The sequence below is a fragment of the Kosakonia sp. MH5 genome, from assembly GCF_009935945.1.
Classification (GTDB): domain Bacteria; phylum Pseudomonadota; class Gammaproteobacteria; order Enterobacterales; family Enterobacteriaceae; genus Kosakonia; species Kosakonia radicincitans.
In genome coordinates this window covers 1-57671 of record NZ_QODH01000015.1, presented here as the reverse complement: position 1 = coordinate 57671, position 57671 = coordinate 1, and the positions used below count along the sequence as shown (strand labels likewise).

The window sequence follows — 57671 nt, the reverse complement described above, 5'->3', positions numbered from 1 at the left end:
GCTGTATTCAATGGCTAACGCCTGCACTTGAGAACTTCCGCCAGAACTGGCCGCAGGTGGAGATGGATTTCAAATCCGGCGTGACCTTTGACCCGCAGCCTGCGCTACAACAGGGTGAGCTTGACCTGGTGATGACATCCGACATTCTGCCGCGCAGCGGCCTGCACTATTCACCGATGTTTGATTTTGAGGTACGGCTGGTGATGGCGCCGGATCATCCGCTGGCGGCAAAAGCGCGCATCACACCGGACGATCTTGCCAGCGAAACGCTGCTGATCTACCCGGTGCAGCGTAGCCGCCTTGATATCTGGCGTCATTTCCTGCAACCGGCGGGCATCAGCCCGGCGCTGAAAAGCGTTGATAACACGCTATTGTTGATTCAGATGGTTGCCGCCCGGATGGGGATCGCGGCGCTGCCGCACTGGGTGGTGGAGAGTTTTGAACGCCAGGGTCTGGTGGTGACCAAAACCCTGGGCGAAGGATTGTGGAGCCGGCTGTACGCGGCGGTGCGCGACGGCGAGCAGCGTCAGCCGGTTACGGAAGCGTTTATTCGCTCAGCGCGGAACCACGCGTGCGATCACCTGCCGTTTGTGCGGAGCGCGGAGCGACCCAACGGCGATGTACCCACAGCGAAGCCATTATCACCGAACCACCAATAATAAAGCTCGGCCAGTGCGGCTGTTCCTGCCAGATAGCGAGGTTGACCAGCAGCCCGGCGGGAACATGCACATTGTTCATAATGCCGAGCGTCCCGGCGTCAACCTGCGTTGCGCCGTAGTTCCACATAAAGTAACCCAGACCGGAAGCGACCACGCCCAGCCATACCAGCACGCCCCACTGCAAAGTGGTTGTCGGCAGCTTCTGCGGGTTACCCATCACAAACCATGCGGTGACAGCAACAACAAATGCCCCCAGATAGAACCACGCAAAGGCGTTATGCTGCGGCATGGGCCGCGTTTCCATCAGGAGTTTATAACCAACCATGCCAATGGCGAAGCTGATGTTCGCCAGCTGTACCAGAATCAAACCGATCCAGAAGTGATCGCTGACTTTGTCATAACGAATAATCGCCGCGCCAATCACCGCCAGCCCGGCGCTCAGGGCGTAGCTCCAGCGCAGCCCGCGCTTACTCAGCAGATCGTAAATCAGCGTAACGTACAGCGGCGTGAAGACAGTAAACAGCAGGAATTCAGAGACCGTCAGGTAGAGATACGCCTGAAAGCTGAACAGGTACATAATGCCAAGCTGCATCGCGCCCACCAGCATATACAGGCCAATGGTTTTCAGGTTGTGCCCGCGCGTGCGCAGGAACGGTAAAAACACCAGCGCCGCCAGCCCCACGCGCATCAGCACGGAGAAATAGCTGTCGACATGGCCAGCAAGGTATTCGCCTATCAGGCTAAAGGAAAAGGCCCACAGGATCGTGGTGATGATCAGTAACGCCACAATGAAGCTCTCTCAAAATAGTGAGGCTTCATTGTAGCGAACTCAATTGCGCAAAGTTTGAGTATTTGGTTGACGTCTGATTATTTAATAACCAGACATCAATCTTATTGCAGGAACAATTTACGCAGGTAATGTGGCACGGCGTTATCCGCATTGGTGCCAATCACTTCCAGCTCCGGATGCAGATCTTTCAGGCGCTGATGGGCGTTGCCCATAATGCAACCCTTACCGGCCATCGACAGCATTTCAGCATCGTTCATGCCATCGCCAAAGGCGATGCAATCCTTCAGACCATAGCCCAGCGCACCGGCAACAGCTTCCAGCGCATGCCCTTTCGATACGCCGCCCGCCATCACTTCCAGACAGGTTAGCGTCGAGAAGCTGACGTTGACACGGTCGCCCCAGCGCGCATTGATCGCCTGCTCCAGCGGCAGCAGTTTTTCATGGCTGTCGCAGGTGAAGAAGACTTTGCTGATGCCTTCCGGCTCCAGTAAGCCCGGCTCATACAGCGAATACTGGAACACCGCTTCTTTGAAAAAACGCATCTCGTCAGGGCGATGGCGGTTCATAAACCATTCGTCGTTACGGTAGACATTGGTAATGATATCTTTCTCGTTGTGCATCACACCGAACAGATCGCTGGCGATATCGCGATCCAGATTGTGGCTAAAGACCAGATTTCCATCGGTATCGTGCACGCGCGCGCCGTTGGAGGTGATCATATACGCCTTGATGCCGAGATTATCGCGGATTTGCCCGACATCGACATGGTGGCGACCGGTAGCAAAAACAAAATTGACGCCGTGGCCGGTCAGCAGTTTTAACGTTTCTTTCGCGAAAGGTGACAGTGTGTGGTCAGGGGAGAGCAACGTGCCATCTAAATCAGACGCAACAACCTGGTACATAGGAAAATTTTACCTCAATAAATAATTAGTTATGCCGGTCGAAGAATTCGACGATGGCGTTGAGCGCGACCGAGCGCATAGCGTCCTTTTCGAAAAGGATCTCATGGTACGCGCCGGGTATAACAAACGGTTTTCCCCCTTCACAAGGGTGGCCCGCCGCAGCGCGAATTTCGCAGAAGCGTTGTTGCATGCGGTTATCCACCACGTGCTCCTCTTCTGCCTGAATAATTAATGTTGGGGTGTCATCGTTTGCCGCCCCTGCCAGCGCGTGTTCTCCGGCCAGAATGCCTTCGCGCACCCAGTGCCACGTCGGCCCGCCCACACGCAGCGTCGGTTCGTCGGCATAAAAACGCAGATTGCGCCGGTAACGCTCGCGGCTGTGGGTCAGCACGTTAATCGCGAACGGCAATGCGCGCCAGCTTCCGGTGCCGATAGCGTAATTGTCGCGAAGACGCGGATAGCTTTCCGCCCAGTCAAGCAGCGGGCGTACCATCCACTCCGGCAGGCGAATGATAATGCCGAACATCGGCGCGCACAGGGCAATAGCATCACAGACATGCGGATAACGCTGTAAGAAGAGCGTGGCGATCGCGCCGCCCATCGAATGCGCCAGGATATAACGTTTACGCCAGGGTCCGTCGGCGACTTCCTGCTGCCAGAATGCCGCCAAATCATCAACATAATCGCTAAAGTTGACCACATGACCCCGGTGCGTATCCGCCAACATTCTCCCGGAACGCCCCTGCCCGCGGTGATCGATAATCAACACATCGTAACCGAGGTAGAACAGGTCATACGCCAGTTCGGCGTATTTGACATAACTTTCAATGCGGCCCGGACAAATCACAATCACCCGATCGTGGCGACGATCGCGAAAGCGGACAAAACTGACGGGTACATTATCGACACCGGTAAACACGGCTTCTTCACGCGAGCGCCAGAAATCCATCAGCGGCCCGGTGGTAAATGCCGCGAACGCTTTTTCTCTGGTTTCCCAGGCCGTTTTTTGCCGAAACATCGGAATTTCGCCCCTGTTAGCCATGTAAAATCGTTTTTTTGTGACCAATAGCAAAATCCACTGACAATAGCGTATTGTGGCATAAAAACAGACAACCAGGAATTTCTCATGACCTTCGAATGGTGGTTCGCCTACCTGCTGACTTCAATCATTTTAAGTCTCTCGCCCGGTTCCGGTGCGATTAACACCATGACCACGTCCATTGGCTACGGCTATCGCGGCGCAGCGGCTTCTATTGCCGGATTGCAGACCGGGCTTGGCATTCATATCGTGCTGGTCGGTGTCGGGCTGGGTACGCTGTTTTCTCGTTCCGTGCTGGCGTTTGAAGTGCTGAAATGGGCGGGCGCAGCCTACCTGATTTGGCTGGGTATTCAGCAGTGGCGCGCCGCAGGCGCTATCGATCTCAATACGCTGGCGAAAACCCAGTCGCGCGGTCGGCTGTTTAAGCGGGCGGTATTCGTTAATCTGACCAACCCGAAAAGCATCGTTTTTCTTGCCGCCCTATTCCCGCAATTTATCGTGCCGCATCAGCCGCAGGTGATGCAGTATGTGGTGCTGGGGGTAACAACGATCGTCGTCGACATCATTGTCATGATTGGTTACGCGACGCTGGCGCAGCGCATTGCTGGCTGGATCAAAGGCCCGCACCAGATGAAGGCGCTGAATAAGGTATTTGGTTCGCTGTTCGTGCTGGTCGGCGCGTTGCTGGCTTCTGCCCGCCACGCCTGAGGCAGGTGCCCGGTGGCGCTGCGCTTACCGGGCCTGGAAAATCCGCAGGCCGGATGACGAAGCGCCAACCGGCAGATGAATTAACGGGAAATAATCAGATGGATGCCGAAGCCAGCAAACAGCGCGCCGGCAAAACCGTCAATCCATTTTGCCAGACGCTGATAACCGCGACGCATTGCCGGCAGTGCGAACAGGCTGGCGACGACGGTAAACCAGGCCAGCGTTTCCAGCGCAATCAGCACGAAAATACCCCAGCGCGCGCTGGTGCCGACGCCATCGCCGACAAACAGTGAAAACACCGAGCCGAAGTAGATAATGGCTTTCGGGTTCGCCAGATTGGTCAGTAACCCTTTCAGAAAGCTGCGGCCGCTGCTGGTTGCCAGCTCTACTTTCGGCGCATCAGCCGGTTTCTGATCTTTCTTCAGCGCGCCGCGCAGCATCTGGTAGCCCATCCAGCACAGATAAAGACCACCGCCGACCATAATAATGCTGTGCAACCACGCCATTTTTTCGAGGATCAAGTTCAGGCCGAGCAGCGCCACGCCAGCCCACACCATTACGCCACAAGTGATGCCGAACACGCCCATCATCGCCTCTTTGCGCGAGCGGCTAACGGCGGTTTGCGAAACGAAGAAGAAATCCGGGCCGGGGCTCATCAGGGCAACGATATGCACCAGCGCCACGGTAAGAAATAACATCAACATAGAGAACCTGCGGGAAGATAATTCAGTGAGTAACTATCCTGGCACTTTTCGGCCGCTAAAACTACTCTTCGTCGCCATCGACATGTGCGCGGATAAGCGCCATAAATTCCTGGCCGAAACGCTCAAGTTTGCGCGTTCCCACGCCGTTTACGCTGAGCATTTCCCCCGGCGAAAGCGGCATCTGTTCGGCCATCTCAATCAGCGTTGCATCGTTAAACACCACATAAGGCGGGATATTCTCTTCGTCGGCAATCGCTTTTCGCAATTTACGCAGCTTGGCGAACAGCTTGCGATCGTAATTGCCAACGGCGGCTTTCTGCATCACTTTTGGCTTCAGCGCTACCATTCGCGGCACCGCCAGCATCAGCGGTACTTCACCACGTAGCAGCGGACGCGCCGCTTCCGTTAACTGAAGCGCAGAATGCTGGGCAATATTCTGGGTGGCAAATCCCATATGGATAAGCTGGCGGATCACGCTCACCCAGTGTTCATGGCTCTGCTCGCGGCCAATGCCGTACACCGGCAATTTGTCGTGACCGAATTCGCGGATGCGCTGATTGTTCGCACCGCGCAGCACTTCCACTACATAACCCATACCGAAACGCTGATTGACGCGATAGATGGCCGACAACGCTTTTTGCGCGTCCTGCAAACCATCGTACTGGCGCGGCGGATCGAGGCAAATGTCGCAGTTGCCGCAGGGCTCCTGCCGCCCTTCGCCGAAATAGTTGAGCAGCACCAGACGACGGCAGGTTTGCGCTTCAGCAAATGCGCCCATCGCATTGAGCTTGTGCCGCTCAATATCCTGCAATGGCCCTGCCGGTTTCTCCTCCAGACAACGGCGCAGCCACGCCATATCCGCCGGATCGTAAAACAGCATCGCTTCCGCAGGCAGGCCGTCACGCCCGGCGCGGCCCGTCTCCTGATAATAGGATTCGATATTGCGCGGGATGTCGAAATGCACCACGAAACGTACGTTCGGCTTGTTGATGCCCATGCCAAACGCCACGGTTGCCACCACGATTTGTAAATCGTCGCGCTGGAACTGCTCCTGCACCCGCGCGCGTAGCTCGTTATCCAGCCCGGCATGATAAGCCGCCGCGCTGAACCCACGGCTTTGCAGGCGCGCGGCGGTGTCTTCCACCTTGGCGCGGCTGTTGCAGTAAATAATGCCGGATTTACCGCGCTGCTCCTGTACGTAACGCAGCAACTGATCGAGCGGTTTAAATTTTTCCATCAGCATATAGCGGATGTTTGGACGGTCGAAGCTGCTGACCTGGATCAGCGGATCGTTTAAGCCCAGCAGGCGTTCGATATCGCGTCGCGTGGTGTCATCAGCTGTCGCAGTCAGCGCCATAAAAGGCACGGACGGCAGCATCTGGCGCAAGTGGCCAAGTGCGGCGTATTCCGGGCGGAAATCGTGACCCCACTGGGAAATACAGTGCGCTTCGTCAACGGCCAGCAGCACCGGGTTCCACTGGCGCAACTGGTCAAGGAAGTTGTCGAGCATCAGGCGCTCGGGCGCGATATAAAGCAGACGGATCTGGCCGTTGCGACAGCCGTTGATCACGTCAAACTGCTGCTCACGGCTTTGGGTAGAGTTCAGGCACGCCGCCGCAACGCCGTTGGCAAGTAGCTGGTCGACCTGATCTTTCATCAGTGAGATCAACGGCGAAACCACCACCGTCAGCCCCTGCAGCACCAGCGCCGGAATTTGATAGCACAGGGATTTTCCGCCGCCGGTCGGCATCACCACCAGGCAGTCGCGGCCGCTCAGTACGGTGTCGATAATATCCTGCTGGCCCGGGCGGAATTGCTGGTAGCCGAAGGTCTCCTGCAAGACCTGTTTAGCCAGCGATTCCTGATTCAATACTTCCGCCTGCGCCACAATGACCCCATTTGCCTGAAATAAAAACAGGCGCTATTTTCAGCGCCTGCGCCAGAAACTGCAATGCTTAAAACAGATCGTTAAGCATCACGCCCACACCAATACGGGTTTGATTGAAATTATAGTCAATCAATGATTCGCCGTAGCCGCTGTAAACCTGGGTGTAGAACCGGACGTGTCGGGTTATCGGATAGCTGATGCCGATTTCCGCACCGCCGTAGCCGGTATTCCAGTTGTACTGCCCTTTGGCGCTGAGGATTGCCTCGCCCAGTTGATAACCAATCTCCAACTGGTAATAGCCCATGTATTTGGTGATGTCCGGATTATCGTCGGTGGAACCCACCACATACCAGGGCTTCACTTGAACCATCCAGTTGCCGTTTTGCGCCATCAGGCGGGTGTAGATGCGGTTCCAGCTACGTGATGTCGGGTCGGAACGGCCGTTTGAATCGTGGTTAAAACCCATCTCCACATCGCGCAACGTCCAGCCAGCAAACTCATAATCGGTGGCGAAACCGAGGAAAAGCTGCGGTTCGTAGTTGGTTTCACGGAACGGTGATGACTCAGCGCTATTGGAGAGCTGCCACCAGGACTTCTGCGTATAGGAAGCGCCAAAAACAGAATTGGGCCCCAGAATCCCGCGCCACAGCGGAAACGCCAGGCTGAGCTGAAACTTCACTTCGTCCTTACGCGCATTATCAGACCAGTTATAGGAGCGAATCGCTTCCTTGTTCATATCGCTGGTATCGGTATAGATCACGTAGTTGGTTTCATAAGGATAAAGCGTGAAAGGATTATCGTGCTCCTGCAATAAATTGGCGATGATGCTACCGCGCACGGCGGGGGCATCATGAACTTCCTTTACCGTAGCTTCCTGTGCGTATGCCATAAAAGGCAGTGCAAGCACTGCGAAAAACCAACCCAGAGAGGTCCGCATCGGTTTTATGCTCCCGAATCATATTGTTGAATTGAAGAAGTTCCCCGCAAGTATTCTACATATTTATTGAGTCACTGCTCAGGTATCGGTTCTTAAACTGGAAATCAACAAATAACAGGCATAAAATCAACATTCCATTAACACATCGGATCAGATTGCTATGTCAGCCGTTCTCACAGCCGATCAAACCCTTAAGCTGGTGGGCGAGATTTTTGTCTATCACATGCCGTTTAACCGTGCATTAGGTCTTGAGCTGGAACGTTATGAAAAAGAGTATGCAGAGTTGAAATTTACTAATCAGCCAATGATGGTGGGCAACTGGGCGCAAAGCATTTTACATGGCGGCGTAATCGCCTCCGCGCTGGATGTCGCCGCTGGTCTGGTTTGCGTGGGCAGCACGTTAACCCGCCATGACACTATCAGCGAAGAGGAGCTGCGCCAGCGTTTGTCGCGCATGGGCACCATTGATTTACGCGTCGATTATCTGCGGCCTGGGCGCGGCACGCGCTTCACCGCCAGCAGTAGTTTGCTGCGCGCGGGCAATAAAGTTGCCGTCGCCCGCGTAGAACTGCATAACGAGGATCAACTGCATATCGCCAGCGCGACGGCCACCTATATGGTGGGGTGAGGCGGTTGTGAAAATCGGGTAACATACGGTTACTTTTCAGCAAAGAGTTTTCCCGATGGATGCAAAACAGACGCGGCTGGGCGTGTTACTCGCTCTGGCCGCTTATTTCATTTGGGGGGTTGCCCCGGCCTATTTCAAAGTGATTTGGTACGTACCGGCTGACGAAATTCTCACTCACCGCGTCATCTGGTCCTTCTTCTTCATGCTGGCGTTGATCAGCGTCAGCCGTCAGTGGGGCAGTGTAAAAGCGCTGCTGCAAACGCCGAAAAAAATCCTGCTGCTGGCCGTCTCGGCCGTACTGGTTGGCGGCAACTGGTTGCTGTTTATCTGGGCGGTAAACCACAACCATATGCTGGAAGCCAGCCTGGGTTACTTTATTAACCCACTGGTGAATATCCTGCTGGGGATGCTGTTTTTGGGCGAGCGTTTCCGTCGTATGCAATGGCTGGCTGTACTGCTGGCTGCCGTCGGCGTGCTGGTGCAACTGTGGACGTTTGGCTCGCTGCCGATCATTGCGCTTGGTCTGGCATTTAGTTTTGCTTTTTACGGCCTGCTGCGCAAAAAAATCGCTGTCGATGCGCAAACCGGCATGCTGGTAGAAACGCTGTGGTTACTGCCGGTTGCAGCAGTGTGGCTATTTGGCATCACCGATAGCCCGACCAGCCATATGGGGCAAAACAGCCTGTCGCTGAACCTGTTGTTGATGGCCGCCGGTGTGGTTACGACGATTCCTCTGCTCTGCTTTACCGGCGCGGCAATGCGTTTGCGTTTATCGACGCTGGGCTTTTTCCAGTATATCGGCCCGACGCTGATGTTCCTGCTGGCGGTTGCTTTCTATGGCGAGCATCCAGGGCCGGATAAAATGGTGACCTTTGGTTTTATCTGGCTGGCGCTGGCGATTTTTATTATGGATGCGGTATACACCCAGCGCGGTTTACGCAAAAACGAGTGATGAAGAGTTTGTGCGGCCTCTTTACCGCATGTTGAAGCGGCGCACGCACTCCAGTGAAAATGAAAAAGGGCGGCAGCGCCGCCCGTTATCTTACAGCCAGTTGCGGCGCTTGAAGTAGAGATACGGCGCCAGCCCGGCGAGGATCATAAAGACAATCGCGCCAGGGTAGCCGAAGCTCCAGTGCAGCTCGGGCATAAATTCAAAGTTCATCCCGTAGCTGGATGCCACCAGCGTCGGCGGCAGGAACACCACGGAAACGACCGAGAAGATCTTGATGATGCGGTTCTGCTCGATATTGATGAAACCCATCGCCGCCTGCATCAGGAAGTTCACCTTCTGGAACAGGGATTCATTGTGCGGCAGCAGAGATTCGATATCGCGCAGGATCTCACGCGCCTGCTCCAGCTGACCGGCCGGTAAACGCGCCTTGCGCACCAGGAAGTTCAGCGCGCGCTGAGTATCCATCAGACACAGGCGCACCTTCCAGCCGATATCTTCCTGCTCCGCCAGCGTTGAAAGCGCGTCGTCATATTCATCGCCCTGCTGGCCTTCCATAATGACGCGGCTCAGCTTTTCCAGGTCGCTGTAGATGTTTTCGATCTCATCCGCCAGCTGTTCGATTTTGGTTTCGAACAGATCCAATAGCAGTTCATAGGCGTTGCCATCAACCATCTCCTGGCTGCGGGCGCGCATACGATAGAGGCGAAACGCGGGTAATTCGCGCTCACGCAGCGTGAACAGGCGACCTTCGCGAATGGTGAATGCCACCGTTGAGTTACCGGCGTGATCTTCAGCGTCTTCAAAAAAGAAGAAGGAGTGGATGTGCAGCCCGTCTTCGTCCTCGAAAAAACGCGCGGAGGCTTCGATGTCTTCCAGTTCAGGTCGGGTGGCCAGGTTCTGACCCAATTCCGTTTGCACACGGGTTCGTTCGTCTTCGTCCGGCTCGACCAAATCAACCCAAACCGAGCTGGCGAGGTGTTTGATTTCGTCAGCCTCAAGACGGGTTAAACGATTGTTTTCCAGTTGAAATGCGCTCAGCATGGCCGGGACTCCCAATGCAAAAAATATCGGACAGTTCGGTGGGCACACAAGAAACGAATTGGGTTTCAGACCATTAAACAGCCTGACTCAGCGCGACGGGAAACATACAGGTCGCTGACAACCTCTGAGGCTATCAGCATGAGAAAATAGCCTTAGGAGTTGTTCCTGCGGAACAGGAGATTGAGCCAGTATCTACTGGGTGTGTCCAAGGCGAATGTCCTCTTAGCGTGATCGTGCGCGCATGTTACGCCAGCACTCAGAAGGCGTCAACACGCAACGAAACGCTAAAGAGCAATATTTGCCCTTTAGCGTATAAGGCTAGCAGATTATTACAAAATAATGATATTTTTCTGAACGTTAGACAGTTTCCAGCTTCGCATAAGCGGCCACCAGCCATTTAATACCCTGCCCCTGGAAAGCCACCTGCAAACGGCTATGTTCACCGCTGCCTTCCATGTTCACTACCGTACCTTCGCCAAACTTCGCATGGCGCACGCGTTGGCCAAGTTTATAGCCGGTGTCGCTCTGCGCGGCTGGCGTTCCCATGCGCTGATGACTAACCGGGCGGCTGATGCTGGCGCGTAAACGCACCTCTTCCACACACTCTTCCGGCAGCTCGCCGATAAAGCGTGAAGGGCGGTGATAAACCTCTTTTCCGTACAGACGACGCGTTTCAGCGTAGGTTAGGGTCAGTTTCTGCATCGCTCGCGTCACGCCGACATACGCCAGCCGGCGCTCCTCTTCCAGACGACCGCCCTCATCCAGCGACATCTGGCTCGGGAACATGCCCTCTTCCATGCCAACGATAAAGACCTGCGGGAATTCCAGACCTTTTGCCGAGTGCAGCGTCATAAGCTGCACCGCATCCTGCCAGGTGTCCGCCTGCCCTTCACCCGCCTCCAGCGCGGCGTGAGAGAGAAACGCCTGCAACGGCATTAAATCTTCATCTTCTTCGTTGTAGCTGAACTGCCGCGTGGCGGTGACCAGCTCCTCTAAGTTCTCAATACGCGTCTGGCCTTTCTCGCCCTTCTCCTGCTCGTACATCATGCGCAGACCAGAGTCGTTCACCACCCGGTCGGTTTGTACATGCAGCGGCATATCGGCCGTTTCCTGCGCCAGCGCGTCAATCAGTTCGAGGAAGCGTTGCAGGGCGCTTGCAGCACGGCCCGCCAGTGCTTTTTCCTGTAACAGCTCGCGCGTCGCCTGCCACAGCGTCAACTGACGATCGCGTGACGTCTGGCGCACAACATCCAGCGTGCGATCGCCAATGCCGCGCGTCGGCGTATTCACTACGCGCTCAAACGCGGCATCATCATTGCGGTTGGCGATCAAACGCAGATAGGAGAGCGCATCTTTGATCTCCTGACGTTCGAAGAATCGCATACCACCATAAATGCGGTACGGCATACTGGCCTGCAACAGCGCCTCTTCCAGCACGCGCGACTGGGCGTTGCTGCGATAGAGAATGGCGCACTGCGTCAGTTGCCCACCGTTGTCCTGCCAGGCTTTGATACGGTTTACGACAAAGCGCGCTTCGTCCAGCTCGTTGAACGCGCAATAGAGTGAAATCGGCTCGCCATCGACGCCGTCGGTCCACAGATTTTTCCCCAGCCGCCCGTTGTTGTTTTCAATCAGGGCGTTAGCGGCGCTAAGGATATTACTGGTGGAGCGGTAGTTCTGCTCCAGGCGAATGGTCTGCGCGCCGGGGAAATCTTTCAGGAAGCGCTGGATGTTTTCCACTTGCGCGCCGCGCCAGCCGTAAATGGACTGATCATCGTCGCCGACGATCATCACCTTGCCGGTGTCGCCCGCCAGCAGGCGGATCCATGCGTACTGAATGTTGTTAGTATCCTGAAATTCGTCCACCAGGATATTGGTAAAGCGTTCACGATAGTGCTGCAAAATATGCGGCTTGTTCAGCCACAGCTCATGGGCGCGCAGCAGCAGCTCGGCAAAATCCACCAACCCGGCGCGATCGCAAGCTTCCTGGTAGGCCTGATAAACTTTCTGCCAGGTCTGCTCAACCGGGTTACCGAAACTCTGGATATGATGCGGACGAATGCCCTCATCTTTCTGGCCGTTGATGTACCACATTGCCTGACGCGGCGGCCACTGCTTCTCATCCAGATTCATCGCTTTGATCAGGCGTTTCAGCAACCGGAGCTGATCTTCACTGTCGAGGATCTGGAAATCCTGCGGCAAATTGGCGTCCATATGGTGCGCACGCAACAAGCGGTGCGCCAGGCCGTGGAACGTGCCCACCCACATTCCGCCCTGTGAGGTGCCCATCAACTGACCGATACGGTGACGCATTTCCGCCGCCGCTTTATTGGTAAAAGTGACCGCCATGATCGAGTACGGCGAGCAGTTCTCCACGGTCATCAGCCAGGCGATACGGTGTACCAGCACGCGCGTCTTACCGCTCCCCGCCCCGGCCAGCACCAGCATATTGCTGCGCTCTGCGGCTACGGCGTCGCGCTGTTTGTCATTGAGGCTGTCGAGCAGATAAGAAACGTCCATAGGTACCGTCGCGTAGTCGTCAGGAATTGAACGAAGCGCCCGATGGCGCTTCGCTTACCGGGCCTACGTTACCGTAGAGCGGATAAGCGTAGCGCCATCCGCCAAAAACCCTGGTATTTTATACAGAACTATTGGTGATTATATCAGCGTCGTGAGGGATGCCAACCGCGAAATTTCCATATGCGGTAACAAACGGCTGTCGGTTGCCTGTAGCAGATCGGTACCTTCCGGTTTGATCCAGCATGCCTGCATGCCGCAACGGATCGCGCCCGCAACATCCGTGGTCAAATCGTCGCCAACATGCAGAATATCCTCTACCGCCACACCAAGGCGATCTGCGGCCAGATGGTACATGTCGCTGAACGGTTTTGAACGCCCGTCCGGCCCGGCGCGCAGCACGAATTCAAAGTAATCGCCCAGCCCGAACAGTTCCGGCTGCGCGTTACCGTTGGTGATCGCCACCAGCGGCCACTTCGTTGCCAGCCTCTTCAGCGTGTCGTGGGTTTCCTGTGGCACATCAATGCGGCTGCGCCATTTGGCAAAGTTAACCATTGAGGCCTGTGCGCCCACAGCGGCTTCCTCGACTGTCAGCCCGGCGTTCAGCATCGCCTGTTCGACAGCGCGTCGCCGCCATTCAGTAACGTCGTGATAAATCTCCGGCTCGGTTTCCCGCAGCGACTGGCGCAAACGCTTGAATTCTTCATTTTCCAGGCCGTTCAGCGCCGGATGATAGCGTTGCACAAACGCCAGCGCTTCCTGTTCGGTACGCTGGATCACCAGCCGGTTGTCGTAAAGAGTATCGTCCAGGTCAAAAGTGATCGCGGAGATCTGACCCAATGGGCGGTAAAAACGCATTATTTCCCCCGTTTGGCGCGCGGGTGCGCGGCGTCGTACACCGATGCAAGATGTTGAAAATCGAGATGGGTATAGATTTGTGTCGTTGAAAGATTAGCGTGACCGAGCAGTTCCTGCACCCCGCGCAGATCGCCGCTCGATTCAAGCATATGTGTGGCGAATGAGTGCCGCAGTTTATGCGGATTCACGTGACTGTTAAGCCCCTGGCGGATGCCCCACTCGGCAAAACGTTTTTGCACATTACGCGCCGAAATTCGTTTCCCCAGCTTCGATAAAAACAGTGCATCCTCTTCCGCGCCAAACAGCCCACGCAGATCGAGCCAGTGCTCGATCCAGGTCACCGCACTGCGACCAATAGGTAAGCGTCGCTCTTTGCTGCCCTTGCCCATTACCCACACTTCGCCGCTTTCCAGATCCAGATGTTTGATATCCAGATTGACCAGTTCCGAAAGACGCAAACCGGCACCGTACATCACTTCCAGCATGGCCCGATCGCGCACGGCCAGCGGATCGTTAAGATCGATATCCAGCAACCGGTTCACATCATCAACATCAATATTCTTCGGCAAATGCCGCGGCGCTTTCGGTGCCGAAATGCCCTTCGCCGGGTTTGCCGGTAGCTCGCCCTGGCTGACCATCCAGTCAAAGAAACTGCGCAGTGCCGAAAGCCGCAGCGCCAGGCTTGCCGGGCCGAGTCCTTTTCGTCGGCTGCGAACGGCAATTGCGCGCACCATTGCAGCATCACATTGTTGCCAGCTTTTCAGGCCGGTTTCACCGGTCAAAGCAATGATGGCATCAAGCTGACGCTGATAATTAAGCAGCGTAATGGGGCTGAGCTGACGTTCAACGCCAAGGTAACGCAGGAATTTGCTAACGGCAGGTAATAGCGGTGAGTCACTCATACGCGCTCGATCCAGCGTTCCAGAAGATCCGGCAGCATCTGCGCTATCTCATCTAAAAGCTGGGTGCCCTGACCTTGTTGGTAATGGTGAACATCACGACTGCTGAACAGCACCACGCCAAGGGAACCGTCCGGCCCCATTAATGACATGGCCACGGAGCCGATTGCTTTCGCTTCCGGCAACAGCAGCAGCAACTCCGGCCCGTTTAATGAGCCAAGATAGTGATGCTGCTGGCCTAAGCGTTGAATGCGCAACGATTCAAAGGCCTGGCGGGAGAGCGCAAGATGGGTGTAGCGGGAAGGCGCGCCCAGACGCCAGCGATCGGGAAACAGGCGGATAGTCGCGCCTGCCAGCCCCAGATCGCGCGCCCAGCGATGAAAACGGTTAAGCATCTCTTCGAGGCTGTTGGCGGATGCCAGCCGACTTTGCAGACGCAGCAGACGATAGAATAACCCTTCGTTTGCGCTCGCCTGCTCCATCAGCAAGGTCATGTTCTCTTCCAGCACATTGATGTGATTGCGCGAGCGCGCCATGTGCCATTCGACGAGAGAAACCGTACCGCGCACCGGGTGCGGCACGCGCATTTGCTCTACCAGCCGCGCATTGCGGATAAAGAATTCAGGATGGTGCAGCAGATATTCCGCCACCGCCTGGTCATCCAGTTCGGCCAACGGCTCCTGCTGCTCTTCTCCTATATGCTTCATAGATGAATAAACCCGTCATAGACATGTGCCGCCGGGCCAGTCATAAACAACGGTTGACCCGGTCCTTTCCACGCGATATCAAGCCGACCGCCCGGTAATTCAACGCGAACATTTTCGGCCAGTAAATCCTGCTGAATGCCGACCGCGACAGCCGCACAAGCGCCGCTGCCACAGGCCTGGGTTTCACCTGCACCACGTTCAAAGACGCGCAGACGAATGTGATCCCGTGAGACGACTTGCATAAAACCGATATTGGCGCGCTCAGGAAAGCGCTCATGGCTCTCCATCACCGGCCCCAGCGTTTCTACCGGCGCGGTGTCCACGTCATCAACCTGAATCACGCAGTGCGGATTACCCATCGAAACAACGCCGCACAGTATGGTTTGCTCCGCCGCCCGCATAATATAGGTCTTTTCCGCTTTGTTGGCGCGGAACGGCACCTGCGACGGTTCGAAGTTTGGCTCGCCCATATTGACGCGTACCAGTTCGTCTTCCGTTACGCTCAATACCATACGACCGTTCGCCGTACTGACGCGGATATCACGTTTATTGGTTAACCCTTTCAGGCGAACAAAGCGGGCGAAACAGCGCGCGCCGTTACCGCACTGCGACACTTCACTGCCATCAGCATTGAAAATACGGTAGTGAAAATCGAGTTCGGGATCGTAGGGAGGCTCAACCACCAGCAGTTGATCAAACCCAACGCCAAGGTGACGATCCGCCAGACGACGGATCAGCTCCGGTGAGAAAAAGACATTCTGCGTTACCGCGTCGACGACCATAAAATCGTTGCCAAGGCCATGCATTTTTGAGAACTGCATCATCTACTCCAGTTGCGCGGATACAGAACGGTAGCGTCAGTAATTCACCTGGCTCGGAGAGCCGTCATCACCACGATCGTTGCTATCCGGAGTGCTCGGCTGGATCGTGCTGGTTTGCGTTTTGGTTGGCGGCGGCGCGTTTTTATCCGCAGGAGGAAAATAGAGCGGCCCCTTCAGACCACAACCCGTCAGGCTGAACAGAGTCAGCAGTACGGCCATCGCGCGAAACACATCTTTCATTATGAGTTGCCTGTAAGTTCGTTCTTTCTGCTTTCTATCATCGCAGGAGAAGACACAAAAGCAAGAGTTTGCTGGTTTAGGGCATCGGGAAATGTTTCGCGTTATACTGCTGCCATCATAAAAAACAGGAAAGCAGAATGAACGACAGTGAATTTCATCGCCTCGCCGACAGCCTGTGGCTCACCATCGAAGAACGCCTTGATGACTGGGATGGCGACAGCGACATCGACTGCGAAATCAACGGCGGCGTCTTAACCATTAGCTTTGAAAACGGCAGCAAAATCATCATCAACCGTCAGGAACCGCTGCACCAGGTGTGGCTGGCGACCAAACAGGGCGGCTACCATTTCGATCTCAAGGGTGACGACTGGGTTTGCGATCGCAGCGGCGAAACCTTCTGGGATCTGCTGGAACAGGCCGCCACGCAGCAAGCGGGCGAAACGGTGACTTTTCGTTAATATTACGCGCCGGATAAGGTGTTAATGATTTATCCGGCACGTATTACGAGAAATATTGCTGCAACAGCGGCGCGTCGCTGTCCTGATTCGCCGGTGTTGCGGTGCTGATCGCCTGATTGCGGAACGGGATCACCTGCGCACGCCCTTCCGTATTCACAATCTGATAGAACTGCGGCAAGTTGAAGTTAATAAAGCTGGAACCGTAGGTGAAGCGGTCATGCGATGACGAGTAGAAACGGCTTACATCCCGCACCAGCTCCTCTTTGCTGCCTTCACAGTGATGATAGACTTCAGCGCGGTTACTCTCATCCAGAATATAGATGTTAAAGCCTTCTTCACCGGTCTCTTCAAAGAAGAACTGAATAATCCCTTCGCTGGCAAAACCATCCACCACCGCCGGTAATTCGACGTGATTGGTTTCAACCTGCACGGAAAGGCCATGCAGTTTGTTATGCGAAATCGCACCATAAAACTCGATCGCGTTTTCCAGCTTCTGTACCGACACATTCAGGCGTTCAAAGAACAGCCCCCAGGTCTGACCCGCCACGCGCAGCGCTTTAAAGCGACCGGTTTCCTGACGCGTACTGGAAAGACGCAGCTCAATACACTCAGAAACCAGTTGCTGGACGCGGGTTCGAATCAGGCCGCGCAGATGCTGGCTGTAGCAGAACACTTCAACGCTGTCCGGCGGCGCCGCATCCTGATGCATTTTGCCGAGAATCGTTTTCAGCGCTTCGATCATCGCCTGCTCGCCGTTGAAATGCAGCGTACGCACCTCATTCCACGAATTACGGTAGAGCAGATCCACGCTTCCGACGAGGCAGTTTTGCTGCTCGCCGAAGCTGAAGACATCAAGCTTACGGAAGTCGAAATGCACCACCTGGTTACGAAACGCCGCAGTCGGGTCGTACTCCAGGTTGACGATAATCGCCAGATGACGGATTTCGCACGGGCTATAGAGTGCTTTCGGGGTCGGCGCAGGCAGGCGCAGCGGGAAGTGATGCGATACATCCGCCACCATCTCCTGCAGCTTCGCCAGATCGACCACATCATTGCCTTTAATAAACAGATGCGTGCGCGAGGTCAGCAACCCGTTAAACCAAGCCCAGGCCACCAGCTTATTCAGATAGCGGTTATATTCCAGCGGCTGATGGCTGACGATGGAGTCCATGTTTGGCGCGCGATTGTACAGATACCAGCCAGTGCGGTTGGCGCGGCCTGGCGGAACATGAATAAAGGTTAAATTGGGTTCGGAGAGATCCGGTGAAATCTGCGGGTTCACCAGCGTTACTTTGCCCGGCAACGCCTCAAAGGCGGCATACAGTTTACGGGTCAACACCCCGATATCCTGCGGGCTGGCGGAAACGCTCAGATTATTACGGCGAGCGAAACGGATCAGATTGCGATAGCTCTGCATCATCGCATCGAGCAGCTCATTGTGCGCTTCGCGTACCTGATCGATTTTCCAGTTGGCGCGATTGTCCAGCATAGCTACGCGCGCATCGTCCCAGCCCCACTCTTTTACCAACTGCGCGATCACTTCACGACGCCAGCCGACACAAGCGCGTTCACGGCTGAGCTTTTCGCACACTTTTAAGTAGAAACATCGACGCGCCAGATCGAGACGGGTGGTGTCTTCGATAGCAACCAGATATTGCGTCACGCGTTCCAGCATCATGCAGTAGTGATCAAGACCGAAGGAGACGATCTCGCCATCATGCAGACGCTGTTTAATATCTTTCGCCAGCAGGCGCGTGTTGGGATATTCCCAGGAATAAGCTTCCAGAAGCAGGGTTTTCAACACTGCTTTGTATGGGGAATCGATACTTTTATAGAGCTGCCAAAGGCTGGCGCCGAAGTACTCTTCCGCCGAAAGGGAACTTAAGCCGCCGAGATCCAGCCACTCATTTGGTGTCAGCACACCCTGCGCATAAAGCGTCATTACGTAGTCGTCGTAATGCTCTTCTTCATCGCCCGGCACCATATTCCAAAGAATACGTTTCCCGGCAAGACGCACGGCGGTGCGGTAAAATTCGTCAAGCAACAGTATATGCTGCGTCGAGCCACAATCCTCGCCGCCGAGACTGCCACTTTCGTTATGGCGGAAACGGTTTTCATCAATCAGGAAGAAGCTCACTTCCACGCCCAGCGACGCGGCCCAGCTTTCCAGCAGGCTGCATTTTCGCTGCAACAGTTGCCGCTCTTCGTTATCAAGCCAGGATTGATGACATACCCAGATGTCCAGATCCGAAGAGCAGCTTTGCCCAACGGATGACGTGCTACCCATAGAGTAAACGCCGGTGATCGGTAATTCGCCTTTTGGCGACTCCTGCGGCGGCAAACCACGGTGCAGTTCGAGTTCGTTCAGATAGTGAAGTTGGTTTTCATCAGGCGTGTAAAGGCAAATGCCCTGCGGAACGTTACCCTCAAGGTAACCCGGCATCAGCGGATGATGGTAGTGCAGTAATGTCGGCAGCAGACTGTAGACCTGCTGAAAAGCAGGCCCCATGGCAGCAAGCGCGCGTTCCACACGCAGTTGATTGATGGCATCCAGTCTCTGTTTCAGAGTCTCAATATAGAGGTACAAGACATATCGCCTGATGTTTACAGAAAATCCAAAGTCGCCGTTGCCATTTTTCGCCCTTATCTTTATAGGGGTACAGACGAAAAAATGGTCTAAAACGTGATCAATTTAACACCTTGCTCATTGACCGTAAAGAAAGATGCGCTACAAACCAGTGTAGCATCAAACACACTTTGTAAATTCTTAATTACGGCCCGCGCTGCGCCTGTATTGCGGGATGAAGCCTTCACTTCCCCCGGCAATCCACCGCGAACACTGACACCCTAATGCAACAATGTTAGGATGGTCAGCGGACGATAATGACGGTAACAAGCATGTTAGACAATGTTTTAAGAATTGCCACACGGCAAAGCCCACTTGCGCTCTGGCAAGCACAATACGTTAAGGAACGCCTTGAAGCGAGCCACCCGGGGCTGACTGTAGAACTGGTGCCGATGGTCACCCGCGGCGATGTGATCCTTGATACGCCACTGGCGAAAGTGGGTGGCAAAGGGTTGTTTGTGAAAGAACTTGAGCTGGCACTGCTTGAAAACCGCGCCGATATCGCTGTGCATTCAATGAAAGATGTGCCGGTGGATTTCCCCGAAGGGCTTGGCCTGGTGACCATTTGCGAGCGCGACGATCCGCGCGATGCGTTTGTGTCGAACCGTTATGCCTCGCTGGACGAACTGCCACGCGGTAGCATTGTGGGCACTTCCAGTTTACGCCGTCAGTGCCAGTTGGCGGAACGACGTCCGGATCTGGTGATCCGTTCCCTGCGCGGAAACGTCGGTACCCGCCTGAGCAAGCTGGATAACGGTGAATATGACGCCATTATCCTCGCTGTTGCAGGCCTTAATCGCCTCGGTCTGGCTTCACGCGTACGCATGGCGCTGCCGCCGGAAACCTCGCTACCGGCAGTCGGTCAGGGCGCGGTCGGCGTCGAATGCCGCCTCGATGACACACGCACGCGCACGCTGCTCGAACCGCTGAATCACCAGGACACTGCCGTGCGCGTTAAAGCCGAGCGGGCGATGAATACCCGTCTTGAAGGTGGATGCCAGGTGCCAATTGGCAGCTATGCTGAACTGATCAACGGCGAGATCTGGCTGCGCGGGCTGGTAGGTTCGCCAGACGGTTCAATCCAGGTACGCGGTGAACGCCGCGGCAAACCGGAAGATGCGGAACAACTGGGGATCTCGCTGGCGGAAGAGCTACTGGAGAATGGTGCCCGCGCCATTCTGGATGAGGTTTATAACGGAGACGCACCTGCATGAGCATTCTGGTCACTCGCCCATCTCCAGCCGGAGAAGAATTAGTCAGCCGGTTGCGCACACTTGGGCTGGTGGCCTGGAGCTTTCCGTTAATCGAATTTACGCCAGGCCGCGAGCTCGCTTCATTACCCGCGCGGCTTGCTGCTCTAACCGCAGACGATATGGTTTTTGCCCTGTCGCAACATGCGGTGACATTTGCTCACGCCCATTTACAGCAGCTTGGTTTGCGCTTTCCTCCTCAGACTCACTATTTCGCTATCGGCCGCACTACAGCGCTGGCGTTGCATACCGTCAGCGGCATTGAGGTGCGCTATCCGCACGATCGGGAAATCAGTGAAGTGTTGCTACAATTACCTGAATTACAAAGTGTTCAGGGTAAGCATGCGCTAATCTTACGGGGTAATGGTGGGCGCGAAGTGCTGGTGGAAACGCTGGCGGCGCGCGGTGCTGAAGTTGAATTTTGCGAATGTTATCAACGCTGTGCAATATTTTATGACGGTGCTGAAGAAGCGATGCGCTGGCATACGCGTGGCGTGACGACACTGGTGATCACCAGCGGCGAAATGATGCAGCAACTGTTTTCACTTATTCCCCCCTGGTATCGGGAAAACTGGCTACTTCGCTGCCGCCTGGTTGTGGCGAGCGAGCGTCTGGCGCACCTCGCCCGGGAACTGGGCTGGCAGGACATTCGGGTCGCTGACAATGCCGACAACGATGCGCTGCTTCGCGCATTACAATAACTCTCATAATGGGAAGCCATAATGACGGAACAAGAAAACTCCTCCGCCGTGGTCGAAGAGACCAAAGCGGCTGACGGCGCAACGCCGCCGCCGGAGAAAGCAGAGAAGAATAGACGCGCTAACAGGACCAGCCTTGCGCTCAGCGCGATCGCCATCGCCATTGCGCTGGCGTCAGGTGCCGGGCTTTATGGCTGGGTAAAACAGCAAGTGGAGACACTGCATAGCAATAATGGCGAGATCGCCAACCAGGTTATCGCCTTACAGCAATCGCAGGATAAGCAGCGCGCAGAGCTGGAAAGCGTGATTAAACAACAGGCAGACCAGCTTGATGCCGCCAAACGTCAGAACGATGTACTGGCGAAGCAGCTTGATGAAGTGCAGCAGAAAGTGGCGACCATCTCCGGTTCTGATGCTAAAACCTGGCAACTGGCGCAGGCTGATTTCCTGGTGAAACTGGCGGGCCGCAAGCTGTGGAGCGATCAGGATGTCACCACCGCTGCCGCGCTGTTGAAGAGCGCCGACGCCAGCCTGGCGGATATGAACGATCCAAGCCTGATTACCGCGCGTCGCGCCATCACTGACGATATCGGCAGCCTGTCGGCCATCACGCAGGTGGATTACGACGGCATTATCCTCAATCTGAACCAGCTTTCGAATCAAATCGATAATCTGCGTCTTGCGGATAATAACGATGATGATTCACCGATGGACGACGACAGCAGCGAGCTCTCCGGCTCGATCAGCGAATGGCGCGTCAATCTGCAAAAAAGCTGGCAGAACTTTATGGACAGCTTTATCACTATCCGCCGTCGCGATGAAACGGCAGTACCGCTGCTCGCGCCGAATCAGGATATCTATTTGCGTGAAAACATCCGTTCACGTTTGCTCGTCGCCGCGCAAGCCGTTCCGCGTCATCAGGAAGAGACCTACAAGCAGGCGCTGGATAATGTTTCTACCTGGGTACGCGCGTACTACGACACCGACGATGCGGCCACCAAATCCTTCCTTGAGGAAGTAGATAAGCTGAGCCAGCAGACGATCGCCATGAATTTACCGGAATCCCTGCAAAGCCAGCCGATCCTGGAAAAATTAATGCAAACCCGCGTACGCAATCTTCTGGCGCAGCCTGCCGTGACGTCTGAACAGGCGCCGGCCAATGCGGCCGCAGCGCAGGGAGAATAAGCATGCTGAAAGTATTATTGCTCTTTGCGCTGTTGATCGCCGGGATCGTACTCGGCCCTATGCTTGCCGGGCATCAGGGTTACGTGCTGATCCAGACCGATAATTATAACATTGAAACCAGCGTCACCGGTTTAGTGATCATTCTGGTACTGGCGTTGGTGGTGATCTTTGCCCTCGAATGGGTGCTGCGTCGCATTTTCCGCACTGGCGCGCATACCCGTGGCTGGTTTGTGGGCCGCAAGCGTCGTCGCGCGCGCAAGCAGACGGAGCAAGCGCTGCTCAAGCTGGCGGAAGGCGACTATCAGCAAGTTGAAAAGTTGATGTCGAAAAATGCCGATCACGCCGAGCAGCCCGTGGTTAATTACCTGCTGGCGGCCGAAGCGGCGCAGCAACGCGGTGATGAAGCCCGCGCCAACCAGCATCTGGAGCGCGCAGCAGAGCTGGCGGAAAACGATCCCATCCCGGTGGAAATCACCCGAGTACGTCTGCAACTGGCGCGCAACGAAAATCATGCAGCTCGTCATGGCGTGGATAAATTGCTGGAGATCACCCCGCGTCATCCGGAAGTGCTGCGCCTGGCTGAACAGGCCTATATTCGCACCGGCGCATGGACTTCTCTGCTGGATATCATCCCTTCGATGGCGAAAGCCGATGTCGGCGACGATGATCATCGCGATGTTCTGCAACAGCAGGCATGGATTGGCATGATGGATCAGGCGCGTGCGGATCAGGGCAGCGAAGGTCTGAAAAGCTGGTGGAAAAACCAGAGCCGTAAAACCCGTCAGCAGGTAACGCTACAGGTGGCTATCGCCGAGCACTTGATCGAGTGTGACGATCACGATACTGCACAGGAAATTATTCTTGATGGCCTGAAACGTCAGTATGACGATCGTTTGGTGATGGTGATCCCGCGGCTGAAAACCAATAATCCGGAGCAGATCGAAAAAGTTCTGCGCCAGCAGATTAAAGCGCAGGGCGATCGTCCATTGCTGTGGAGTACGCTGGGCCAGTCGCTGCTGAAACATGGTGAATGGCAGGAAGCAAGCCTGGCCTTCCGCGCAGCGCTGAAACAGCGCCCGGATGCGTTCGATTACGCCTGGCTGGCAGATTGTCTCGATCGCATGCATCAGCCGGAAGAGGCCGCGCTCATGCGCCGTGATGGTCTGCTGCTAACGCTGCAAAATAACCCTCCGGCCTGACGGCCAGCCAAAAAAAACGCCTGCCGGAAAGCTCAGGCAGGCGTTAAAACAGGTCTTTGACAACTAATGGGTGCTTCACTCAACGTTATGTCCATGGTGTTTGATGAGGCCGAAGCGACATCTGTCAGTGGACGATAAGCACCGTAAACGGCTCTGCATCATTCCTGAGTTTATGAAGCCAGAAGGCGAGCATAAGAGATGGAATGAGCATCTACATGAATATTATTGCACGTATCATGCCAGGCTTGCACTCTCAAATGGAACACAGTGCAAACTTTTAATAACCCAATAAATTCAACCCTCTCAGGACATCCTGCCACCCTCTTCACCGCGATCGTCGTCACAATTTGTCGCCGCAGAACGACATTTACCGGGTGAATTATATTATTTATTTGAATTCAATAGATTAGATGTCTCCCGCAGGCGACAGTGTGGAAAGAGGTTGTCGTCGATAAACAACAGGCAGAAAAAGCGGGAATTAAAGGAACGCAGAAAACAAAAAACCCCGCTTTCGCGGGGTTCAAAATTGGTCGGCGAGAGAGGATTCGAACCTCCGACCCACTGGTCCCAAACCAGTTGCGCTACCAAGCTGCGCTACTCGCCGTTTTTACTGCTTTTTGAATTTTTTGTTCAATTTAAGTTGTGGTGCGAGGGGGGGGACTTGAACCCCCACGTCCGTAAGGACACTAACACCTGAAGCTAGCGCGTCTACCAATTCCGCCACCTTCGCATTCCACGAAACTTGTACTGCTAAATAATGGGGTGGCTAATGGGACTCGAACCCACGACAACTGGAATCACAATCCAGGGCTCTACCAACTGAGCTATAGCCACCACTGTAAATCTTTTCACGCGGTATCATGACGAATCACGAACCACCGCAGCTCAAGCGCCGGGTTTAAATGGCGCGCCCGACAGGATTCGAACCTGAGACCTCTGCCTCCGGAGGGCAGCGCTCTATCCAGCTGAGCTACGGGCGCGTAGCGCCGTTGCGGGGGTGGATAGTACGGACTTCGGGCGCGGCTGTCTAGTGCTTTTTTTAAGAAAATGCGCGTTTGGTTATGCTTTGCGCATTTTGCCTCTTATTCACCCACCTGCTGTGTAACCGCGTGTCGATTGAGGCCAAATACCTTATATGCCAGGGTTACTGCGGCAAGGAAGATAATGCCGACAAACAGCGACATACGAGTATCGTCATTGAACCCCATACCGATCAACACGCACACCAGGAACGCCATCGTCAGCCAGTTCGCCCACGGGAACAGCATCGAGCGGAACGGATGCGTGGCAATCGCCGCTTTGTGCGCTTTACGGAAACGCATCTGGCTAATCAGAATCACGAACCACGGCACCATTCCCGGCAATACGCTGGCGCTATAGACATAAACAAACACGCGCTGCGGGTTAGGAATAATGTAGTTCAGGCACGAACCGATCAGCAGAATAATAATAGAAATGGTCACACCCGCTGCCGGAACGCCGCTTTTTGACACTTTCGCTACCGCAGACGGTAACTGGCGGTTCTTCGCCAGCGCGTAAAGCATACGACCGCAACTGTACATGCCGCTGTTACAACCCGAGAGCGCAGCCGTCAGCACCACAAAGTTGATGATACCTGCCGCTGCGGTAATACCGATTTTGGCAAACGTCAGCACAAACGGGCTGCCGTTGGTGCCGATTTCATTCCACGGGAAGATGGTGACGATAACAAAGATGGCACCCACATAGAAAATCAGGATACGCCACAGCACTTTGCTGACCGCGCTACGCAGCGTTACCTGCGGGTTTTTGGCTTCACCGGCAGTAATACCGATAAGCTCAACGCCCTGGTAAGAGGCGACCACGATACAGAGCGCGGTTAAGAAGCCTTTCCAGCCACCGGCAAAGAAACCGCCATGTTCTGTCAGATTGCCAAAGCCAATCGAATGACCGCCGTTGCCAAAACCGAAGAAGATCACGCCCAGGCCAACAATAATCATCACGATGATGGTGGTGACTTTAATCATGGCAAACCAGAATTCAATTTCACCATAAAGACGCACGGCCGCAAGGTTGGCCAGCGCCACCAGCGCTACCGCAATCAGCGCGGGGATCCATTGAGCAAGCTCGGGGAACCAGAACTGGACATAAACGCCAATGGCAGTAATTTCCGAGATCCCTACGGCCATCCACATAAACCAGTAGGACCAGGCCGTCAGGTAGCCGAAGAAGGGGCTCATATAACGATGCGCGTAAACGGCAAAGGAACCGGCTACCGGCTCAAGAAACAGCATCTCGCCCATTGAGCGCATGATAAAAAAGACGAAAAGACCGGCGATGATATACGCCAGCAATACCGATGGGCCCGCCCACTTCAGCGTACTGGCGGCCCCCATAAACAACCCCACGCCAATGGTGCCGCCCAGGGCGATTAATTCGATGTGACGAGACTCCAGACCGCGCTGAAGCTCCGGTTTATTTTCAGCCATAAATCCTCTGTTGTGTTTGCTTCTTTCTTACCCGCTCCGCGGGCTATTGTTATGAGTTTTTCCTCAGCTCATAACAGGCCATGCTGCACCGGCCCGGAAATGGCTGGCGCAAAAACGCCGTGGCACTGCAAATGAGTGAGCGAATGGTTTCTTAAATTGCGGGAAATGGCAAACGATGTATAAGAAAAATCGACCCGATGCACAATAAAACAGCAGCTGGAAGGAAAGCGGCAGCGTGAAACGCTGCCTGATGAGGTCAGAATTTTCCGCTGTAGTGCCAGCGTAAATAACGCAGTAAACGGAGCTGGCGTTTGAGCCGCGTAGGCTGCGAAAGCAACCGGTAGAGCCACTCCAGCCCCAGTTGCTGCCAAATCTTCGGCGCACGCTTTACATGTCCGGTAAAGACGTCATACGTCCCGCCAACGCCCATAAACAAGGCATCGGCGTAAACAGCGCGGCAGTCACGCATAAAAATCTCCTGCCGTGGCGATCCCATCGCAACGGTGACAATTTTCGCTCCGCTGTCCCTGATACGCGCAAACAGCGCCTCACGCTGATCCGCCGTAAAATAACCATCCTGGCTACCCACGATATTGACCTGCCACTGCGCGCGCAGTTTCTGCTCGGTTTGCGCCAGCACCTCCGGTTTTCCCCCCACCAGAAATACAGGCGTACCTGACTGCCCGGCACGCATCATCAAATGTTCCCAGAGATCGGCACCGGCAACGCGTGAGACCTGCGCCTGCGGAAATTTCTTGCGCAGAGAGCGAACCACGCTAATACCATCAGCATATTTAAACTCTGCCGCCTCGATCAGCGCACGCACCACGGGATCGTCTTCCACAGTCAGCAGTTTTTCGGCGTTCATCGCCACCAGCGTGCCGCGTTTGATTTCTCCGTCAGCATAGAGGTAATCCAGCGCGTGCTGCATATCGCGCCAGCCGATGAGTTTCAGACCGCGCAGGTCATACAGCGGCGCAGCCGTCTTGTCCGTCATGTTATTCCTTTTTACACCTGGGAAAGGGGGTTCACTGCGCGCGCACTGCGATTACGTATCAGGCCAGCGCTGTCGAACAACCAGTACAGCAGTTTCGCCACCAGCACGCAGAAACCGAAAACGACGAGGAAGAACACCACGCGGGAAGCGAAAGCATCCAGTCCCTCACGCGCCAGCACGATCATATTGAAGATAGCGCCAAAGCAGAAACTGTGCAGGATCGCCGCTTTATAGCGGTTTGTTTCCCGATTGCCAAGTTTATACACCCAGTCAAACCACTTAATGATAAGACCCACCACCACCGCACCGAACGGAATAAACCAGACACCGCCCATCACCACCAGCGATCCAATCAGCGTCGGAGAGATAGCCAGCCCTGAGTGGTTATTCAGCACTTCCCAGGTAAAATAATTCGCCGAGTTCAACACAATACTCGGGCGGCCATGCCACAGCCAGGAAGGGATGAAAACGTAGAAATCGCGCACAATCGGCGCCAGTCCCTGAAAATCGATCTTGTCGTAGTTTTGCAGTAGCAAAGACAGATTTTCCCAGGGAGAAAAGGTATCGCGCGTCAGATACAAGAAGGTATAAAAGGCTTCATCACCGCTGACATTAAGCCCGTAGCGCTTCAGCGCCAGCCAGAACATCCCGACAATCCCCAGCACGCCCGCCGCTGCCAGCATCCACAGCGAAATCCAGCCGCGAATAATGCCGATAAACAAGAAGATAGCAAAAGCGATAATAATATTGGCGCGTGTGCCGCCGACGATCATGTACGTCAACAAACCAAATGCGACGGTGCTGACGAGGAAAAACAGCCATGCCTGCGCGCTCTGCCGCAGGAAATAGACCACCAGCATGGCCGGAATAAAGAAATAAAAGAAGCGTTTCAATGCAACACCGGAAACTTCGCTGGAGAAGATCTGGCTATAGGATTGCAGACGGAACAGCAAAAACCCGTTGTGCATGAAGAAGATGCCCACGCTGACCAGCGCGATAACCATCAGCATGATCCACGTCAGATGCGCCTCGACCCGATTAATGGTAAACAGCGGGCGGCGCGATACCTGCTCGCTTTTCGCCCGCAATCGGGTTTTGTACGTCACATAATAAATCGCGTAGAAACAGGCCGCGGCCAGCAGCGACTGCATCATCACGCCCGGCGGCGCGACGCCGACATTGAAGCGGAACACCAGGAGGCTGGTGAGCGGGAACCCAAAGAAAAACGTCAACAAAAAGAGCAGTGAAAAGAAGACGTTAAAATTGAACCGAACCCGGCGGAACTCAAACCAGGTTAGCGTGGCGATAAACAGCGTTGCCACCAGCCAGAGGATCAACAGACCGCAAAACTCAAGTGGACTCATCCGGCGATCCCCGCAGCATTGCGCAGCGCCTTATGCCAGAGCGCAATATAGTTTGGACTGAAGAAGGTGATGGCGTTTTTATCCACCGCGATCAATTGCCGCCGGGCTTCGCGAATCACCGTCTCATTCAACGCATCACCGGTAAACAGCACCGGAATATCTTCGGCCACCATATCGCGCCAGAACGGGTTTTCCCGGTTAAGCACACACGGCACCCCGGCCTGAATCAGCAAACAGAGCGTACCGATCCCCTGCTGGCGGGCAAAAATAAAATAACCCAAATCACACTGCCCGAGCAGCGACAGATAGTCATCAAAAGCCATTTTCTCACGCAGAATACGCAGGTTTTCGGCGCTGAATAATGCCAGACCGGCACGATTTACCGCATCGATATAGCTGTCATTATTGGCCGGGTAGCCCATCGGCACAATGATATTCACCGTATCGCCGAACTGGCGGTGGATAGCCTCCAGCGCGGCAATATGTTCATTACTCGGATCGCCGGAGTTACCCACCAGAATCGTCAGCTTACCTTCCCGCTGCAACTCATGTGCCATGGTATTCAGCGCTGGATCCATACGCGTCGGGAAATAGAGCAACTCCCCGCGCACCGTGGGATTACGTTTCCCGTACCACGACAGATCGCCGCGGGTGGCAAAAACGCAGCCTACGCGATGCTGCGCCAGCCTGCGCAGCGGATAAAAAAGACGGAATTTGAGGCTGTGCGAGACTACGTACAGATCGGCGCCCCAGACATGCCAGTAAAATTGCTCGCGTTTGATAGCGCCGCGCAACAGCGCCAGCCACAGGCTGAAATTGAACTGGCCGTGGAAGAAAAAACGCTGTTGCCGATCCACTTTTGCACGCGCAACGACGGCTTTCGCCAGCGCCTTTTTGTCCGCATAAAAGTGCAGCGTCAGCGCCGGGTATTCCGCACCTATTTCCGTGTCGCTGCTGGCAATCATAAACTCGCGGGCATGCGCGCCCGACGCAGCAAGATGATCGTTAAAGAAGCGTAATACGGTCTGGTTATGGTGTGGGATATCCGATCCCAGTACGTGAATCAGTGCAGTCATGCTTTCTTTCGCCAAATCAAAAACGCGCCACAACAGAGGGCGAAATAAATAATGTAAGTTGCCATATAGGCCTGTGCCGCACCGGCAGCACCGTGCGCGGGAATAAACCAGCGCGAGAACAGCGTGAGCAGAGTGAACTGGCTGATTTCCGCCAGAATGTAGAAGCGTAACGACGCTTTGGCAATCACCAGATAACCAAAGACGTAAGCGCCCACTTTCAGTACATCCCCAACCAGTTGCCAGGCAAAGAGATCGCGCATGGCGGTAAACTTGTCGGAAAACAGCAGCCAGATCGCCACATCACGCAACAGCCACACCGTCAGGCTCACCGCCGCCACCGCTGCCAACACGAAGCGCAGCGATTTCACGATTTCGCGCGAAATCTCCTGTTTTGTCGCCAGCCTCGATAAAGTAGGTAGCAAATAGACACTAAACGAAGCGGTAATAAACTGAAGATAAGCATCGGAAATACTGCTCACCCCTTGCCAGATCCCCACCTCTTCCCAGCTATAATGCGCCGCCAGCAGGTTTCGCATCATCACATAGGCCAGCGGCAACGTTACCGATGTAATCAGCGCCATCAGCGTAAATTTGCTGAGCTGACCGGCTAAACCGTTGTCCCAGCGCGGCGCGAAGTACGCCAGCGGCACCGAACCGCGTCGAATCAGCAGCAACACAGCCGGGATTAGCACCAGCGCCGGAACCAGCGCCATTCCCAGCAGCGCGCCCTGGTAACCGCCAAGCTGGAAACAGAGATACCAGGCCAGCACGCCAACCACGCTGCCGATAATCAGCGACAGCGCATTGCTGGCGGCATCGCGAAAGCCTTTCATCACCGCCAGCAGCAAGTTCGCCCATGCAATACCGAACTGCACCAGCGCCACCAGCCGCACCAGCCCCTGAAAATCAGGATGGCCAAATAAGCCCTGGCTGACAGGCGCAGCGGCAAGCAAAAAAACGAGCGCCAGCAGCGTTGAGAAGCCCAGCACCATAGCTGACGATGTGCCAACAACCGCACGCAACCGCGCCGGATCATCGTGATACTGGGCGACGAATTTAGTCACGCCATTGAAGATCCCGGCGCCAGCCAGCACGCCCAGCACGGTAATCAACTGGCGGAAGTTACCAGCCTGCCCGACACCTGACGGCCCGAAAGCCACCGCCAAAAGTTTGACCACCAGCAAGCCCGCGCCAATTTTGACCAGCGTGCTTGTCGCAGTCCATACCGATGCTTTTGCCAGCGACATGTCAGCGGAAATAGCTCAGAAGGGTGCTGATAACCGTGCGCTGGTTAACCGGCGCCAGATTGTAAAACAGCGGCAGGCGAAGCAAACGCTCACTTTCCACCGTGGTGTAGCGATCTTCGCCGTGGAATTCGCCAAATTTTTCCCCGGCAGGCGACGCATGCAGCGGAATGTAATGGAACACCGCCAGGATCTCCGCCTCTTTCAGAAAAGCGATCAGCGCACGGCGATCGGCTTCATCACGCAGCTTGATGTAGAACATGTGCGCATTGTGGCCGCAATCTGCCGGAATGGTCGGCAACGTAATGCGCCCGGCGCGCGCCAGCGGTAACAGCGCGTCATAGTAGGTTTGCCACAGCGCCAGGCGCTGCTGATTAATGCGATCTGCCGCTTCCAGCTGCGCCCAGAGATAAGCTGCCTGCAAATCCGCCATCAGGTAACTGGAGCCGATATCCCGCCAGGTGTACTTATCCACCTGTCCACGGAAAAACTGGCTGCGGTTAGTGCCTTTCTCGCGGATAATTTCCGCCCGCTCCACCAGCGCGCGATCGTTAATCAACGTCGCGCCCCCTTCGCCGCCAGCGGTGTAATTTTTTGTTTCATGGAAGCTGAAGCAGCCAATATGACCGATAGTGCCAAGCGCACGTCCCTTGTAGGTGGACATCACGCCCTGAGCTGCATCTTCGACCACAAACAGGTTATGCCGTTTGGCGATATCCATGATGGTATCCATCTCGCAGGCTACGCCCGCGTAATGCACCGGTACAATCGCCCGGGTTTTATCGGTAATGGCCGCTTCAATGCAGGTTTCATCGATATTCATCGTATCCGGGCGAATATCAACAAAGACGATTTTTGCCCCGCGCAGTACAAAAGCATTGGCAGTGGAAACAAAGGTATAGCTCGGCATGATCACTTCATCACCGGGCTGAATGTCCAGTAGCAGCGCGGCCATTTCCAGCGACGCGGTACAGGAGGGCGTCAGCAGTACTTTCGCGCTATGAAAATGCTGCTCCATCCACTGCTGGCAGCGACGGGTAAAACCGCCATCGCCGCACAATTTACCGCTACCCATCGCCGACTGCATGTAGTCGATTTCCGTGCCTACTACCGGTGGTGCATTGAAGGGGATCATAGAGTCACCTGTATAACCACAAAGCGGTGCTTTCCACGTTCGCGCCGCTCTGAATATATCGTTTAAGTGCCGCAGTATTCCCAAGCTGGGTCGCGACACGCACAAGAGTCAGTTGCCGCTGTCGCGCCCAGTGACACGCAGCCTGCATTAATTTTTCTCCGACGCCGCGCCCGGCCAGCAGGCCGATACGCGCCTCCTGCCCGTTAAGCTGACGCAGAGAAACAAAGCCCGCAATTTCGCCATTTTCACCGCGAAACAGCAGACATTGATGGTCAAATACGCCTTTTACTGCGTTTTCTATCCACTGCGCATAAAAGCGCCCGCTTGCATCAGGCGCATACCAGGGCGCACGAAAACGGCTCTGCACGAAGATCCCGGCTGCCAGACGGCGTAATTCAGGAATATCGTCGGAGGTGGCCACGTCGGCAGCGGGATCAACACCCTGCGGCGATACCGTCAGCGAAAAGTCGATCTCGCCCTCTACCAGTTGAAAGCCAAGCGCTTGCAGGGCGTCCAGTTGTGCGGTTTGCGACGCCGCCAGCTTTACCTGCACGCGTTCCCAGGCGCTAAAATCCGTCACGCTCAGCGCAGGAGCCGCAGGTTGCAGGCGGACAATCGCACTGCGCACACCAAAAAAGGCGCTTTCCCAGGCCAGCTCTTCTAACGTTCCGTGAATTGCCATTTCGTCTCCTTTACGCCTTAGCGCCAGACGCCTTTGGTATCCACGATGTAGCGTTGCGTGATGCGGCTACTCTCTACCGCTTTAAATTCGTTGTGATCGACCAGCAGCACCAGCACATCGGCCTGCGCCAGCGCATCCGCGGTATTCACCAGCGACGCAAGGCTGCTCAGCGCTGCCGGAAGTTGATGGATATTCGGCTCGACAACCAGCGTTTCCCCGCTGTGCCACTGCGCAATATCACCGGCAATTTCCATCGCCGGACTTTCGCGCAGATCGTCAATATTCGGTTTAAACGCCAGCCCGAAGCAGGCGATTTTTATCTCGCTGGCGCGTTTACCGCTGGCTGTCAGGCAATCGGCAACGGTGGCTTTAACCTGGTTCAGTACCCAGTGAGGTTTATAATCGTTCACCTCGCGCGCCGTACGGATAAGCCGCGCCTGCTGCGGGTTCTGCGCCACGATAAACCAGGGATCGACAGCAATGCAGTGCCCGCCAACGCCCGGCCCCGGTTGCAAAATGTTTACGCGTGGATGACGATTCGCCAGACGAATCAGCTCCCAGACATTGATCCCCTGTTCGGCGCAGATCAACGACAGTTCGTTAGCGAAGGCGATGTTCACATCGCGGAAACTGTTTTCGGTGAGTTTGCACATCTCAGCGGTGCGGGAGTTGGTCACCACACACTCACCCTCAAGGAAAATCTTGTACAGCTCGCTGGCGCGCGCCGAGCAGACCGGCGTCATACCACCGATCACGCGGTCGTTCTTGATCAGCTCTACCATCACCTGCCCCGGCAGCACACGCTCCGGGCAGTAAGCGATGTTCACATCGGCCGTCTCTCCCGCCTGTTGCGGGAAAGTGAGATCCGGTCGCGCTGCGGCGAGCCAGTCAGCCATCTGCTCTGTTGCGCCGACGGGCGAAGTGGATTCGAGGATCACCAGCGCGCCTTTCGTCAGCACCGGCGCAATGGATTTGGCTGCCGCTTCGACATACGTCATATCGGGTTCGTGCTCGCCTTTAAACGGCGTCGGCACGGCAATCAGGTAAGCATCAGCCGCCACTGGCGTCGTGCTGGCCCGCAGATAACCGCCATCCACCGCCGCTTTGACCACGCTACTCAACTCTGGCTCGACAATATGGATTTCACCACGGTTAATGGTGTCCACAGCGTGCGAGTTGATGTCGATTCCCACGACCTGTTTGTGCCGGGAGGCAAAAGCGGCAGCGGTAGGCAGGCCAATGTAACCGAGGCCGATCACGGAAATGGTTGTAAAGCTCATAGTGTTATCCGATTGTTTTTAAGTGCGTGCAAAATGCGCCCACAGGCCTGTCCATCGCCATAGGGGTTGTGCGCATGGCTCATCGCTTGCCAGGCATCGTTATCGCGGAGCAGGCGCGTGACCTCTTCCACAATGCGCTGGCGATTCGTGCCGACCAGCTTTACCGTTCCCGCTTCGATGGCTTCCGGACGCTCGGTCGTATCCCGCATCACCAGCACCGGTTTACCTAATGAAGGCGCTTCTTCCTGAATACCGCCGGAATCGGTGAGGATTAGCCAGGCGCGATTCATCAACCACAAAAACGGCAGGTAATCCTGCGGCTCAATCAGGCTCACGTTTTCAACATGGCCCAGAATTCGGTTTACCGGCTCGCTGACGTTGGGGTTCAGGTGTACCGGGTAGACAATCTGCACATCATCATGTTGCGCGGCGATATCCGCCAGCGCATGGCAAATCTGTTCAAACCCACGACCAAAACTCTCGCGGCGATGCCCGGTGACAAGGATCAGCTTTTTGTTGTCATCAAGGAACGGATAGCGCACCGCCAGCTCTTCATAGCGGCCGGAAGTATTCATTACGCTGTCGCGCACCCAGAACAGGGCGTCAATCACGGTATTGCCCGTCACAAAAATATGGTTGTCGGCAACGTTCTCGCGCAGCAAATTACGGCGAGAATTTTCTGTCGGCGCAAAATGATACATTGCCAGGTGGCCCGTCAGGGTACGGTTGGCTTCTTCGGGCCAGGGCGAAGAGAGATCGCCAGTGCGCAGCCCGGCTTCCACATGACCAACAGGAATACGTTGGTAAAAAGCAGCAAGGCTCGCTGCAATGGTGGTTGTCGTATCGCCGTGCACCAGCACAACATCCGGGCGGAACGATTCAAGAATTGGTTTCAGCCCCTCAAGAATACCGCAGGTGATTTCCGTCAGCCCCTGTCCGGGGCGCATGATATTCAGGTCATAATCCGGAACAATCGAGAAAAGGCTCAACACCTGATCCAACATTTCCCTATGCTGCGCAGTGACGCAAACTTTCGCCTCAAAGTCAGGATCTTTTGCCAACGCATGTACCAGCGGAGCCATTTTGATAGCTTCTGGTCGTGTGCCGAATACGGTGAGTACTTTCACAACGATTCTCTTTGTTTTAGAGGATGAAGGCCCCGCGCCTTCATCTCAGGCGTCGCTTAATGTATACGGCGACGTGTTAATGCCACCCCGGCGCCGACTAACACCCCAACGATACCCCAGATGATCATCAGGAAAACACGGCGCGGGCTGTCGCGTTTCACCGGCTCCTCCGGTGTACGCAAGTAACGATAAGTCTGGAAACGCGGATCCAGCGTAGGCCCGACGTTAAGTGTATTCAGCATCGCCCGGTTTTGATCATAGTCCAGATCGAACTGAGGCCCCACAGCCTGTAAGTTCTCAAGGCGCGCCTGCAACATCGGGCGGCCTAACATAAACAGTTCCGAATCGGGTAACTCGTCGGGTGGAACCTCGGTTTCATTACGCGAAATATTATGCTGCTCGGCCACCTTCAGCGCCTGCTCAACATTATGCAGGCGACGGTTGTAGATCGCTTTCGCCACCTCTTCCTGGCGTTTAACCTGGGCTTTCATCTGGATGGTACGCGCGGCCCATGCCCCTTTCAGCTCATCGTTTAAATGGCTGGCGGCACGCTGACTGGCGAAAGCCACATACTGGCGCAACAAATTGTTCGCATCCGGCGCGGTTTCAGCAATCAGCTTAACGCTATCATTCAGATTGCGGGCCGCATCGCCCGGCGTGTACTGGATATTGTTGATTAACTCATCCAGCGTTGCAGCATCAGCTTTACTGTTCCCGACCAGACGCTGCTTGTAGTAGTCCGTCTGCAACCAAAAATCACGGCGCGTGTCCCATGAAGCCAGTTGCACAACAAACTCTTTATAGGATTCATCCATTACCGAAGGTTGTTCGACAGGCGCCAGATTCGCCTTCACATCCAGATTACGTAAAAACTGTTGCTGGGAGTAAAATCCGCCAAGCATGTTAACCGTAGGGCTATCCGTAATGGCCGTCGCACTCCATTCCTGCCGCGCAAAGAAAGTCCAGGCCAGCGCAATCAATGCAAACAGCAGCGCCATCCCCCCAATCCACAGTTTTCCTGCCCACAAAGTACGAAACAGTCCTCGAATATCCAGCTCATTTTCCGTACCCGCTGAAGGTGTTCCCGACAATGGTTGAGTCATCGCTTTCCCGGATTTACTTGGTTAGTGTTGATTTAGACGCGCTGTGACGGCGCATTCTGCGTTTAACTCGTTTCATTAAGCGCGCGACTTTCCAGGCGCGTTTGATGCAGTAACCGTATAAGAAGAACGCCAGCAAAAACAATGCCAACATTACCCATTCAGGAATAAAATGAAGGTACTCCGTCACGACGCCAATGCTGGCGAGTATTGCCGCAGCGAGCGTGATGAGCACAAATGCCTGACGGGAACTGAAACCCGCCCGCATGATGAGGTGGTGAATATGCTGACGATCGGGTGAGAACGGACTCATACCTTTACGCAGACGTCGGTAGGTAATCGCCACCATATCCATCAAGGGGATAGCAATAATCCATAACGCCGTCACCGGGCTTATCGGGTGGGTCTTACCCTGAGTCGTTTCCAGTAAAATCCAGATAATGGTGAAACCAATCAGCGTGCTGCCGGCATCGCCCATAAACACTTTATAACGCCGCCCCAGCAGGCCAAGGTTGAGCAGAATATAGGGCAGAATTGCCGCGATCATGGCAAAGCACCACAGCGCCAGGCTGGTCTGGCCATCAAACCATAAAATAATACCAATCGCCGCAAACGAAACGCAGGAAAGGCCGCCGAGCAGGCCATCAATGCCGTCTACCATATTAAATGCGTTAATTGCCGCCCAGACAGCAAACAGCGTAAGCAGATAGCCAAACGGCCCCAGCACCATCTCCCACGATCCAAAGATGTAGCCGAGGCTGCTAAGGTAGAGATTACCGGCCCACATCATTACAACGGCAATCACCGTCTGAATAGCTGCGCGAGTTTTGACGCTGATATCGAAACGATCGTCCAGCGCCCCGACAAACGCCAGCACGCCTGCGCAGGCAAGATAAAGACCAACGTGGGGAATGTAGTAGTCTGTGATGCTGAAAGTGAAGCAAATCCCGGCGTAAACTGAAATACCACCAACCAATGGGATTAGTCCCTGGTGTCGTTTTCGGGAGTTAGGTTTGTCTACCAGGCCAACGTGCTTCGCCATTTTTCGGGCGAAGAACAGGAAAACCGTTGTAAACAAGAAAATACCGAATAATTCAGTAATCGCAGTGGATAAACTCACAATGCATGCTCTCAGCAAATGTTGATCCTGGCAGTATAACGACGTTGCTACACTCCATAAAAGGAGAATGCAGGTCAATCACAGGCGTTATTGTTTGCTTTTCAGCCAAATGGAAGGTTTTGACCTTCGAAACGCCATCCAGCCGTCGCCAGTGTTGGACAATACCTGTCCTGGTGCATATAGCGTATAGCCCAGAAATGAAAAACGCCACGTAAAAACGTGGCGTTTCTGAGGTTTATTTGTATTAAGAGCGCTTCATCATGTCGAAGAATTCATCATTTGTCTTCGTCATCGCCAGCTTGTTGATGAGGAACTCCATTGCATCAATCTCACCCATTGGATGGATGATTTTGCGCAGGATCCACATCTTCTGCAGCTCTTCCTGAGTGGTGAGCAGCTCTTCTTTACGCGTACCGGAACGGTTGTAATCAATCGCCGGGAAGACGCGTTTTTCTGCGATCTTACGGGAGAGATGCAGCTCCATGTTACCGGTGCCTTTAAACTCTTCGTAAATCACTTCATCCATCTTCGAACCGGTATCGATCAACGCAGTCGCGATAATGGTCAGGCTGCCGCCCTCTTCCACGTTACGCGCAGCACCGAAGAAACGCTTCGGACGATGCAGGGCGTTAGCATCCACACCACCCGTCAACACTTTACCGGAAGCCGGAACAACGGTGTTGTAAGCACGCGCCAGGCGGGTGATGGAATCCAGCAGAATGATAACGTCTTTCTTATGCTCAACCAGACGTTTGGCTTTTTCGATAACCATTTCAGCAACCTGCACGTGGCGGGAAGCCGGTTCATCGAAGGTAGAAGCAACCACTTCACCTTTTACCAGACGCTGCATTTCCGTCACTTCTTCCGGACGTTCGTCAATCAGCAGCACCATCAGTACGCAATCCGGATGGTTATACGCAATGCTCTGCGCGATGTTCTGCAGCAGCATGGTTTTACCCGCTTTCGGCGGCGCAACAATCAGACCACGCTGACCGCGACCGATAGGCGATGCCAGATCCAGTACGCGAGCGGTTAAGTCTTCGGTCGAACCATTACCACGCTCCATACGCAGACGAGAGTTTGCGTGCAGCGGCGTTAAGTTTTCGAACAGAATCTTATTACGCGCGTTTTCCGGCTTATCGAAATTCACCTCGTTAACTTTCAGCAGTGCGAAGTAACGTTCACCTTCTTTAGGTGGGCGAATCTTACCTGAAATGGTGTCACCGGTGCGGAGGTTGAAACGGCGGATTTGGCTGGGGGATACGTAGATGTCGTCAGGGCCGGCGAGGTAGGAGCTGTCTGCGGAACGGAGGAAACCAAATCCATCCTGCAGAATCTCCAGCACACCGTCGCCAAAGATATCTTCGCCACTCTTCGCGTGCTGCTTCAGGATGGCGAAAATGATGTCCTGTTTGCGCATACGGGCCAGGTTTTCCAGCCCCATATTTTCGCCGAGAGTGATCAGCTCAGAAACCGGCGTATTCTTTAATTCGGTAAGATTCATAATGGTGTGGGTTCTTAAACTCGGGGTAAATCTCGAACTTAATGTTGTGAATGGTATGGCAGGGTCATCCATGCCTGTTAACGGCCATCAACTCATATCTGATCGGTGCCTGGTCACAAGAAAGTACGCAGAACTGAAACGATAAGACGGAATGAGTGATAAGCCCGGAATCTGTTTACTTCCGTCGCGGCGATATTGCTCTGCGGGAAGTATCGGGTAATGCAAGGTTCAAACAACTAAAGGTATGTTCAAAACGAAGTCAAAACTAAATTAGCACGGCAGAAGCCGGGCGTCCAGCGATCCTAAAAAATTAGGACGACTGGCACGCCGGCAGAACCTGATACTACGCCAGGTTGGCGTCCAGGAACTCTTTCAGTTGGCCTTTAGACAAGGCACCCACTTTGGTCGCAGCCACTTCGCCGTGTTTAAACAGCAGCAGGGTTGGGATACCACGAATACCGTACTTCGGCGCAGTGCCTGGGTTCTGGTCGATATTCAGTTTCGCAATGGTCAGTTTGCCTTCGTACTCATTAGCGACTTCATCCAGAATCGGGGCGATCATTTTGCACGGTCCACACCACTCTGCCCAGAAATCAACGAGAACAAGCCCGTCCGCTTTGAGTACATCCGTGTCAAAACTATCGTCAGTCAGGTGAATAATTTTATCGCTCATATATAACTCCACAGGAATAAGCCTGGTGTGTTGGTGTAGCATAAAACAACAACGTATTGATGCCACAATAACCAACTAAAGGTTGACTTTATTTCACCGGATACGCTTTCGTAAAGCAATAGTAAGCTGATATTCTACCACACTATGAGCAAAACACATTTAACTGAACAGAAGTTTTCCGACTTCGCCCTGCACCCAAAGGTGATCGAAGCCCTTGAAAATAAAGGGTTTCATAATTGCACGCCTATACAGGCTCTGGCTCTTCCGCTGACGCTGGCGGGCCGTGACGTTGCAGGTCAGGCGCAAACCGGTACCGGTAAAACGATGGCGTTTTTAACGTCAACGTTTCATTATCTCCTCTCTCACCCGGCGATCGAAGACCGTAAAGTGAACCAGCCGCGCGCAATTATTATGGCGCCGACGCGTGAACTCGCGGTACAAATTCATGCCGATGCAGAACCGCTTGCGCAATCAACAGGCCTGAAACTGGGTCTGGCTTACGGCGGTGATGGTTACGACAAACAGCTAAAAGTGCTGGAAAGCGGCGTCGATATTCTGATCGGCACAACCGGTCGTATGATCGATTACACCAAACAGAACCATATTAACCTGGCCGCAGTTCAGGTCGTGGTGCTGGACGAAGCCGATCGTATGTACGATCTGGGCTTTATTAAAGATATCCGTTGGCTATTCCGCCGCATGCCGGCAGCCACACAGCGTCTGAACATGCTGTTCTCCGCCACACTCTCTTATCGGGTACGTGAACTCGCATTCGAGCAGATGAACAACGCAGAATACGTCGAAGTGGAACCGGAACAGAAAACCGGCCACCGCATTAAAGAAGAGCTTTTCTATCCTTCTAATGAAGAGAAAATGCGTCTGCTGCAAACGTTGATTGAAGAAGAGTGGCCGGATCGCGCCATTATTTTCGCCAACACCAAACATCGCTGTGAAGATATCTGGGGCCATCTGGCTGCCGATGGTCATCGTGTTGGTCTGCTGACTGGCGACGTAGCGCAGAAAAAACGCCTGCGTATTCTTGATGAATTCACCCGCGGCGATCTCGATATTCTGGTCGCTACGGACGTTGCGGCGCGCGGTCTGCATATCCCAGCCGTTACCCACGTCTTTAACTACGATCTGCCGGACGACTGCGAAGACTACGTGCACCGCATCGGCCGTACGGGTCGTGCGGGCGCCAGCGGCAACTCTATCAGCCTTGCTTGTGAAGAGTACGCGCTGAACCTGCCCGCAATTGAAACGTATATCGGGCACTCAATTCCGGTGAGCAAATACAATCCGGATGCGCTGCTCAGCGAATTACCGCCGCCGAAACGCCTGACGCGTTCGCGCTCAGGTAACGGTCCGCGCCGCAGTGGTGGTGCGCCACGTAATCGCCGTCGTTCAGGTTAAAAAAATATGCTTGGTTCCGCCTCGCTCTATGCCGCCATTGATCTTGGCTCCAACAGTTTTCATATGCTGGTTGTGCGCGAGGTGGCGGGAAGCATTCAGACGCTTTCCCGCATCAAACGCAAGGTTCGCCTCGCGGCGGGCCTGAGCAGTGAAAACCAGCTTTCCCAGGAAGCGATGGAACGCGGCTGGCAATGCCTGCGTTTGTTTTCAGAGCGTCTTCAGGATATTCCCGCACAGCAAATCCGCGTTGTGGCGACAGCCACGCTCCGCCTGGCGGTTAACGCCCAGGAATTCCTCAACAAAGCGCAAGTCATCCTCGGTTGCCCGGTGCAGGTCATCAGCGGCGAAGAGGAAGCGCGTCTGATTTATCAGGGTGTTGCGCATACTACCGGCGGTGCGGATCAGCGTCTGGTGGTGGATATCGGCGGTGCCAGCACCGAGCTGGTGACCGGTACCGGCGCGCAAACCACTTCGCTGTTTAGTCTGTCGATGGGCTGCGTCACCTGGCTTGAGCGTTTTTTTACCGATCGCAATCTCGGACAGGAAAATTTCGACGCCGCAGAGCATGCTGCGCGTGAAGTGCTGCGCCCGGTCGCCGATGAGCTTCGTCGGCATGGCTGGAAAGTGTGCGTTGGCGCATCCGGCACCGTGCAAGCCCTGCAAGAAATCATGATGGCGCAGGGTATGGATGAGCGCATTACTCTCGCCAAACTTCAGCAGCTTAAGCAGCGAGCTATTCAGTGCGGGCGGCTTGAAGAACTGGAGATCGAAGGTCTGACGCTGGAGCGTGCGTTGGTCTTTCCTAGCGGGCTGGCGATTCTGATCGCTATCTTTACCGAGATGAATATTGCCAGCATGACGCTGGCTGGCGGCGCGCTGCGTGAAGGTCTGGTCTATGGCATGCTGCATCTGGCGGTTGATCAGGATATTCGCAGCCGTACGCTGCGCAACATTCAGCGCCGTTTTATTATCGATACCGATCAGGCCCGTCGCGTGACTGCGCTGGCAAAACGCTTTGCGTTGAGTGTAGAAAAAGAGTGGGAACTTGACGCCTACAGCATCGAAATACTGCAAGTTGCCTGCGAACTGCATGAAATTGGTCTGAGTATTGAGTTTAAACAGGCACCGCTGCATGCAGCATGGCTGGTACGCAATCTCGATCTGCCGGGCTTTACGCCAGCGCAGAAAAAACTGCTCGCCACGCTGCTGCTGAATCAGACCAACGCTGTCGATCTCTCCTCACTGCACCAGCAAAACGCCGTCCCGCCGCGCGTTGCGGAACATCTCTGCCGCCTGCTGCGCCTGGCAATTATTTTTGCCAGCCGCCGTCGCGACGATTTGTTGCCGGAAATTATCGTCAGCGCGCAAGGAGAAAAACTGGCGCTGTCGTTGCCGCAGGGTTGGCTGAAAAGTCACCCGTTGGGCGCGGAGTTAATCGAGCAGGAAAGCCAGTGGCAAAGCTACGTCCACTGGCCGCTGGAAATCCAGTAAGCGTAAGCCCGGTATCCGCCGGGCTTTTTACTTCTCTTTTGCCTTCGCCAGCATGGCGCGAATATTTGCCACGTTGGCCTGCCCTTTGTGCATCCGCTCTTCAGCGCTCACCACTTTGCGCTCCTGCTCCCAGATCAGGTCATCCTGTGGTAATTCCAGCAGGAAACGGCTCGGCTCCGGCCGCACCAGTTCGCCATACTGACGGCGCTCCTTACAGAGGGTGAAAATCAGCTCCTTCTGCGCCCGGGTGATGCCCACATAAGCAAGGCGGCGCTCTTCATCGACGTTATCCTCATCGATGCTGCTCTGATGCGGCAGTAATCCCTCTTCCATACCGACCAGGAAGACATACGGAAATTCCAGCCCTTTGGAGGCATGCAATGTCATTAGCTGCACCTGGTCAGATTCGTCATCGCTCTCACCGCGCTCCATCATATCGCGCAGGGTAAAACGCGTGACCACCTCCGCCAATGTCATCGGCTCATCCAGTTCGCTGCCTTCCAGCATTTCCGTCATCCAGCCAAACAGCGTGTTGACGTTTTTCATCCGCATTTCGGCGGCTTTCGGGCTGGGCGAGGTTTCAAACAACCAGGATTCATAGTCGATGCCGTGGATCAAATCGCGCACCGCAGCAATCGGCTCACGCTCGGACAACTGTTGCACGTCGCCCAGCCACTGCGTAAAGCGCGTCAATGATTCATAGCCACGTCCAGTGAGCGTCTGATTCAGGCCAACATCAAAGCTGGCGGCAAACAGGCTTTTATTACGCAGCATCGCCCACTCACCCAGCTTTTGCAGGGTAGCGGAGCCAATCTCGCGCTTCGGCGTATTTACAATCCGCAAAAATGCGCTGTCGTCTTCCGTATTGGTCAGCACGCGCAAGTAAGCCAGCAGGTCTTTGATTTCCGGACGCGAGAAAAACGACGTACCGCCAGAGATTTTGTACGGGATGCGGTTCTGCATCAGGAATTTTTCAAACACCCGTGACTGGTGGTTACCGCGATAAAGAATCGCATAATCTTTGTACTGGGTTTTGTTGACGAAGTGATGAGCTATCAGCTCCCCGGTAACACGTTCGGCTTCATGTTCTTCGTGATTCGCGCTAAGGATCTTCAGCTCCGGCCCGTAACCCAACTCTGAAAAAAGACGCTTTTCAAATACGTGCGGGTTGTTGGCGATCAGGATGTTTGCCGCTTTCAGAATACGCCCGGATGAGCGATAGTTTTGCTCCAGTTTAACTACCTGCAACGCCGGAAAATCCTGACTCAGCAGCACCAGGTTTTGCGGACGCGCACCGCGCCAGGAGTAGATCGACTGATCGTCATCGCCCACCACCGTAAAACGCGCGCGCTGCCCCACCAGCAATTTCACCAGCTCATACTGGCTGGTATTGGTGTCCTGATATTCATCCACCAGCAGATAGCGAATCTTGTTCTGCCAGCGTTCGCGCACCTCTTCATTGCGCTGTAATAACAGTGTCGGCAGCAAAATCAAATCGTCGAAATCGAGCACGTTGCACGATTTCATATGGCTATCGTACAGGCCATAGCAGTGAGCAAAAATACGATCGCGCTCGCCCTTTGCCTGTGCGGCAGCCTGCGGCGGCGTCAGTAGATCGTTTTTCCAGTTCGAGATCGTGGAGATCAACTGCTGCAATACCGCTTTGTCATCGTCGATCAGCCCTTCGGTCAACTCTTTCAGCAGCGCGACCTGATCGGTGTCATCAAACAGTGAAAAGTTGGATTTCATCCCCAATGCGGCGAATTCACGCTTAATGATTGTTAGCCCCAGCGTGTGAAAGGTGGAGATCATCAAGCCGCGCGCCTCTTTGCGCCCCAGCGTCTGCGCCACACGCTCTTTCATTTCGCGCGCTGCTTTGTTGGTAAAAGTCACCGCCGCGATATGTTTTGCCTGATAGCCACAGCCGCGGATCAGATGAGCGATTTTGTTGGTGATCACGCGTGTTTTACCGGATCCCGCGCCAGCAAGCACCAGGCAGGGTCCGGTGACGAATTCGACGGCTTGTTGTTGTCCGGGGTTCAAACGCATAAAAAGATCACTCAATGGAAAACGGGAGGGAGAAAACGTACACCACGTCATTCAGACTACATCAAGGCAGCAAAGCTAAATCCTCAGGAGCTTACAGAAGTAAGTTACCAGGTGAGCAGACGCAGCCAAAAGAGATCGAAGTGTATAACAGCGTGGTAGTATAGCCAGCGTAAACTCTCACACTCAAGGCACGATCATGGCAAAAACCGCAGCAGCACTCCATATACTTGTTAAAGAAGAGAAACTGGCACAGGATCTTCTGGAACAGATCAAAAACGGCGGCGATTTCGAGAAACTGGCGAAGAAACACTCTATCTGCCCGTCAGGTAAAAAAGGCGGTCACTTAGGCGAATTCCGTCAGGGCCAGATGGTACCGGCGTTCGACAAAGTGGTGTTCTCCTGCCCGGTGCTGGAACCAACCGGCCCGCTGCATACGCAGTTCGGTTATCACATCATTAAAGTGCTGTACCGCAACTAATAAAAAGCCCGGTGGCGCTAACGCTTACCGGGCTTATGCTCGTTACTGCTTTACATTCCCTATAGATTCCGGCTTGCGGGACAGTACATCCCCGGAAGTATAGAAAACTATATAACCGGGGTGTACGAACGCCGCCAACGCATCCGCAGGTCGAAAGACGACGGGGAATTAACCCGCTACCGCGATACGTTTCATATCCGTCATGTAGCCACGCAGTTTCTGGCCCACTTTCTCAATCGCATGGTTGCGAATCGCTTCGTTCACATCACGCAGCTGCGCGTTATCAACCGCGCCTTCCGCAATCGCTTTGCCCAGATCGCCAGTTTGCAGCGTGGTCATAAACTCTTTCAGCAGCGGCACGCAGGCATAAGAGAACAGGTAGTTACCGTACTCAGCGGTATCGGAGATCACGACGTTCATCTCATACAGGCGTTTACGCGCGATAGTGTTAGCGATCAGCGGCAGTTCGTGCAGAGACTCATAGTACGCAGACTCTTCGATAATGCCGGAAGCTACCATGGTTTCGAACGCCAGCTCAACGCCCGCTTTCACCATCGCAATCATCAGTACGCCCTTGTCGAAGTACTCTTGCTCGCTGATTTTGCCTTCAAACTGCGGTGCAGTTTCGAACGCGGTTTTACCGGTCTCTTCACGCCAGGTCAGCAGTTTTTTATCGTCGTTGGCCCAGTCAGCCATCATGCCGGAAGAGAATTCACCGGAGATGATGTCATCCATATGTTTCTGGAACAGCGGCGCCATGATGCCTTTCAGTTGTTCGGACAGCGCGTAAGCACGCAGTTTCGCCGGGTTAGACAGACGATCCATCATCAGCGTGATACCGCCCTGTTTCAGGGCTTCGGTCACGGTTTCCCAGCCAAACTGGATCAGTTTTTCGGCATAAGTCGGGTCAGTACCTTCAGCCACCAGCTTGTCGAAGCACAGCAGAGAACCGGCCTGTAACATACCGCAGAGAATGGTCTGTTCGCCCATCAGGTCAGATTTCACTTCCGCTACGAAAGAGGATTCCAGAACGCCTGCGCGATGGCCACCGGTCGCCGCAGCCCACGCTTTGGCAATCGCCATGCCTTCACCTTTCGGATCGTTTTCCGGGTGAACAGCGATAAGCGTTGGTACGCCAAAACCGCGTTTGTACTCTTCGCGCACTTCGGTACCCGGACATTTCGGCGCGACCATCACGACAGTGATGTCTTTACGAATCTGCTCGCCCACTTCCACGATGTTGAAACCGTGAGAGTAGCCCAGCGCAGCGCCATCTTTCATCAGCGGCTGTACGGAACGCACAACGTCAGAGTGCTGTTTGTCCGGCGTCAGGTTAACCACCAGATCCGCCTGCGGGATCAGCTCTTCGTAGGTACCTACTTTAAAACCGTTTTCGGTCGCTTTACGCCAGGAGGCGCGTTTTTCCGCGATGGCTTCTTTACGCAGAGCGTAAGAGATATCCAGACCGGAGTCGCGCATGTTCAGGCCCTGGTTCAGCCCTTGTGCGCCGCAGCCGACAATGACCACTTTTTTACCCTGAAGGTAGCTTGCGCCATCGGCAAATTCTTCACGCGCCATAAAGCGACATTTGCCCAGCTGCGCCAGCTGCTGGCGCAGGTTCAGTGTATTAAAGTAGTTAGCCATGGTAAGACCTCATGATGTTGTGTTGTCGTGCTTATTGTTCAGTTCGCTGATTCGCGAGATTGAACCCACTATATGACAGGAAATGCGTTGCTTAAATTGATATATTAACAATGTCACATTGCAATTTTTGCAATGTAAATTTGCGGAGCCTGTCTCATGGATTTACGCGATCTGAAAACCTTCCTGCATCTGGCGGAAAGCCGCCATTTTGGCCGCAGCGCGCGCGCTATGCATGTCAGTCCCTCCACGCTTTCACGCCAGATCCAGCGGCTGGAAGAAGACCTTGGGCAGCCACTGTTTGTGCGTGATAACCGTACCGTCACGCTGACCGATGCGGGAGAAGAGTTACGCACCTTTGCTCAACAAACGTTATTACAGTATCAGCAACTCCGCCACTCGATAGACCAGCAAGGCCCATCGCTCTCCGGCGAACTGCACCTGTTCTGTTCGGTCACCGCCGCCTACAGCCATTTACCGCCCATCCTCGACCGCTTCCGCGCTGAACATCCGTCGGTGGAGATCAAACTCACAACCGGCGATGCTGCCGATGCCATGGAAAAAGTGGTTACCGGTGAAGCGGATCTGGCGATTGCCGGCAAGCCGGAAACGCTCCCCGGCGCGGTGGCGTTTTCAATGCTGGAGAATCTGGCGGTGGTTCTGATTGCGCCGGCGCTGCCATGTCCGGTGCGTAACCAGGTATCACAAACCGAGCCTGACTGGTCAACAGTGCCATTTATCATGGCCGATCAGGGGCCGGTGCGTCGGCGCATTGAGCTGTGGTTCCGCCGCCATAAAATCAGCAATCCCGCCATTTACGCGACCGTTGGCGGACACGAAGCCATGGTCTCCATGGTAGCGCTGGGGTGCGGTGTGGCGCTGATCCCGGAAGTGGTGCTGGAGAACAGCCCGGAGCCGGTACGTAATCGTGTGATGATCCTCGAACGTAGCGATGAAAAAACGCCGTTCGAGCTTGGCGTGTGCGTACAAAAAAAGCGGCTCTATGAGCCGCTTATCGATGCATTCTGGAAAATTCTGCCGAACAACTAACCCGCCAGGAAGAAACGGAATGCCGGGTTATGCGTTTCGTCGTGGCAGTCATAACCCAGTTCATTGAGCCGGGTTTCGAAATCCGGCTCGTGATCGCCCAGTTCAAACGCCGCCAGTACGCGACCATAATCCGTGCCATGGCTGCGATAGTGGAACAGCGAGATATTCCAGTGCGTACCAAGCGTATGCAGGAATTTCAGCAGCGCGCCCGGTGATTCCGGGAACTCGAAACTGTACAAACGCTCCTGCAACGGTTTCGACGGCCGTCCACCAACCATATAGCGCACGTGCAGCTTCGCCATCTCATCGTCGGAGAGATCCACCACGCTGTAACCACCGTCATTCAGCAATGACAGGATCTCCTGGCGCTCTTCCAGACCGCGACTCAAACGCACGCCGACAAAAATGCACGCGTTTTTCGCATCGGCGAAACGGTAGTTAAATTCGGTAACAGAACGCCCGCCCAACAACTGGCAGAACTTCAGGAAGCTGCCCTTCTCTTCCGGAATGGTCACCGCCAGCAGCGCTTCGCGTTGCTCGCCCAGCTCACAGCGTTCAGAAACATAGCGTAAGCCGTGGAAATTGACGTTTGCGCCGGAGAGCACATGCGCCAGCCGCTCGCCGTGAATGTTGTGTTTGGCGATATATTTCTTCATCCCCGCCAGCGCCAGCGCGCCGGATGGTTCCGCGACCGCCCGCACATCTTCGAACAGATCTTTCATCGCCGCGCAAATCGCATCGCTATCGACGGTAATGATATCGTCGAGGTACTCCTGGCACAGACGGAAGGTTTCGTCGCCGATACGTTTAACCGCAACGCCTTCGGCAAACAATCCAACGCGGGGCAAATCGACCGGATGCCCGGCGTCCAGCGCTGCTTTCAAGCAGGCAGAATCTTCCGCTTCGACAGCAATCACTTTGATTTGCGGCATCAGTTGCTTAACCAGCACCGCGACACCCGCTGCGAGGCCGCCGCCGCCGACCGGTACAAAGATCCGGTCGATATGCGCATCCTGCTGTAACAACTCCAGCGCCAGCGTTCCCTGCCCGGCAATCACCATCGGATGATCAAACGGCGGGACAAACGTGAACCCTTGCTGCTGCGACAGCTCAATGGCTTTGGCTTTCGCTTCATCGAAATTGGCGCCGTGCAGCAGCACTTCTCCGCCAAAACCGCGTACCGCATCGACTTTGATATCGGCTGTCGCCACTGGCATCACGATCAGCGATTTGATGCCGAGGCGCGTGGAAGACATCGCCACGCCCTGCGCGTGATTGCCTGCGGATGCCGTGATTACACCATGGGATTTCTGCTTGGCGGTTAACCCGGCGATCATCGCGTAAGCACCGCGCAGTTTGAAGCTGTGCACCGGCTGGCGATCTTCGCGTTTTACCAGAATGACGTTATCCAGACGCGAAGAGAGCTTGTCCATTTTTTGCAGCGGCGTCACCTGCGCCACTTCATAAACCGGCGCGCGCAGCACTGCCCTCAAATATTCCGCCCCTTCGGGGGCGGCGGAGAGGGGTTGGGATTCGGCCATCATTAACCCCCAAGTTTGGATTTATCGCGCACCGCACCCTTGTCTGCACTGGTTGCAAGACTGGCGTAAGCACGCAGCGCGAAGGAGACCTGACGTTCGCGATCCACCGGCGTCCAGGCTTTATCGCCGCGGGCTTCCTGTGCTTCACGGCGCGCCGCCAACTGCTGATCGCTGACCTGCAGTTGAATACCACGGTTCGGGATATCGATAGCGATGATATCGCCATCTTCAATCAACCCGATGTTGCCGCCGCTGGCCGCTTCCGGGGAAACGTGGCCGATAGAAAGGCCGGATGTCCCGCCAGAGAAACGCCCGTCGGTGATCAGCGCACAGGCTTTACCCAGGCCCATCGACTTCAGGAAGCTGGTCGGATACAACATCTCCTGCATACCTGGCCCACCTTTCGGCCCTTCATAGCGGATCACCACAACATCGCCGGCCACCACTTTACCACCGAGAATAGCCTCAACCGCTGCATCCTGGCTTTCATATACTTTTGCCGGACCGGTGAATTTCAGGTTGCTGTCATCCACGCCTGCGGTTTTCACGATGCAGCCGTTTTCGGCAAAGTTGCCGTACAGTACGGCCAGACCGCCATCTTTGCTGTATGCATGCTCCAGTGAGCGAATACAACCTGCGGCGCGATCGTCATCCAGCGTGTCCCAGCGGCAATCCTGTGAGAAAGCCTGGGTGGTGCGAATACCTGCCGGGCCAGCGCGGAACATCGTTTTCACCGCTTCGTCTTTGGTCAGCATGACATCGTACTGCTCAAGCGTTTGTGGCAGCGTCAGACCGAGCACGTTTTTCACGTCACGGTTTAACAGACCTGCGCGATCCAATTCACCCAGAATACCCAGCACGCCACCTGCACGGTGGACATCTTCCATATGGTATTTCTGCGTACTCGGCGCGACTTTACACAGTTGCGGAACTTTGCGGGAAAGCTGATCGATGTCACTCATGGTGAAATCAATTTCGGCTTCCTGCGCCGCCGCCAGCAGGTGCAGAACGGTATTGGTCGAACCGCCCATTGCGATGTCCAGCGTCATGGCGTTTTCGAATGCCGCTTTGCTGGCGATAGCGCGCGGCAGCGCCGAAGCATCGTCCTGCTCGTAATAACGTTTAGTCAGCTCAACAATGCGTTTGCCGGCATTGATAAACAACTCTTTGCGATCGGCATGGGTAGCCAGCAACGAACCGTTGCCCGGCTGCGACAGGCCCAGCGCTTCGGTCAGGCAGTTCATCGAGTTGGCGGTGAACATGCCGGAACAGGAGCCGCAGGTCGGGCATGCGGAACGTTCCACCTGTTCGCTCTGGTCATCAGAGACTTTCGGGTCTGCACCCTGAATCATCGCATCAACCAGATCCAGCTTGATGATCTGGTTGGAGAGTTTGGTCTTCCCGGCTTCCATCGGGCCGCCGGAGACGAAAATCACCGGAATATTGAGGCGCAGGGAAGCCATCAACATCCCCGGGGTGATTTTGTCGCAGTTGGAAATACACACCATCGCATCTGCGCAGTGGGCATTTACCATATATTCAACAGAATCAGCAATCAGCTCGCGGGAGGGCAGTGAATACAGCATGCCGCCGTGGCCCATGGCGATACCGTCATCGACGGCAATGGTGTTGAACTCTTTCGCCACGCCGCCTGCGGCTTCGATTTGCTCTGCAACCAGCTTACCAAGATCGCGCAGATGAACGTGCCCGGGCACGAACTGGGTAAACGAGTTCACTACAGCAATAATCGGCTTGCCGAAATCGGCGTCGGTCATCCCGGTTGCGCGCCACAGCGCGCGGGCACCCGCCATATTGCGCCCGTGAGTGGTGGTGGCGGAACGGTACTTAGGCATGCTCTTTTACTCCCGTCTGTCTTGTAGATGGGGTGGTGCGTGCCATCCCATATTTATTTGATATACCCTAACTCATTCTGGTTGCAGGAAGGCGGCAAGCGAGAATCCCCAGCGGCCTACATAAGTAAGTGACTGGGGTGAACGCGTGCGGCCAACACACCTACAACCTGAAGTATGACGGGTATTTATTGGTTAACCTGATCCAACCAGCCCCACTTATCTTCCGTTTCACCGGTAAAGAGGCCAAAGAATGCTTGCTGAATACGTTTGGTGACCGGACCGCAACGACCTTCACCAACCTGAATACCATCAACGCTACGAACCGGAGTGATCTCAGCAGCGGTACCAGACATGAACACTTCATCCGCCAGGTACAGCGATTCGCGGGACAGCACCTGCTCGCGAACTTCAATATTCAGCTCTTTCGCCAGCTTGATGATGGCATCACGGGTGATCCCCGGCAGTGCAGAAGAGGTGAACGGCGGAGTGAACAGGATGCCGTCTTTCACTTCAAACAGGTTTTCGCCCGCACCTTCAGAGATATAACCGTTCACATCCAGCGCGATACCTTCCTGATAGCCGTGACGGCGCGCTTCGCTACCAACCAGCAGAGAGGAGAGGTAGTTACCGCCGGCTTTTGCGGCTGTCGGGATGGTATTCGGCGCAACACGGTTCCACGAAGAAACCATCGCATCGATCCCTTGATCCAGCGCTTCTGCGCCCAGGTAAGCGCCCCACGGGAACGCAGCGATAATCACGTCAGTGCTGTAGCCCGCAGGCGGGTTCACGCCCATACCAACATCGCCAACAAAGATCAGCGGACGGATATACGCGCTGGTCAGGTTGTTTTTGCGGATCACTTCGCGGCAGGCTTCCATCAGTTCATCAATGCTTTGAGAAACCGGGAAACGGTAGATTTTGGCGGAATCATGCAGACGCTGCATATGTTCACGATGGCGGAAGACTACCGGGCCTTTGTGCGAGTCGTAGCAACGGATGCCTTCAAAGACAGAGGTGCCGTAGTGCAGAGCGTGGGACATCACGTGAACTTTCGCGTCTTCCCAACGAACCATCTCGCCATTGAACCAAATGTAGTCTGCTTTTTTCGTCGTCATTGTTCTTCCTTTTGCGCTTACGCGCGGATTTGTTGTGATTGTGATGATGTGGCGCGCTGCCGGATATCAACCCGGGCAACGTCGACAAGTTTGCTCAGTTGGCTAAACAGTAATTCGACAGGCCGCGGGCTGGCAACGGTCAATTCAATATTTATGTTCTGCGCATCGCTGGCGGTTTCCATATTCATCGCGCATACCTGAAAACCCCGGTGGCGCACCACGCGCAACACGCGCTCTAACGTTTCCGGATTGAAGCGAGCCTCAACGGCGACTTGATGTTGCATCATGATAATTTCTCCAGCATTTGTGAGTTACTGGCGCCGGGCGGCACCAATGGCCAGACATTCTCAAGTTCGTCGATTGAGACATGAAGCAGGTATGGCCCTGAGCTCGAAAGCATGGTGTCGAGTGCCGCTTCAACCTGGTCTTTACGGGTGATACGCTGGCCCGGGATGCCAAAGGCGCTGGCCAGCGTGAGGAAATCGGGGTTATCAGTCAGGGTAGTTTCGCTATAACGCTCGTTAAAGAACAACTGCTGCCATTGTCGAACCATTCCTAAACGCTGGTTGTCCAGCAATACCATCTTCAGCGGTAACTGTTTGCGTTTTACGGTGCCCAGTTCCTGCACATTCATCATGAAGGAACCGTCACCGGAGATACAGATCACCGTATCCTCCGGGCGGGCGACCTGCGCGCCAACGGCAGCGGGCAGACCAAACCCCATCGTGCCTAAGCCGCTGGAGGTAATGAAATTTTCCGGACGATCAAATTCAAGGTGTTGCGCAGCCCACATCTGGTGCTGCCCGACATCGGTCGTCACCACGCTGTTCGCTGGTTTGCGTTCGGAGAGTTGCTTTAACAGCAGCGGCGCATAAATCGCCTCGCCGGGATGGTCATAACGCCAGGCGTGCTCGCGGCGTAAGTCTGCGGCGTATTGTCGCCACGCATCAATGGAGAGCGCCTGTTGCAACGCCGGGAGCAACGCATTCAAATCACCCTGCAACGCGACATGCGCCTGACGCAGCTTACTCATCTCCGCCGGATCGATATCCATATGAATCACTTTTGCATACGGCGCAAAGGTATTCAGCTTGCCGGTCACGCGATCGTCGAACCGTGCGCCAACAGCAACCAGCAAATCGCACTCCTGAACCGCAAAGTTAGCCGCTTTAGTACCGTGCATCCCCAGCATACCGAGGTAATAGGCATACTCTGGCGCCACTGCGCCCAGGCCTTTCAGGGTACAAACTACCGGCATCTGTGTTGCAGCCAGGAACTCACGCAGAGCGGGAACTGCCTGTGCCATGCCAACGCCGCCGCCAACATACAGCATCGGTTTTTTAGCCTGCGCGAACATTTGGCGGGCCTGGTCAACTTGATCCTGCGGGAAGGAGAGTACGTCATCAACGGTGGCGAAATAGGGCTCAAGATCGCCACTCGCCAGTTGGATGTCTTTCGGAATATCAACCAAAACCGGGCCAGGGCGGCCAGAACTGGCGACATGGAAGGCTTCAGCCATTACGCGCGGCAGCTCTTCCAGGGATTCAACCAGAAAGCTGTGTTTGGTGCAGGCCAGCGACAAGCCCAACACATCCACTTCCTGAAAAGCGTCAGTGCCCATCAGCGGAGCCGCAACCTGGCCCGTAATCGCCACCACCGGAACTGAATCTAACAACGCATCGGCAAGGCCAGTAATCAGATTGGTAGCGCCCGGACCGGATGTCGCAATGCATACGCCTGTCTTACCCGTTGCGCGGGCATAGCCAATAGCGGCCATCGCAGCGCCCTGCTCGTGCCGGCACAGTAGGTGTTCCACGCCGCCGTCATACAATGCATCGTAAACCGGCATGATTGCGCCACCCGGATAGCCAAAAACCGTATCCACTTTCTGTGCCCGCAACGTATGTACTACCCACTGTGCCCCATTCATAGTCAGTTCCCCGCCGTATATCGGGAGAAACAGAATTTTGTACTACAACTCATTCTCTGCTCCTCGTTTATATTTTTAAGTCATAAAAAAACCCCCGGACCTTTCGGTGCGGGGGTCTTAGTTCGTTAAGGCTTGTTTTTTAAGCCTTTCCTCGTCCAAGTGCAGCCCCGCACGGTGGGATAATAATCACCACCACGCTAATCACGACCAGGCTAATCACTCGTAGAAGGGCTTTCATGTTTGTTCGTTCTTGCTTCATGTTCGAAGGAATGCCTAAAGAGGTAACACAGATTTCAGGCAAGACACAAGAAAAATTTATGACCACTTTAGTGCCCTCGCTCACAAGAAAGCAAAAACTCATTGTTTTATATAACAAAAATCGCTCGTGAAAATATTTCACTGGTTTCCCAACGAAATCAATGGTGCGAGCGCTCTTCCAGCGCGATGAAAACGGTGTGAACTTGCAGCAAATTACCGGGAACTTACGCGTAAATGCTCAATATCGATAATGAAAGGTAAAATCAACGAACAGATAATAGCCATGGTAAGGAGGAACTATGGCATTGTCAGTCATTTATACCCGAGCGGCTCTTGGCGTTACTGCGCCATTGGTGACGGTCGAAGTGCATATCAGCAATGGACTTCCAGGGCTGACTATTGTCGGATTACCAGAGACCACCGTCAAAGAGGCACGGGATCGGGTACGCAGCGCGATCATCAATAGTGGTTATGATTTCCCGGCAAAGCGGATCACAATCAATCTCGCACCGGCCGATCTCCCAAAAGAAGGGGGACGATACGATTTACCCATTGCTATTGCGCTTCTGGCAGCCTCAGAGCAACTAACAGCACCGATGCTGAGTGACTACGAGTTCGTTGGTGAACTTGCCCTTACAGGCGCATTGCGTGGGGTCTCCGGCGCTATCTCTTGTGTCATGGAAGCAGTGAAAGCCAGCCGTCGCATCATTATTGCTCAGGAAAATGAAGCGGAGGCCAGCCTCGCTGAAACAGAAGATTGCCGCGTAGCCGCCCATTTGCAGGAGGTATGCGCTTTTCTGGAAGGAAAACACGCTCTCTTACCTCCATCCCCCTTTGAAGGTGTCCAGGAGTGGCACAGTGAGGATCTGAGCGATGTAATTGGACAACAACAAGGCAAACGCGCTTTAGAAATCACTGCGGCAGGAGGGCATAATTTATTGTTGATAGGGCCGCCAGGAACCGGAAAAACCATGTTGGCCAGTAGACTGGGGGGATTATTGCCGCCACTTAATAATCAGGAAGCACTGGAAAGCGCCGCAGTGATGAGTGTATTCAACAGTAATAGCCTCATTCGCCACTGGCGACGACGGCCATTCAGAACGCCTCATCACAGCGCTTCCCTGGCGGCGATGGTCGGGGGCGGTTCATTACCAGGACCCGGTGAGATTTCGCTGGCGCACAACGGTGTACTGTTTCTGGATGAACTACCTGAGTTTGAGCGACGTGTACTGGATGCCCTGCGCGAACCGCTGGAGTCAGGCCAGATTCACATTTCACGGACAAGAGCAAAAATCACTTATCCTGCGCGCTTTCAGTTGATTGCGGCCATGAATCCCAGCCCAACCGGGCACTATCAGGGTAATCATAACCGCAGCACGCCTGAACAGACACTGCGGTATCTGGGGAGGTTATCAGGCCCTTTTCTCGACCGGTTTGATCTCTCGCTGGAAATACCGCTACCTGCTCCCGGTTTAATGAGCCAGCCCCAGCAGAAAGGGGAATGCAGTGAGGCCGTACGGTCACGCGTTATTCAGGCTCATGCTCGTCAGCATCAACGGCAGAAGAAGCTCAATGCCCGGCTGGAAAGCAGCGAAACAAAACAGTTCTGCTTGCTTGCAAAAGAGGATGGCGAGTGGCTGGAGGAGACGTTAACACGGCTGGGTTTCTCCATACGGGCCTGGCAACGTCTGCTGAAGGTAGCAAGAACTATTGCTGATCTGGAACAACAGGATGAGATCCAACGAACGCACCTGCAAGAAGCACTAAGTTATCGCGCAATCGACAGGTTACTCATTCATCTGCAAAATATGCTGACGTAAAAAAGGGGCCTTAGCCCCTTTCTCTTAATCGTCAGACTCGGTGTAATCTTCCGTGCCTTCCATCTGAGGTTTTCCACCCGATAAGGTGTGAAAACGCTTCGGTCGCTTAATACGAGCCATATACTTGAGCCAGACACGTTCTGCTTCCGTGTTGGGTTCACGTTCTCCACGGCAGACTGCGACAAACTGCGTTTCTTCTTCGGTCACTGGTTCACGTTTCCCAAGCTCCAGCTCGTTAAACGCATAACCGTGACGCTCAAGCAGTTGAGCCTCTTTGATGGTGAAATCACCGTGGCGCGAGAACCCGCGTGGATAATTTTTATTGTCGAAAAAACGATTCGTCGTCGTAAAGCTTTCCGCCATCCTGCACGCTCCTAATTCTTTGGCCGAGCTATTTATGGCGCGGAGTATTAGTTACGCTTGACAGAGTGTAAAACAAAACATTTAAATCATTACGACAAATATTTTTGTGGAGAAAACCGTGGATACGGAATTACTAAAAACTTTCCTGGAAGTAAGCAGGACTCGTCACTTCGGCCGGGCGGCTGAATCACTCTATCTGACACAGTCCGCAGTGAGTTTTCGTATTCGCCAGCTGGAGAACCAGCTTGGGGTTAATCTCTTTACTCGTCACCGTAATAATATCCGTCTTACAGCGGCTGGAGAGAAGCTTCTGCCTTATGCAGAGACGCTTATGAGTACGTGGCAGGCTGCGCGGAAAGAGGTTGCACATACTTCACGGCATCACCAATTTTCTATCGGTGCCAGCGCGTCATTATGGGAATGTATGCTCAGCGACTGGCTGAGCAGACTCTATGAGCTGCAGGGAAATCTGCAATTCGAAGCACGCATTGCACAACGTCAGTCATTAGTTAAACAGCTACATGAGCGGCAACTGGATCTGCTGATCACTACCGAAACACCGAAGATGGATGAATTCAGCAGTCAACTATTGGGGCATTTTACGCTCGCGCTCTATTCTGCTGAGCCAGGTAAAAATAAAGCGGAACTGAATTACTTGCGACTGGAGTGGGGGGCAGATTTTCAGCAGCATGAAGCAGAGTTGATCGCCAGTGACGATGTACCCACATTAACGACCAGTTCTGCGGAAGTCGCGCATCAACAGTTGCCACAGTTAAATGGTTGTACCTGGCTACCGGTGTTGTGGGCAGAACAAAAAGAAGGATTACATCTTGTAGCGGATACCGCGACCCTTTCTCGTCCGCTTTACGCTATTTGGCTGCAGAACAGTGACAAACAGAACCAGATCAAAGATCTTTTAAAGATCAAAGTGATTGATTGAAATATGAGGCAAGGATGCCAGTCTGGCATCTTCTGTATGAAAGGCACGAAAAAAAAGCAAAAAAAATCCTTAGCAAACGCTAAGGATTGTTTCTGGCAGGGGCGGAGGGACTCGAACCCCCAACACCCGGTTTTGGAGACCGGTGCTCTACCAATTGAACTACGCCCCTAATTAGGGTGGCGGAACGGACGGGACTCGAACCCGCGACCCCCTGCGTGACAGGCAGGTATTCTAACCGACTGAACTACCGCTC

Annotated in this window: 52 protein-coding genes and 5 tRNA genes (1 of these 57 running past the window's edge); 15 read left to right on the top strand and 42 right to left on the bottom strand. The window is 54.5% G+C overall.

Annotated features, from left to right (window positions below):
- Positions 1-659: the 3' portion of an HTH-type transcriptional regulator MetR gene (gene metR, locus DK872_RS24990; RefSeq protein WP_007369151.1), read on the top strand. The gene continues 295 nt to the left of window position 1, outside the view; only the last 659 of its 954 coding nucleotides appear in the window; its start codon lies beyond the left edge, outside the window; the stop codon is at positions 657-659.
- Here metR and DK872_RS24985 read toward each other — a convergent pair.
- The 3 genes from DK872_RS24985 to pldB form a co-directional block, all read right to left on the bottom strand.
- Complete coding sequence (locus DK872_RS24985) at positions 547-1446, bottom strand: carboxylate/amino acid/amine transporter (protein ID WP_071531953.1); 900 nt, start codon at positions 1444-1446, stop codon at positions 547-549. The two genes, metR and DK872_RS24985, sit on opposite strands and share 113 nt — an antisense overlap.
- 104 nt (positions 1447-1550) lie before the next feature.
- Positions 1551-2351: a sugar/pyridoxal phosphate phosphatase YigL gene (gene yigL, locus DK872_RS24980; protein ID WP_007369153.1), complete on the bottom strand. Its 801-nt coding sequence runs from the start codon at positions 2349-2351 to the stop codon at positions 1551-1553.
- A gap of 25 nt (positions 2352-2376) precedes the next feature.
- Complete coding sequence (gene pldB, locus DK872_RS24975; RefSeq protein WP_007369154.1) at positions 2377-3369, bottom strand: lysophospholipase L2; 993 nt, start codon at positions 3367-3369, stop codon at positions 2377-2379.
- Between the two features lie 108 nt (positions 3370-3477).
- Between pldB and rhtB the strand changes: the two genes are divergently transcribed.
- Positions 3478-4098 carry a homoserine/homoserine lactone efflux protein gene (gene rhtB, locus DK872_RS24970; protein WP_007369155.1) on the top strand — a complete coding sequence of 207 codons (621 nt, stop codon included), beginning with the start codon at positions 3478-3480 and terminating at the stop codon, positions 4096-4098.
- 80 nt (positions 4099-4178) lie between these two features.
- Here the strand turns inward: rhtB and rhtC are convergent, their stop codons facing one another.
- From rhtC to pldA, 3 genes are all read right to left on the bottom strand, one after another.
- Entirely contained in the window at positions 4179-4802 is a 624-nt protein-coding gene (gene rhtC, locus DK872_RS24965) for a threonine export protein RhtC (RefSeq protein WP_007369156.1), read from the bottom strand.
- Positions 4803-4863: 61 nt separating this feature from the next.
- Complete coding sequence (gene recQ, locus DK872_RS24960) at positions 4864-6690, bottom strand: ATP-dependent DNA helicase RecQ (RefSeq protein ID WP_007369157.1); 1827 nt, start codon at positions 6688-6690, stop codon at positions 4864-4866.
- Positions 6691-6757: 67 nt separating this feature from the next.
- Positions 6758-7627, bottom strand: a complete 870-nt coding sequence (gene pldA / locus DK872_RS24955) for a phospholipase A (RefSeq protein WP_007369158.1) — start codon at positions 7625-7627, stop codon at positions 6758-6760.
- Positions 7628-7787: 160 nt separating this feature from the next.
- Between pldA and yigI the strand changes: the two genes are divergently transcribed.
- Together yigI and rarD are read left to right on the top strand one after the other, a co-directional pair.
- Complete coding sequence (gene yigI, locus DK872_RS24950; protein ID WP_007369159.1) at positions 7788-8255, top strand: acyl-CoA thioesterase YigI; 468 nt, start codon at positions 7788-7790, stop codon at positions 8253-8255.
- 55 nt (positions 8256-8310) lie between these two features.
- Positions 8311-9207, top strand: coding sequence for an EamA family transporter RarD (gene rarD / locus DK872_RS24945; protein ID WP_149289296.1), 897 nt, complete (start codon positions 8311-8313; stop codon positions 9205-9207).
- A 90-nt stretch (positions 9208-9297) separates the two neighbouring features.
- Here rarD and corA read toward each other — a convergent pair whose 3' ends face one another.
- From corA to DK872_RS24910, 7 genes are all read right to left on the bottom strand, one after another.
- Complete coding sequence (corA, locus tag DK872_RS24940) at positions 9298-10248, bottom strand: magnesium/cobalt transporter CorA (protein ID WP_007369161.1); 951 nt, start codon at positions 10246-10248, stop codon at positions 9298-9300.
- 357 nt (positions 10249-10605) lie between these two features.
- Positions 10606-12768: a DNA helicase II gene (gene uvrD / locus DK872_RS24935; RefSeq protein ID WP_035889540.1), complete on the bottom strand. Its 2163-nt coding sequence runs from the start codon at positions 12766-12768 to the stop codon at positions 10606-10608.
- Between the two features lie 138 nt (positions 12769-12906).
- On the bottom strand, positions 12907-13623 hold the full coding sequence (gene yigB / locus DK872_RS24930; RefSeq protein ID WP_007369163.1) for a 5-amino-6-(5-phospho-D-ribitylamino)uracil phosphatase YigB: 717 nt from the start codon (positions 13621-13623) through the stop codon (positions 12907-12909).
- Complete coding sequence (gene xerC / locus DK872_RS24925) at positions 13623-14525, bottom strand: tyrosine recombinase XerC (protein ID WP_007369164.1); 903 nt, start codon at positions 14523-14525, stop codon at positions 13623-13625. Before xerC ends, yigB begins: the two co-directional genes overlap by 1 nt.
- The gene (locus DK872_RS24920) at positions 14522-15229 is read right to left on the bottom strand and encodes a DUF484 domain-containing protein (RefSeq protein WP_007369165.1); all 708 of its coding nucleotides are present in this window, start codon (positions 15227-15229) and stop codon (positions 14522-14524) included. Before DK872_RS24920 ends, xerC begins: the two co-directional genes overlap by 4 nt.
- Positions 15226-16050 carry a diaminopimelate epimerase gene (gene dapF / locus DK872_RS24915; protein ID WP_007369166.1) on the bottom strand — a complete coding sequence of 275 codons (825 nt, stop codon included), beginning with the start codon at positions 16048-16050 and terminating at the stop codon, positions 15226-15228. The genes DK872_RS24920 and dapF overlap by 4 nt, the downstream gene beginning before the upstream one ends.
- Before the next feature lie 36 nt (positions 16051-16086).
- Positions 16087-16290, bottom strand: coding sequence for a lipoprotein (locus DK872_RS24910; protein WP_007369167.1), 204 nt, complete (start codon positions 16288-16290; stop codon positions 16087-16089).
- Positions 16291-16427: 137 nt separating this feature from the next.
- Between DK872_RS24910 and cyaY the strand changes: the two genes are divergently transcribed.
- On the top strand, positions 16428-16748 hold the full coding sequence (cyaY, locus tag DK872_RS24905; RefSeq protein WP_007369168.1) for an iron donor protein CyaY: 321 nt from the start codon (positions 16428-16430) through the stop codon (positions 16746-16748).
- 43 nt (positions 16749-16791) lie between these two features.
- On the opposite strand, the gene cyaA is transcribed toward cyaY, so the two are convergent.
- Positions 16792-19335, bottom strand: coding sequence for a class I adenylate cyclase (gene cyaA, locus DK872_RS24900; RefSeq protein ID WP_161518934.1), 2544 nt, complete (start codon positions 19333-19335; stop codon positions 16792-16794).
- A gap of 311 nt (positions 19336-19646) precedes the next feature.
- On the opposite strand from cyaA, the gene hemC reads away from it, so the two are divergent.
- From hemC to hemY, 4 genes are read left to right on the top strand one after another with little or no spacing between them, the layout of a single operon-like run.
- Positions 19647-20588, top strand: a complete 942-nt coding sequence (gene hemC / locus DK872_RS24895) for a hydroxymethylbilane synthase (RefSeq protein ID WP_007369170.1) — start codon at positions 19647-19649, stop codon at positions 20586-20588.
- Complete coding sequence (gene hemD, locus DK872_RS24890; RefSeq protein WP_035889544.1) at positions 20585-21325, top strand: uroporphyrinogen-III synthase; 741 nt, start codon at positions 20585-20587, stop codon at positions 21323-21325. Before hemC ends, hemD begins: the two co-directional genes overlap by 4 nt.
- 21 nt (positions 21326-21346) lie before the next feature.
- Entirely contained in the window at positions 21347-22507 is a 1161-nt protein-coding gene (hemX, locus tag DK872_RS24885; protein WP_079517125.1) for a uroporphyrinogen-III C-methyltransferase, read from the top strand.
- Positions 22508-22509: 2 nt separating this feature from the next.
- A complete protein-coding gene (hemY, locus tag DK872_RS24880; RefSeq protein WP_007369173.1) occupies positions 22510-23706 on the top strand; it encodes a protoheme IX biogenesis protein HemY in 1197 nt (398 codons plus the stop codon).
- A 527-nt stretch (positions 23707-24233) separates the two neighbouring features.
- Here hemY and DK872_RS24875 read toward each other — a convergent pair.
- The 17 genes from DK872_RS24875 to trxA form a co-directional block, all read right to left on the bottom strand.
- Positions 24234-24310 (bottom strand) — tRNA-Pro (locus DK872_RS24875).
- A gap of 39 nt (positions 24311-24349) precedes the next feature.
- A tRNA-Leu gene (locus tag DK872_RS24870) sits at positions 24350-24436 on the bottom strand.
- Between the two features lie 28 nt (positions 24437-24464).
- Positions 24465-24540: transfer RNA gene (locus tag DK872_RS24865), tRNA-His, on the bottom strand.
- Between the two features lie 69 nt (positions 24541-24609).
- Positions 24610-24686: transfer RNA gene (locus DK872_RS24860), tRNA-Arg, on the bottom strand.
- 102 nt (positions 24687-24788) lie between these two features.
- Positions 24789-26174, bottom strand: a complete 1386-nt coding sequence (locus DK872_RS24855) for an amino acid permease (RefSeq protein ID WP_035889546.1) — start codon at positions 26172-26174, stop codon at positions 24789-24791.
- Positions 26175-26430: 256 nt separating this feature from the next.
- A complete protein-coding gene (wecG, locus tag DK872_RS24850) occupies positions 26431-27171 on the bottom strand; it encodes a lipopolysaccharide N-acetylmannosaminouronosyltransferase (RefSeq protein ID WP_007369176.1) in 741 nt (246 codons plus the stop codon).
- Between the two features lie 11 nt (positions 27172-27182).
- On the bottom strand, positions 27183-28535 hold the full coding sequence (wzyE, locus tag DK872_RS24845; protein ID WP_007369177.1) for an ECA oligosaccharide polymerase: 1353 nt from the start codon (positions 28533-28535) through the stop codon (positions 27183-27185).
- Entirely contained in the window at positions 28532-29611 is a 1080-nt protein-coding gene (locus DK872_RS24840; protein ID WP_161518933.1) for a TDP-N-acetylfucosamine:lipid II N-acetylfucosaminyltransferase, read from the bottom strand. Before DK872_RS24840 ends, wzyE begins: the two co-directional genes overlap by 4 nt.
- Positions 29608-30858 carry a lipid III flippase WzxE gene (gene wzxE / locus DK872_RS24835; protein WP_079517128.1) on the bottom strand — a complete coding sequence of 417 codons (1251 nt, stop codon included), beginning with the start codon at positions 30856-30858 and terminating at the stop codon, positions 29608-29610. Before wzxE ends, DK872_RS24840 begins: the two co-directional genes overlap by 4 nt.
- A 1-nt stretch (position 30859) precedes the next feature.
- A complete protein-coding gene (gene rffA / locus DK872_RS24830) occupies positions 30860-31990 on the bottom strand; it encodes a dTDP-4-amino-4,6-dideoxygalactose transaminase (protein ID WP_007369180.1) in 1131 nt (376 codons plus the stop codon).
- A 4-nt stretch (positions 31991-31994) separates the two neighbouring features.
- The gene (rffC, locus tag DK872_RS24825; RefSeq protein ID WP_007369181.1) at positions 31995-32672 is read right to left on the bottom strand and encodes a dTDP-4-amino-4,6-dideoxy-D-galactose acyltransferase; all 678 of its coding nucleotides are present in this window, start codon (positions 32670-32672) and stop codon (positions 31995-31997) included.
- Between the two features lie 17 nt (positions 32673-32689).
- Positions 32690-33952: a UDP-N-acetyl-D-mannosamine dehydrogenase gene (wecC, locus tag DK872_RS24820; RefSeq protein ID WP_071921776.1), complete on the bottom strand. Its 1263-nt coding sequence runs from the start codon at positions 33950-33952 to the stop codon at positions 32690-32692.
- Positions 33949-35079 (bottom strand): non-hydrolyzing UDP-N-acetylglucosamine 2-epimerase, encoded by a 1131-nt coding sequence (wecB, locus tag DK872_RS24815; RefSeq protein WP_071531955.1) that lies wholly within the window; start codon positions 35077-35079, stop codon positions 33949-33951. The genes wecC and wecB overlap by 4 nt, the downstream gene beginning before the upstream one ends.
- A 56-nt stretch (positions 35080-35135) precedes the next feature.
- Positions 35136-36182, bottom strand: coding sequence for an ECA polysaccharide chain length modulation protein (gene wzzE, locus DK872_RS24810; RefSeq protein ID WP_035889550.1), 1047 nt, complete (start codon positions 36180-36182; stop codon positions 35136-35138).
- A 13-nt stretch (positions 36183-36195) separates the two neighbouring features.
- A complete protein-coding gene (gene wecA / locus DK872_RS24805; RefSeq protein ID WP_007369185.1) occupies positions 36196-37299 on the bottom strand; it encodes a UDP-N-acetylglucosamine--undecaprenyl-phosphate N-acetylglucosaminephosphotransferase in 1104 nt (367 codons plus the stop codon).
- Positions 37300-37543: 244 nt separating this feature from the next.
- Positions 37544-38803: a transcription termination factor Rho gene (gene rho / locus DK872_RS24800; protein WP_004386383.1), complete on the bottom strand. Its 1260-nt coding sequence runs from the start codon at positions 38801-38803 to the stop codon at positions 37544-37546.
- A gap of 343 nt (positions 38804-39146) precedes the next feature.
- The gene (gene trxA / locus DK872_RS24795; protein ID WP_007369186.1) at positions 39147-39476 is read right to left on the bottom strand and encodes a thioredoxin TrxA; all 330 of its coding nucleotides are present in this window, start codon (positions 39474-39476) and stop codon (positions 39147-39149) included.
- A 144-nt stretch (positions 39477-39620) separates the two neighbouring features.
- Between trxA and rhlB the strand changes: the two genes are divergently transcribed.
- Complete coding sequence (gene rhlB, locus DK872_RS24790) at positions 39621-40889, top strand: ATP-dependent RNA helicase RhlB (RefSeq protein WP_007369187.1); 1269 nt, start codon at positions 39621-39623, stop codon at positions 40887-40889.
- 6 nt (positions 40890-40895) lie between these two features.
- The gene (gene gppA / locus DK872_RS24785; RefSeq protein ID WP_071921775.1) at positions 40896-42380 is read left to right on the top strand and encodes a guanosine-5'-triphosphate,3'-diphosphate diphosphatase; all 1485 of its coding nucleotides are present in this window, start codon (positions 40896-40898) and stop codon (positions 42378-42380) included.
- Between the two features lie 27 nt (positions 42381-42407).
- Here the strand turns inward: gppA and rep are convergent, their stop codons facing one another.
- Positions 42408-44429: a DNA helicase Rep gene (gene rep, locus DK872_RS24780; protein ID WP_007369189.1), complete on the bottom strand. Its 2022-nt coding sequence runs from the start codon at positions 44427-44429 to the stop codon at positions 42408-42410.
- Positions 44430-44625: 196 nt separating this feature from the next.
- On the opposite strand from rep, the gene ppiC reads away from it, so the two are divergent.
- Positions 44626-44907, top strand: a complete 282-nt coding sequence (gene ppiC, locus DK872_RS24775) for a peptidylprolyl isomerase PpiC (RefSeq protein ID WP_007369190.1) — start codon at positions 44626-44628, stop codon at positions 44905-44907.
- 168 nt (positions 44908-45075) lie between these two features.
- Here the strand turns inward: ppiC and ilvC are convergent, their stop codons facing one another.
- The gene (ilvC, locus tag DK872_RS24770) at positions 45076-46551 is read right to left on the bottom strand and encodes a ketol-acid reductoisomerase (protein ID WP_071921774.1); all 1476 of its coding nucleotides are present in this window, start codon (positions 46549-46551) and stop codon (positions 45076-45078) included.
- Between the two features lie 156 nt (positions 46552-46707).
- Between ilvC and ilvY the strand changes: the two genes are divergently transcribed.
- Positions 46708-47598 (top strand): HTH-type transcriptional activator IlvY, encoded by an 891-nt coding sequence (ilvY, locus tag DK872_RS24765; RefSeq protein ID WP_007369192.1) that lies wholly within the window; start codon positions 46708-46710, stop codon positions 47596-47598.
- Here the strand turns inward: ilvY and ilvA are convergent.
- From ilvA to ilvL, 7 genes are all read right to left on the bottom strand, one after another.
- Positions 47595-49139 carry a threonine ammonia-lyase, biosynthetic gene (gene ilvA, locus DK872_RS24760; protein WP_161518940.1) on the bottom strand — a complete coding sequence of 515 codons (1545 nt, stop codon included), beginning with the start codon at positions 49137-49139 and terminating at the stop codon, positions 47595-47597. The genes ilvY and ilvA overlap by 4 nt on opposite strands.
- A 2-nt stretch (positions 49140-49141) precedes the next feature.
- Entirely contained in the window at positions 49142-50992 is a 1851-nt protein-coding gene (ilvD, locus tag DK872_RS24755) for a dihydroxy-acid dehydratase (RefSeq protein WP_007369194.1), read from the bottom strand.
- A 185-nt stretch (positions 50993-51177) separates the two neighbouring features.
- On the bottom strand, positions 51178-52107 hold the full coding sequence (gene ilvE, locus DK872_RS24750) for a branched-chain-amino-acid transaminase (protein WP_007369195.1): 930 nt from the start codon (positions 52105-52107) through the stop codon (positions 51178-51180).
- Between the two features lie 17 nt (positions 52108-52124).
- Complete coding sequence (gene ilvM, locus DK872_RS24745; protein WP_007369196.1) at positions 52125-52394, bottom strand: acetolactate synthase 2 small subunit; 270 nt, start codon at positions 52392-52394, stop codon at positions 52125-52127.
- Positions 52391-54037, bottom strand: a complete 1647-nt coding sequence (gene ilvG, locus DK872_RS24740; protein WP_161518932.1) for an acetolactate synthase 2 catalytic subunit — start codon at positions 54035-54037, stop codon at positions 52391-52393. The genes ilvM and ilvG overlap by 4 nt, the downstream gene beginning before the upstream one ends.
- A 2-nt stretch (positions 54038-54039) precedes the next feature.
- Positions 54040-54090: a peptide IlvX gene (ilvX, locus tag DK872_RS28055; RefSeq protein ID WP_202626166.1), complete on the bottom strand. Its 51-nt coding sequence runs from the start codon at positions 54088-54090 to the stop codon at positions 54040-54042.
- 86 nt (positions 54091-54176) lie between these two features.
- Entirely contained in the window at positions 54177-54275 is a 99-nt protein-coding gene (gene ilvL, locus DK872_RS24735; RefSeq protein WP_015966468.1) for an ilv operon leader peptide, read from the bottom strand.
- Positions 54276-54594: 319 nt separating this feature from the next.
- Here ilvL and DK872_RS24730 point away from each other — a divergent pair, with 319 nt between their 5' ends.
- Positions 54595-56115: a YifB family Mg chelatase-like AAA ATPase gene (locus DK872_RS24730; RefSeq protein WP_007369198.1), complete on the top strand. Its 1521-nt coding sequence runs from the start codon at positions 54595-54597 to the stop codon at positions 56113-56115.
- Between the two features lie 24 nt (positions 56116-56139).
- Here the strand turns inward: DK872_RS24730 and DK872_RS24725 are convergent, their stop codons facing one another.
- Positions 56140-56478 carry a DUF413 domain-containing protein gene (locus DK872_RS24725; RefSeq protein WP_007369199.1) on the bottom strand — a complete coding sequence of 113 codons (339 nt, stop codon included), beginning with the start codon at positions 56476-56478 and terminating at the stop codon, positions 56140-56142.
- 106 nt (positions 56479-56584) lie between these two features.
- Between DK872_RS24725 and hdfR the strand changes: the two genes are divergently transcribed.
- Positions 56585-57418, top strand: coding sequence for an HTH-type transcriptional regulator HdfR (gene hdfR / locus DK872_RS24720; RefSeq protein WP_090398664.1), 834 nt, complete (start codon positions 56585-56587; stop codon positions 57416-57418).
- Positions 57419-57511: 93 nt separating this feature from the next.
- Here the strand turns inward: hdfR and DK872_RS24715 are convergent.
- Positions 57512-57587, bottom strand: a tRNA-Trp gene (locus DK872_RS24715).
- Positions 57588-57671: the final 84 nt, after the last annotated feature.

Bases quoted from the DNA above. Each gene is read 5' to 3' on its own strand.
- yigL (WP_007369153.1), bottom strand. From the start codon at position 2,351: ATGTACCAGGTTGTTGCGTCTGATTTAGATGGCACGTTGCTCTCCCCT.
- pldB (WP_007369154.1), bottom strand. From the start codon at position 3,369: ATGTTTCGGCAAAAAACGGCCTGGGAAACCAGAGAAAAAGCGTTCGCG.
- rhtB (WP_007369155.1), top strand. From the start codon at position 3,478: ATGACCTTCGAATGGTGGTTCGCCTACCTGCTGACTTCAATCATTTTA.
- rhtC (WP_007369156.1), bottom strand. From the start codon at position 4,802: ATGTTGATGTTATTTCTTACCGTGGCGCTGGTGCATATCGTTGCCCTG.
- pldA (WP_007369158.1), bottom strand. From the start codon at position 7,627: ATGCGGACCTCTCTGGGTTGGTTTTTCGCAGTGCTTGCACTGCCTTTT.
- yigI (WP_007369159.1), top strand. From the start codon at position 7,788: ATGTCAGCCGTTCTCACAGCCGATCAAACCCTTAAGCTGGTGGGCGAG.
- rarD (WP_149289296.1), top strand. From the start codon at position 8,311: ATGGATGCAAAACAGACGCGGCTGGGCGTGTTACTCGCTCTGGCCGCT.
- corA (WP_007369161.1), bottom strand. From the start codon at position 10,248: ATGCTGAGCGCATTTCAACTGGAAAACAATCGTTTAACCCGTCTTGAG.
- uvrD (WP_035889540.1), bottom strand. From the start codon at position 12,768: ATGGACGTTTCTTATCTGCTCGACAGCCTCAATGACAAACAGCGCGAC.
- yigB (WP_007369163.1), bottom strand. From the start codon at position 13,623: ATGCGTTTTTACCGCCCATTGGGTCAGATCTCCGCGATCACTTTTGAC.
- xerC (WP_007369164.1), bottom strand. From the start codon at position 14,525: ATGAGTGACTCACCGCTATTACCTGCCGTTAGCAAATTCCTGCGTTAC.
- DK872_RS24920 (WP_007369165.1), bottom strand. From the start codon at position 15,229: ATGAAGCATATAGGAGAAGAGCAGCAGGAGCCGTTGGCCGAACTGGAT.
- dapF (WP_007369166.1), bottom strand. From the start codon at position 16,050: ATGCAGTTCTCAAAAATGCATGGCCTTGGCAACGATTTTATGGTCGTC.
- DK872_RS24910 (WP_007369167.1), bottom strand. From the start codon at position 16,290: ATGAAAGATGTGTTTCGCGCGATGGCCGTACTGCTGACTCTGTTCAGC.
- cyaY (WP_007369168.1), top strand. From the start codon at position 16,428: ATGAACGACAGTGAATTTCATCGCCTCGCCGACAGCCTGTGGCTCACC.
- hemC (WP_007369170.1), top strand. From the start codon at position 19,647: ATGTTAGACAATGTTTTAAGAATTGCCACACGGCAAAGCCCACTTGCG.
- hemD (WP_035889544.1), top strand. From the start codon at position 20,585: ATGAGCATTCTGGTCACTCGCCCATCTCCAGCCGGAGAAGAATTAGTC.
- hemX (WP_079517125.1), top strand. From the start codon at position 21,347: ATGACGGAACAAGAAAACTCCTCCGCCGTGGTCGAAGAGACCAAAGCG.
- hemY (WP_007369173.1), top strand. From the start codon at position 22,510: ATGCTGAAAGTATTATTGCTCTTTGCGCTGTTGATCGCCGGGATCGTA.
- DK872_RS24855 (WP_035889546.1), bottom strand. From the start codon at position 26,174: ATGGCTGAAAATAAACCGGAGCTTCAGCGCGGTCTGGAGTCTCGTCAC.
- wecG (WP_007369176.1), bottom strand. From the start codon at position 27,171: ATGACGGACAAGACGGCTGCGCCGCTGTATGACCTGCGCGGTCTGAAA.
- wzyE (WP_007369177.1), bottom strand. From the start codon at position 28,535: ATGAGTCCACTTGAGTTTTGCGGTCTGTTGATCCTCTGGCTGGTGGCA.
- DK872_RS24840 (WP_161518933.1), bottom strand. From the start codon at position 29,611: ATGACTGCACTGATTCACGTACTGGGATCGGATATCCCACACCATAAC.
- wzxE (WP_079517128.1), bottom strand. From the start codon at position 30,858: ATGTCGCTGGCAAAAGCATCGGTATGGACTGCGACAAGCACGCTGGTC.
- rffA (WP_007369180.1), bottom strand. From the start codon at position 31,990: ATGATCCCCTTCAATGCACCACCGGTAGTAGGCACGGAAATCGACTAC.
- rffC (WP_007369181.1), bottom strand. From the start codon at position 32,672: ATGGCAATTCACGGAACGTTAGAAGAGCTGGCCTGGGAAAGCGCCTTT.
- wecC (WP_071921776.1), bottom strand. From the start codon at position 33,952: ATGAGCTTTACAACCATTTCCGTGATCGGCCTCGGTTACATTGGCCTG.
- wzzE (WP_035889550.1), bottom strand. From the start codon at position 36,182: ATGACTCAACCATTGTCGGGAACACCTTCAGCGGGTACGGAAAATGAG.
- rho (WP_004386383.1), bottom strand. From the start codon at position 38,803: ATGAATCTTACCGAATTAAAGAATACGCCGGTTTCTGAGCTGATCACT.
- trxA (WP_007369186.1), bottom strand. From the start codon at position 39,476: ATGAGCGATAAAATTATTCACCTGACTGACGATAGTTTTGACACGGAT.
- rhlB (WP_007369187.1), top strand. From the start codon at position 39,621: ATGAGCAAAACACATTTAACTGAACAGAAGTTTTCCGACTTCGCCCTG.
- gppA (WP_071921775.1), top strand. From the start codon at position 40,896: ATGCTTGGTTCCGCCTCGCTCTATGCCGCCATTGATCTTGGCTCCAAC.
- rep (WP_007369189.1), bottom strand. From the start codon at position 44,429: ATGCGTTTGAACCCCGGACAACAACAAGCCGTCGAATTCGTCACCGGA.
- ppiC (WP_007369190.1), top strand. From the start codon at position 44,626: ATGGCAAAAACCGCAGCAGCACTCCATATACTTGTTAAAGAAGAGAAA.
- ilvC (WP_071921774.1), bottom strand. From the start codon at position 46,551: ATGGCTAACTACTTTAATACACTGAACCTGCGCCAGCAGCTGGCGCAG.
- ilvY (WP_007369192.1), top strand. From the start codon at position 46,708: ATGGATTTACGCGATCTGAAAACCTTCCTGCATCTGGCGGAAAGCCGC.
- ilvA (WP_161518940.1), bottom strand. From the start codon at position 49,139: ATGGCCGAATCCCAACCCCTCTCCGCCGCCCCCGAAGGGGCGGAATAT.
- ilvD (WP_007369194.1), bottom strand. From the start codon at position 50,992: ATGCCTAAGTACCGTTCCGCCACCACCACTCACGGGCGCAATATGGCG.
- ilvE (WP_007369195.1), bottom strand. From the start codon at position 52,107: ATGACGACGAAAAAAGCAGACTACATTTGGTTCAATGGCGAGATGGTT.
- ilvM (WP_007369196.1), bottom strand. From the start codon at position 52,394: ATGATGCAACATCAAGTCGCCGTTGAGGCTCGCTTCAATCCGGAAACG.
- ilvG (WP_161518932.1), bottom strand. From the start codon at position 54,037: ATGAATGGGGCACAGTGGGTAGTACATACGTTGCGGGCACAGAAAGTG.
- ilvL (WP_015966468.1), bottom strand. From the start codon at position 54,275: ATGAAAGCCCTTCTACGAGTGATTAGCCTGGTCGTGATTAGCGTGGTG.
- DK872_RS24730 (WP_007369198.1), top strand. From the start codon at position 54,595: ATGGCATTGTCAGTCATTTATACCCGAGCGGCTCTTGGCGTTACTGCG.
- DK872_RS24725 (WP_007369199.1), bottom strand. From the start codon at position 56,478: ATGGCGGAAAGCTTTACGACGACGAATCGTTTTTTCGACAATAAAAAT.